The organism is Paenibacillus sp. Negev47 (assembly GCF_058313655.1).
The window spans coordinates 2363314-2420984 of sequence record NZ_CM177754.1; the positions used below are offsets into that span (position 1 = coordinate 2363314).

Genomic DNA, 57671 nt, shown 5'->3' on the forward strand with positions numbered 1-57671 from the left:
GGTGCCACAGCTGACGGCTGCGGAGAACATTATGTTGGATCAGCTGGCTACATCTGCTGGAGGTTGGTGGAAAAGTCCGCGAAAGCTGCAACAGCGTGCGGTTGAGGCGTTGCAGCAATTAGGAGCAGACATATCTGTTCACCAAAAAGTGGCCGATCTGACGCTCGCAGAGAAACAGATGATACTGTTGGCAAGGATTTTAATTCAGGATGCCAAGGTCATCATTTTTGATGAACCGACAGCGCCGCTGAGTCAGGAAGAAACGAATGCATTTTTCCGAATCGTTCATCTCCTGAAGGATCGGGGTGTAGCTTGTATTTTCATTACCCATCGCCTTGCTGAAGTAACAGGTCACTGTGATCGCGTTACGGTCATGAGAGATGGACAACATGTGTTTACCGGTGAAGCAAAAGGACTGACAATTAACGACTTGGTAACACAGATGCTGGGCAAACCATTCGAAGAAGAGTTTCCGAAAACGGAAGCACCCGTGGGAGAATTGTTACTGGAGGCACGTGGGCTTCGTCGTGGAGTGAAGGTCAAGGGTGTTGACCTTTCTGTACGCCGAGGTGAAGTCCTCGCTGTAGTGGGTCTGGTAGGCGCCGGCAAAACGGAAAGCTCTCGCTTGCTCATTGGCGCAGATCGACTGGAGGGAGGCGAGATCCGGCTTAACAACCGTAACCTCCGGCTGTCTCAGCCTGCAGATGCTGCGGCTCTGGGGATTGTTTCTGTACCGGAAGAGCGACGTAAACAAGGAATCCTGATTCAGGAGAACGTGGAACGGAATTTAAGTCTGCCTTTGCTTAGCCGCCTCAGTACACTAGGGTTTGTAAGCCGCAAACGGGAGCGTCAGAATGCGGAGTCATTAGTGAAACAGCTCGGAATCAAGACATCGTCAGTGAAACAGGAAGTAAAGTATTTAAGCGGTGGTAATCAGCAGAAGGTAGCCATTGGTAAATGGCTTAATGCGGATGCGGATGTATTTATATTTGATGAGCCAACCAAGGGCGTGGATATTGGGGCGAAAAGTGACATTTTCCGTATCATCAATGAATTGGCATTGGCAGGTAAGGGTGTAATCTATTTTACCTGTGAACTGGATGAAGGCATGGGGATTGGTGACCGCATTGCCGTCATGTGCGAAGGTGTTATCGTAAAAGAGTTCAAGCGGGGCGAGACTAACCAAGAACAGCTGCTATACTATGCAAGCGGTGGACAAGAGGTGCAATCATGAAGGATAAATCACTGGATTTTGCGTTCCGTTACGGGGCGATCATTGTCATCATAGGTGTTATTGCATTTTTCGGCATTAAATTGCCTTATTTCTTTACGTACAGTAACTTGACTGATATTTTGGGCTCGATCTCTATCGTTACGTTTGTAGCGATCGGTGTTACGTTATCTCTCATTGTGGATGGGTTTGATCTCTCGGTAGGGGCGACCGTTTCATTAACTACCGTCGTTACCGCTTCGTTAATGATCTGGTATCAGCAACCACTCGCGATTGTAATTATCGTGCCACTGATCATTGGAGCTGTTATTGGTTTACTGAACGCTTTGCTGATTGTGAAACTGCGTATTCCTGATCTGCTGGCTACCCTTGCCACGATGTACATTATTGGAGGCATTCACAAAACGTATGCACAGGGATATACCATTTATAATCACATGCAGTTCCCTGATGGAAGCAAAGCTGCGGGGGAGATGGACCCGACATTCCTGCTCATCGGGCAGGGGAAATGGCTGGGTATGCCGATATCTGTGATCCTACTGTTTGTAGCTGTCATCGGTGTTCATATCTTTTTGACGTATACGAAATATGGGCGCCAGATGTACATTACAGGTGGTAATGAGGAAGCTGCGCGTCTGTCCGGTATCAAGGTGAAAAAGGTGCGTACGCTCGCCTATGTAGCCGCTGGAGTGTTTGCAGCAATCGGTGGTATCATCTATGCTTCCAAAGTAGGGTCCGGGCAGATTGATGCGGGATCACCGTTGTTAATGGAATCCGTAGCTGCTGTATTTGTCGGTTTCTCTGTGTTTGGCGCGGGTAAACCCAATGTCATCGGAACCTTCATCGGTTCGGTTCTGATTGGTGTACTTGTGAACGGTTTGACGATGATGAACGTACAGTATTTCACGCATGATATTGTAAAAGGTGGGGTTCTTGTGCTTGCCCTGGCGGTTACATTTTACGTCTTAAACCGCAACCGGACTTGAAATTGTGGGCTGTCTGTATTAGTATGAAATTTGTTCGGCGTCTGAAATGCCCTTGGTTTCAGGCGACATTCTGCCGAAAATGACTGTTGACCGCTGGCGGAGATTTGTGTTCATCGCTCAAGATGTACGTAGATTTTTTGCGTATGAACGTATATTTCGCTATAAAACGGAAACACAGTATAACATTCAGGACATTGATTCAGGAGGTGAAAAACAAATGAACAAATCAGACTTGATTACACACGTATCCGAAGCGACTGAATTGTCCAAGAAAGATGTAACGAAAGCGGTTGATGCCGTATTCGAAGCAATCTCTGAGGCTCTTCAAAGCGGAGATAAAGTACAATTGGTTGGTTTTGGGAACTTCGAAGTTCGCGAGCGCTCTGCACGTAAAGGACGCAACCCGCAAACAGGTGAAGAAATCGAAATTCCTGCGAGCAAAATTCCTGCGTTCAAACCAGGTAAAGCGCTCAAAGACGGAATTAAATAAGATTTCTACATATTCCATATGTCGACAAAAAGACCGTGACTTGTTCACGGCCTTTTCTTTTGCCCTTTAATGATGATTCTTTCGGGTATCCGAGGGCTCAGGATCATCCGGTTGCCCGGCATAAGCAACGAGAATCAATTCTTCGCCAGCTGCTGCAGACAGATGCTGTTCAATTTCTTTTAATTGATGAATATGCTCGTCTGTGAGTGCGGCAGGGGTGTACTTCATGCAGATTCTCCTTTCTGTGGATGTACAACTGTAGTATGACCCTAGGATATCCGATTCTTGCGGTTTATTCGCATAAGGCGCTGGTTGACAAATGAAACAATCTTAATCATCATTAACGCTATCGAACTAGAAAAGGGGACGTGCGTGATGGATCATCCAACCGGCAATGATTATATTGTAATTAAGGCAGAGGAAAATGGTGTCCAGGTGATCGGATTAACCAGAGGTCAGGATACACGTTTTCATCACACCGAGAAATTGGACAAGGGTGAAGTAATGTTTGCCCAGTTTACCACTCATACTTCAGCTATTAAAATCCGGGGCAAAGCCACGCTGATTACCAAGCATGGACAGATTGAATCGGAGTAATGGTCGGTTGAATACGATCAAATGAAGATTGCAGGCATAGCCTGCTTTTTTTCATTGTACAATGAGGTATGAGCCTTTACCGGACAGACTACACTAACAGGTAAAGGCAGGGAGGCGTATATGAAACCGCGGATGATTGTTACTGCTTCAATGCTGGCAACGGTTGCGGCGGTCTTTCTGCTTGTTGCGATACAAACCTTACATATGCGTACATCAGGCGGAGAAAACGTTCAGCCAGTCTCCGCATCACATCAACCAGTCCAGCTAACGGAGGACAATCTCGTAGATGTGCTTAGCACCATGCAGCTATCTACGCCCATTGCGAGAGTAGAATGGAAACAGTCCATTTTGACACTGGACCTCAAGGTAAAGGGCACGGGTACGAGTTACACTGAAATCTATGAGAACATGGCAGCTGTGGCGGAGCTGAGTTTTCGGACTCTGGATAACGTCGAACAGGTGCTGCTGCGTGTGATGGCAGAAGATGAATGGATGCATAAAAGACATCTGTTACTTGCGGCTGATATTCGGCGTGGAGAGTGGCCCCTGTATGCGATTGAAACATTACGGAGCTGGAAAAGCGCCACCTTTTCGGATGAATTGAAGGACTGGTTTCATCTGATGGAGACCGAACTCTGGAAGAAGCAATTCGAAATGACAAGTCAGGGGTAATAGAATAGCAGGATTCAGTGCGTGCCCGTTCAACATATGATATAATATATAAGATTGTAGTGCAGAAATGGTTTAACAATGTATAGGCTCGGAGGCTGAGAATGAATTCATATCGCGTACCCCAACTAGCAAAGAAATTTACGGATTACGACATGATTCGACAACATACGGAAATCCCATCATTTCCGGATAGCCGGGCACGTCTGCTGCAGGTATTTGTGGGCCGCACAGACGAAAAGGTGCACCATGAGCTATACGCTCTTGCAACCTCGCTCGTTCAGTTGGCCATGGATACGCATGATCGAATCGATACCATTTCCGGAGAGCGTAGAGAGCAGGAGATGCGTTCGCGTCAGCTGAATGTGCTCGCCGGGGATTATTTAAGTAGCCGTTTTTATCAATTGCTTGCCCATGCGGGCAGAATTGAAATGATTGGCAAACTCAGTGGTGCAGTATCCGAAGTGAACGCACGCAAGATGACGCTGTATGAACGGATGAAGAAGCTTCTCGTTTCGGCTGATGAATACTTGCGTGAAACGGTACAGCTGAGGATGCAGCTGTTTCTTTCATTTACAGGCATGATTCATGAGAATGAAGAGTCGTTATGGAACAGCCTGTTGACCGAATTCAGCTCCTGCGAGACGATCGTGGAAGAGCTGAAGCGGATGAATGACGAACAACAATTTCTTCACAGCTATGCATTCTGGCATATATACGAGCATGGGAATGACGATGAGCGAAATGTGCTGCGTCAGTCTGAACCGGATGCACGCGCATGGAACGCTATGTTGATGAAGCATAAGGTTGGCGAAGCTCTGCTAGACAAGCTTCGCGAGTGTACACACCGCATTCAACTGTTGTTGCAAGACGAGGAAGGGCGAATGGGCTTGCATGAGTTATATGAAATACTTGAACCTTACTTGACATATTTGCAGCCTTCACATGCGGCAGTAAGGGAAGATTGAGGGGAGACAGACGAATGGGGAGCGGAGAAACCAAACCGAAAGAAGAATATGTCCATTCGGTTTTTCAGAGTATAGCCGGTAAGTATGATGTCATGAATGATATTCTGAGTTTCCGCAGGCATAAGGCTTGGCGTAAATTCACGATGAAAAAGATGAATATGTCCAAAGGCGATACTGGTCTTGATTTGTGCTGCGGCACATGTGACTGGACGCTCGCCATGGCAGAGGCAAGTGAAACGGGGCACATGCACGGACTTGATTTCAGCAGCAATATGCTGGAGGTCGGTCAGACGAAGATCAATGCAGTGCAGCGTCAGAAGCAGATTACTCTGACACAGGGGAATGCCATGTCACTTCCTTATGAAGATAATTCATTTGATTATGTGACGATCGGGTTCGGTCTGCGCAATGTACCTGATCTCAGACAGGTGTTGTCTGAAATGCAACGCGTGGTAAAACCGGGCGGTATGGTTGTTTGCCTGGAATTGTCCAAGCCAACATGGCAGCCGTTCAAAGGCATTTATTATTTTTATTTTGAGAAGGTTTTACCGAATCTTGCCAAAGTGTTCGCTAAAAGTTTTGAGCAATACAAATGGCTGCCGGACTCTCTGGCAATTTTTCCGGGAAGGAAGGAACTGGCAGACATTTTTGCAGAAACCGGATTGCAGCAAGTGCAGGCCTACCCTCTGACCGGAGGCATCGCGGCACTGCATATTGGAACCAAGGAGAATCAGCATGTTTAGGAAAATTCGCATCTTTTTAGAAATGATCAAGATTGAACACACGCTTTTTGCTTTACCATTTGCATTTATGGGAGCCATCCTCGGCTCCATGGTAGTGAACGGTACGTTCCCAACCTGGATGCAGATTATGTGGGTATTACTTGCGATGGTCGGTGCACGTAGTGCAGCTTTCGGTTTGAACCGAATTATTGACCAAGCCATTGATGGCAAAAATCCGCGTACAGCGATGAGAGCCATCCCGGCAGGGCTGTTGAAAAATGGTGAAGTGGTTATATTCGTCATCATCTCATTTATATTGTTATTCTGGGCCTCATCCAATCTTAATGTATTATCCATGCAGCTGTTACCCATTGCTGTGTTTATGCTGGTACTGTATTCGTACACCAAACGATTCACATGGTTATGCCACATCGTTCTTGGAATGACGATTGGTTTGGCACCACTTGGTGGTTGGGTAGCTGTAACGGGTACGATGGATTGGACAGCGATTGTGCTGTACGTTACGATTGTGTTCTGGACAGCAGGTTTTGATATTATCTATGCATGTCAGGATCTGGAATTCGATCAGGGAGAGGGTCTTCATTCCATACCTTCCCGTTTTGGCTTAGCCAAATCATTGCAGATCGCCAAGTTCTTCCATGTGGTTACGGCGGTTGGTTTTCTTGCGTTATTGTTGATGACAGATCTGAGCTGGTGGTATGGCGCAGGCATGTTGGTTACGTATGGAATTCTTTTCTATCAACACTATATTGTATCGCCTAATGATATGAGCCGTGTACAAACGGCATTCTTTACCATGAACAGTTTGCTCAGTTTAATCGTATTTACGTTTACTTTGATTGATCTGGCGGTGAAGTAATGGTACAGCAGCCGGACAATAAACGACTGGTTGTCGGAATTACCGGAGCGAGTGGCAGTATATATGGCATTCGATTAATTGAAACGCTGCTTGATCTGGATTACACCGTTCATCTGGTCATATCCAATGCAGGGTGGCGTGTACTGAAAGAAGAAATGGACTGGGATGTGACGAATCGAGACGCGGTGCTGGAAGAAAAATTCGGAAACCGTGCCGGTTCGCTGATCTATCATCCTGTGAGTGATATAGGGGCCTCCATCGCAAGTGGTTCTTATTTGGCCGAAGGCATGGTTATCATGCCTTGTTCCATGGGAACTCTCTCATCCATCGCGCAAGGATCTTCGGATAATCTGATGTCCCGCGCAGCTGATGTCATGATGAAAGAAGGAAGGACGTTGATCCTCGTACCACGTGAGACGCCTCTTCATGCGATTCATCTGGAAAACATGTTGAAGCTCTCCCGTCTTGGTGTACGAATGATACCAGCAATGCCTGCTTTTTATTACAAGCCTCAGAGTATGGATGAGTTGATTCTGTTTTTGGTGGGGAAAGTGCTGGATAGCTTGCGCATCCCACATCAACTTTTTAAAAGATGGGGAGAACCGGATGAACGGGGATGACGATTGAGTCCGATCCACGGCTGTCTTTTTTGACAGGGCGTTGCGCGGTGTCGTTGTCCCCCGAATCCCGGGGTATTGGTGAGTGCTGATGGTTAGTCTTCATATACCACAGTCTTGACCCATGCTCCGGCAACTTCTGTACTTTTGTTTCAGAACAAGTCGCAGAGTTTAATTTCCGGGTGTCGGCCATGACATTCGAAGAAGAATAATACGTTAGATTACCTTATAGAAGAACACAAGCAAGAACGGTAAGCCGGGTTTTTCGTGATGCCTGCAGGCCCGACTTGCTGGAGGGGAAGGTAAGCATGGATTTATGGACTGACAATACGCTGATACGGGTGAACGAATGAAACTATTGGATATTTTCGGGTTGTTAAAAAAGGACATGGATTATATTGAGAAAGAGTTGTATCGCAGTGTTCGAGGAGAACAGAAGCTGCTTAGTGAAACGTCGCTTCATCTGCTTAAAGCAGGAGGAAAACGGTTGAGGCCCGTTTTTGTGTTACTTGGCGGGAAATTTGGTACATATGATATTGAGCGCCTGAAGTTGGTTGCGGTTCCGCTGGAACTCATTCATTCCGCTTCCCTTGTTCATGATGATGTTATTGATAATGCGGAGACACGTCGTGGGAAACCAACGGTGAAGTCAAAATGGGATAATCGGATTGCCATGTACACTGGAGACTATATCTACGGTAAGGCACTTGAAATGACTGCCGGATTATCTGACCCGGCTATTCATCGCATACTTGCCAAAGCCATGGTACAGATGTCTATCGGTGAGATGGAGCAGATTCGGGACTTTTTCAATACGGGACAAAGTGTCCGTAACTATCTGCTACGGATTCGCCGTAAAACAGCACTCCTGATTGCGGTCAGTTGTCAGTTAGGAGCTTTGGCCACACGTGCCCCTGAGCATGTATCTTCCCTGCTGTATACTTATGGCTACAATGTGGGGATGGCTTTCCAGATTCAAGATGATGTACTGGATCTGGTAGGTACGGAGAAACAACTTGGCAAGCCACCTGGCAGTGACATGAAGCAGGGGAATATCACTCTTCCTGTGCTGTATGCGCTCCAAGAGTCTGAGTTGCGTGAACCTCTGCTAAAGGAGATTTCCCGTGTCCAGCATGAGGAAGGACGGGCGAGTGCATCGGATGCAATTGGAATGATTCGCCAAAGTCAAGGAATTGCTAAAGCAGAAGCCCTTGCTGACCGATATATGAAGAAAGCGCTCGATGCTCTGGATCAGCTGCCTAACATCAAGACGACCAAAAATTTGCGTGATATCGCTCATTTTGTGGTGAAACGTACACATTAACATCGTATGACCGAAGACTCACATGTTGGACTGGACAACGCATAGTTGATTGGGTCTGACAAAGGTGCTCACAACCAAAGTTAAACAGACGTGTGAAATTCCTCATTGGGAGGATTTGGACATGTATGTTACAATCAGAGGGATTGCGTTTACATAGTGATTAACTTTGAACCGTGAGTGAGGAGTGAGCTGATGGATCGTACATTTTTGATGGTGAAACCGGATGGTGTGCAGCGTGGTTTGATCGGTCGAATTATTAGCCGTCTGGAAGACAAAGGATTTAAGTTGGTGGCAGGCAAATTGGTGCAGATGTCTGAGGATCAGGCAAAACGCCATTATGCTGAACATGAGGGCAAACCGTTTTTCGATGATTTGGTTCGTTTTATCACGTCTGGGCCTGTATTTGCCATGGTGTGGGAAGGGGACGATATTGTGGCGCTTGCGCGCATTGTCATCGGAAAAACCAATGTGAAGGAAGCAGCTCCAGGTACCATTCGCGGAGACTTCGCCAGCCACACACCACATAATCTGATTCATGGGGCAGATTCGCCGGAAAGTGCTTCCCGTGAAGCAGCAAATTTCTTTGCTTCAGATGAACTGGTGGTATACGACAAGAGCATCGCAGCCTGGTTGTAATTATTAGCCAAAAGGGTGATACACGATGCTGGAGCAAGAACAACTACTAGACCCGGATTACACCGGATTCATTCGTAAAATCAAAGAGAGCACAGGCATTGATCTTGCTCAATACAAGGAAGGCCAGATGAAAAGAAGGCTGACCACACTTCGCAACAAAAACGGGTTTCATACATTTTCTATCTTTTTTGAGGCTATGGAGAAAGACAAATCATTGTTTTACGAGTTCCTTGATCGCATGACGATTAACGTGTCGGAATTCTGGCGTAATCCCAATCGCTGGGAAGTACTGCGAGACGAGATCCTGCCTGAGCTGCTGGGCTCCAAGCGTCGTGTCAAAGTCTGGAGTGCAGCCTGTTCAACAGGTGAAGAACCCTATACACTTGCCATGATTCTGGACACGATGGGTATTTTGAAGGACAGTTCCATTACGGCAAGCGATCTGGATGAAGGTGCATTGGCCAAAGCCAAGGAAGGCCGTTATATGGAACGCTCACTTAAGGATGTGCCAAAGGAAACGGCGAACCGTTATTTCAAGCAGGATGGCTTGGTATACCGTATTGATGAGCAACTCAAAAATTCGATCAAGTTCATGAAACAAAATTTGCTCGTGGATCGTTTTGACGATGGGTACGATCTGATTGTGTGCCGGAATGTCATGATCTATTTTACCGAGGAAGCCAAAAACCTGTTGTATCACAAATTTGCAGCAAGTTTGCGTCCAGGCGGTATTTTGTTTGTGGGCAGTACGGAGCAGATCTTCTCCCCGGGACAATATGGTCTGGAGACAGCAGAGACATTCTTCTATCGGAAGAAATAATGATATTGGTTGTTGAGCCGTCTGAAGCACATGTACATGTGTTCAGGCGGTTATTTGTATATCAAGTACAAGAAAGAGTCGACTTTCTTGTCAAAGCCGGTCAGCTATACTATAATAAGCAAAGAAATTATGGGATTTTAGCAATGTGAAGTTTAACAGTTTAAAGGGGGAACGTATTATGAGTTTACGCTATTTAACCGCAGGGGAGACGCACGGACCCCAATTGACCGCTATTATTGAAGGATTGCCAAGTAATTTGACGATTAACTTTGAAGAACTGAATTTCCAGCTTCACCGCCGCCAGAAGGGATATGGCCGTGGACGTCGGATGCAGATCGAGAAGGATCAGGCCAATTTCGTTGGTGGTATCCGTCACGGATATACAACAGGTGCCCCAGTAGCGCTGGTTGTTCAAAATAATGACTGGAAACATTGGCAGAATATTATGAATATTGAGCCGATCGAAGGCAGTGACGAAGAGAAACGTCGCGTTCATCGTCCGCGTCCCGGACACGCCGATCTGAACGGTGGACTCAAGTATAATCTCAAAGACTTGCGTAACGTACTGGAGCGTTCTAGTGCGCGTGAGACAACGGTACGTGTGGCATGCGGTGCCATTGCACGTCAGTTCCTAGCTGAATTCGGGATTAAGGTAGCTGGGCGCGTGCTTCGCATTGGAGAGATCGAAGCTCCTTATCATGACCTTCCGATTGATGAACTGATCGCAGTGACAGAAGCTTCCTCTGTACGTGTCACAGATGCTGAGACAGAGAAGAAGATGGAAGTCTACATTGACCAGATCAAACAGGAAGGTGACTCCATCGGAGGAATTGTGGAGTGTATCGTTGAAGGTGTTCCTGTTGGTCTGGGAAGTTATGTTCAATACGATCGCAAGCTGGACGCACGAATCGCTCAAGGCGTTATGTCCATTAATGCATTCAAAGGTGTAGAGATTGGGATCGGATTCGAAGCCGGAGTCATTCGTGGTTCACAGGTGCATGATGAAATCATGCATACGGATGAGCGCGGCTACCACCGGGCAACCAACCGTCTCGGTGGATTCGAAGGTGGGATGACGAACGGTATGCCAGTGGTTGTACGTGGTGTGATGAAGCCGATCCCAACGTTGTATAAGCCACTGCAAAGTGTCGATATTGATACGAAAGAAGCATTCACGGCTCAGGTTGAGCGTTCAGACGCTTGTGCTGTACCCGCAGCGAGTGTGGTTATGGAGCATGTCGTAGCATGGGAAATTGCCAAAGCATTCCTGGAGAAATTCGGCGGGGATTCGATGGAAGAGATCCGTGCGAACGTTGCCAGCTATAACGCTCAGCTGGAGAATTACTAATATGCGTCAGCTGACGGTACAGTTGGAGGAGCGCTCATATCCGATTCTGATTGGTAGCGGCCTATTGGCGCAAGCACCTCAATACTTTGAGCAATATGGCTTGACCAAAAAAAGTCCGTTACTCATCATTACAGACGAAAATGTGGCTCCCAAATACTTGTCAGGTTTGGAGCAAACGTTGCGTACGGCTGGTTATACAGTCGTATCGGCGGTTGTCCCCTCTGGTGAAACATCGAAATCCCTTTCGGTGTACCAGGATATGATGACGGTTGCCATCGAAGGCAAACTGGATCGGAGTTCTGCGATTCTGGCCCTGGGTGGGGGTGTCGTAGGTGATCTGGCTGGCTTTGTTGCTGCTACATATATGCGTGGAATCAAGTTTGTTCAAGTACCTACAACGATTTTGGCGCATGACAGCAGTGTGGGCGGCAAGGTAGCTGTCAATCATCCGCTGGCCAAAAATATGATCGGTGCATTCCACCAGCCTGAGCTTGTACTCTACGATGTGGATACACTACAATCCTTGCCGCTACGAGATGTCTCGGCAGGTTTGTCAGAGATGCTGAAGCACGGGCTGATCCGTGATGAGGCTTTTGCACATTGGTGTGAGGAGCATGCGGAAGAACTGCTTGCGCTTAATCCGGAAGCACTGGGATACGGCTTGGAGCGAGGGTGTGGCATTAAGGCAGAGATTGTATCCAGAGACGAACGTGAAAATGGAGAACGTGCGTTGTTGAACCTGGGACATACGATTGGTCATGCCATTGAAGCGATTGCGGGTTACGGAGAATTCCTGCATGGAGAAGCGATCTCGATCGGTATGGCTGGATCAGCATTGCTTGGTGAGAAGCTTGGTGCGCCAGCAGGGCTCTATGAAGATACGGTCCGCATGTTGCGTTCACTTCGCCTTCCGACAACAATGCCTGCGCATCTGGACACGGATGCATTAATGGAAGCGATGATGCATGACAAAAAGTTCCGTGAAGGTCATATGGTGTTCATCATTCCTGATCGGATTGGAGCTGCAAGAATTGTGAAGGACGTACCTGTGTCGGCAGTTCGGGACGTCATTGAAATGCTCAGGAAGGGAGAATAACAGCAATGGTCACACGGGGAATTCGCGGGGCTACAACAGTCACGCAGAACAACGAAGAACAGATTTTGAAAGAAACGGCTGTATTGTTGCAGGAGATCGTGGATCGCAATGAGATCCAACCGGAAGATATCTGCAGTGTATGGATTACGTTAACTGGAGATCTGGATGCTGCTTTCCCGGCAAAAGCTATTCGCCAACTGGATGGCTGGGAGCTTGTACCACTGATGTGTGCACTGGAAGTTCCAGTTAAAGGTGCCTTGGCACAGTGCATCCGTTTCATGGTACATGTGAATACGAACAAGAGTCAGAAAGAAATCAATCATGTGTACCTGAATGGTGCACAGGCATTACGTCCGGATCTGGCAGCACCTTCTGGTTCTTAAGCAAGTGGGTTGTCAAACCGGTTATAATGATGTATAGTGAGAACCAGTTGAGTAGAGTAGAGATTGAGCTGAGAGCAGCTGAGCTAGTGGAGTATATAGCAGAGTCCAGTGGGTGGTAACCGGGGCAACAGAAACCGGTCAACTGATTCACGGTACGTCGTGCTACGGAATAGGTAACAGGAACAGGGCGAACAAATTTGTCTGTCTTAGGACATCTTTTGTTTTGATATATTTTGGTATAAACACAATCAATGAACTCTCCCTTATTAATGAAATATTGGACTGAGTGGTTGACGTGTTATGACTGAAGTATTTTCCTGATTGAATGATGTGACTTGCATCCATTCAGCAACCTGTGCATAATCCGACAGCGAAGTATAGGGACTTGTTATTTATGAAGCATCACCCTGTTAAATACAGCTTATAACCAAACCTCTACCTGATGGTAGAGGTTTTTTTCGTATATATAACTTTTTCTTCTACCTAAATCTGAAAGGACGTGATCTGATGATAACGCCAAACGTTAATCAAGTACTGAAAATGTCGAATGAGTATAATCTGATTCCGGTAGTCAAACGGATTCTGGCAGACATGGAGACACCGATTCGAATATTCCGCCGTTATGCTGACAACGACCGTGCATTCCTGCTGGAAAGTGTAGAGGGTGGTATTCAATGGGCGAGATACTCCTTCATCGGTACAGATCCGTTCCTGATGATTTCGGCGAAGAAAGGCCGGATTGTTGTAGAAGAAGCAGGGAAGACCCGTGAATTGCCAGGAAAACCGATTGAAGAACTGAAAGCATTGCTGCGTAAGTACCGCAGCCCGAAAGATGATGAACTGCCACCATTCACAGGTGGGGCAATTGGTTTCTTTGGATACGATCTACTGTCCTATTATGAGAAGCTTCCAGCTCACGCGCTGGATGATCTGAATATGGATGACATTCGCTTTATGTTCTGCGACCAGATTATCGTGTTTGACCATGTGAAGCAGCAAATGCTGTTAGTCGGTAATGTACACGTCAAAGACGGAGCGACGGATGATGAGATACGGCAGGCGTATGCAGTGACTTCGGAGAAGCTGGAGCAGGCCGCAGAACGTTTGCAGCAGCAAGGACCCGGGGAAAACCTGAATCCGCGTTCCATTCCGGGAGACGTGGAGCTGGGGGACATTCGCTCCAATCTTACGAAGGAGCAGTTTATCGGCAATGTGGATCGAGCCAAAGAATACATCCGTGCAGGTGATATTTTTCAAGTGGTATTATCCCAGCGCTTTCATATCGATACGGAAGTTTCTCCGCTTCACGTGTATCGCGTACTTCGGACGCTAAATCCATCGCCTTACATGTACTATCTCAAGATGGATGATGAGATTATCGTCGGCACCTCGCCGGAGGCACTGGTCAAGGTGGACGGAAATCGTGTGGAGACACGACCAATTGCGGGCACACGTCCTAGGGGGGCAACAGAAGCGGAAGATCGTGCACTTGCTGCTGACCTGCTACAGGATGAGAAAGAACGTGCGGAACATTTGATGCTGGTAGATTTGGGCCGTAATGATCTGGGCCGCGTATCCAGCTTCGGCAGTGTGAAGTGTGACATGTTCATGGAGATTGAACGGTATTCTCACGTTATGCACATGGTGTCCAACGTTACGGGCGAGCTTAGAGACGACAAGGATTTCTTCGATGCATTCCTCTCATGTTTGCCAGCGGGTACCGTATCCGGTGCACCGAAACTGCGTGCAATGGAGATTATCGCGGAACTGGAGAAAGAGGCACGGGGTGCCTATGCAGGAGCGATCGGATACCTCGGTTTCTCGGGTAACATGGACTCCTGTATTACGATTCGTACGATTATTTTCAAAAAAGGAAAAGCATATGTACAGGCCGGAGCGGGAATCGTGTGGGATTCCGTGCCTGAGAAGGAATATGAGGAAACCGTTAACAAAGCCAAAGCGCTGCTCAAGGCGATTCGGACAGCAGAAGCAATGTTTCCTGCCAAAGACAAAGACAGCACGTTGAGACTGGCGAATGCAGACTATTTTGTCACACCAACCGCCGCTAAGAACTGAGAGAGGAGAGACCGGAGAATGAACATGAACCCAATGATGAATGAGAAACCAGTAACACCCGTAGCTGAGATTGCTCGTGAGGAAGGTATGAAGAATGGCTTGGCAAAGGTTTTGGAGGGCAGTCATCTGGAGCAAACCGAAGCACGAGATTTGATGTATTCGATCATGAGAGGTGAGGCTACGCCGGCTCAAATCGGAGGTTTGCTGATGGCGCTGCGGATGAAAGGGGAAACGGTGGATGAGATCACTGGTTTTGCTGAAGCCATGCGTGGTCAGGGCGGACGAATTCTCACGGATGGCAGCGGCTTGCTGGACACTTGTGGAACAGGTGGTTCGGGTATTCACAAGTTCAACATTTCCACAGCATCCGCCATCATTGCTTCGGCCGTCTCGGTTCGGGTCGCCAAACATGGCAACCGTTCTGCTTCAGGCAAAGCGGGAAGCGCGGATGTATTAGAGGCACTCGGTGTAAATATCCATCTGAACGGCGAGCAGGCCAGACAGTGTCTCGATGATATCGGAATCTGCTTCTGTTTTGCCCAGGTATATCACCCTTCCATGCGGCATGCAGCAGGACCAAGAAAAGAGCTGGGTGTTCGTACAATATTCAACATGCTCGGACCTTTAACCAATCCTGCCGGAGCGGATCGCCAATTGCTTGGCCTGTATGATCGCTCCCGGACGCCGATGATTGCTGAAGTACTGAATCGTCTTGGTCTCAAAAGAGCGTTGGTTGTGGCCAGTCATGATGGTCTGGATGAAATCAGCATCTCGGCACCGACTCAGGTATCTGAATTGCGCAATGGTGAAGTGCACACCTATGATATTGATCCACGTGATATGGGCTTGTCTCTGCATCCACTTGAAGCAGTGCTTGGAGGAGATGCGGCACAGAATGCCGAAATTATTAAGAGGATCTTCCAAGGTGAGCGGAGTGCCTACCGCGACGTCGTTCTGCTGAACGCCGGAGCGTGCATCTATGTATCGGGTCTTGCAGATAGCATTGCTGAAGGGGTGACACTTGCCGCAGAAGCAGTAGATTCGGGGAAAGCTGCCGGGAAGCTTGAGCAGTTAATTCATACAACGGAGGCGTACAGTCATGTATCTTGATCGAATCGTTGCAACCAAACATAAGGAAGTTGAAGTTCTGGCACAAACATTTCGCATGGATGAAGCTATCCAAAAAATCGAACAACTACCCGCAACCCGGGGGTTTGAACAAGCATTATCGAGCAGACGCAATCGCAAACTCGGTCTTATTGCTGAAGTGAAGAAGGCTTCGCCGTCCAAAGGGTTAATCCGTCCGGATTTTCATCCGGTAGAGATTGCTGCTGCTTATGAACGAGCGGGTGCAGACTGCATCTCCGTATTAACAGATGTGTCGTATTTTCAAGGAAGTAATGAGTACTTGCAGGCTATCCATCAGGCGGTGAACATTCCGCTATTACGTAAGGATTTTATTATAGATGAACGACAGATTGCCGAGGCAAGATTGCTGGGTGCAGATGCGATCCTGCTGATTGCCAGCATTCTGACACCGGAACAGATTCGACACTATCTGGAATTCGCCAAAAGTCTGGGGCTGGATGCCTTAATTGAAGTCCACGATCGGACAGAACTGGAGCAAGTATTGGAAATTCCGCAGGCAACCCTTGTGGGCATCAACAATCGTAATTTGAAAACATTCGAAACCAGTCTGAATACGACACTGGATTTGATGGAATTGATTCCGAGTGGTGTCACCTTGATCAGCGAAAGTGGAATTGATGGACCAGAATCAACAGTACCTTTAATCGAAGCAGGGGTTCACGGTATTCTCGTAGGGGAGCACCTCATGCGTAAGGATGATGTCGAGGCAGCTGTATATGATCTGATGGGACCCAAATGATGAATACCTCCATACAAGATGGCACAGGCGATAGTCAGTCAGAACTGAGAAACCCGCTGCCAGCGGCCGTAAAAATATGTGGACTTCAGGACGTTGAAGTGCTAAAATCGATGATAAACTTGCCTGTGGATTACATTGGTGTTGTTTTTGCCAAGTCACGCCGCCGAATCGAACCTGAGCTGGCTGCTGCATTAAGAACGGTGTTGTTCGAATGGTCTGCTTATGATCGACCGAAGCTTGCCGGTGTATTTGTGAATCCTACTCTCGAAGAGCTGGAACACATTATGGAGGTTGTTCAACTGGATGTTATTCAACTGCATGGACAAGAGACTGCGGAATTTTGCCAGCAGGTGAAGCAGCGGTGGAATGCCGAGGTGTTCAAAGCTATTTCTTTTCCAAAAGTTGAAACGGGTTCGGAAGCTGATGATACAGCCATAATGGCTCTTGATGCTTACGATAAATTCGTGGATGCGATATTGCTCGATACCTATGATCCTCAGTATGGAGGAGGCTCCGGCAAAACCTTCGCCTGGGAACGTATTCCTGCCTATGCCGAATGGGCGAAAAGTCACGGCACGGGGATGTTCGTTGCAGGAGGTTTGCACCCGGACAATGTACAACAACTAATACAGACATATGCACCTTTCGGCGTCGATGTATCCAGCGGCGTGGAGACTGAAGGTGTGAAAGATATCGCCAAAATTACAGCATTCGTAGAAAGGGTGAAGCAGGCATGACACATCAATTGCCGGATCAACACGGGCGTTTCGGTCCCTTCGGAGGCCGCTTTGTACCCGAGACACTAATGAACGCACTCATTGAACTAGAGGAAGCCTATGGCCACTTCTCGGAAGACGAGGAATTTAACAAGGAACTGAACTATCTGCTAAGCGAGTATTCTGGACGTGAAACGCCATTGTACCATGCAGAGCAATTATCTCGTCGCTTGGGCGGACCTAAAATTTATCTGAAACGTGAAGATCTGAACCATACAGGTGCACACAAAATTAATAACGCCATTGGACAGGGTTTGCTTGCCAAACGTATGGGCAAAAAGAAAGTGATTGCCGAAACGGGAGCAGGCCAGCATGGCGTTGCAACGGCGACAGTAGCTGCATTGCTCGGACTGGAATGCAAAGTATTTATGGGCGAAGAGGATACACAGCGACAGCAGTTAAACGTATTTCGGATGAAGCTGCTTGGAGCAGAAGTGATTCCGGTTACGTCTGGAACACGTACATTGAAGGATGCAGGTAATGAAGCACTTCGTTATTGGGTCAGCAATGTGGAGGATACGTTCTATGTCCTCGGATCAGTTGTTGGTCCCCATCCTTATCCGATGATGGTTCGGAATTTCCAGCGTGTGATCGGTGATGAGACCCGTCGTCAGATTCAAGAGATCGAAGGACGTTTGCCAGATGTGATTGTAGCCGCTGTCGGTGGCGGTAGTAATGCAATCGGTATGTTCTATCCTTTTATCGGTGATCAGGATGTGAAGCTTGTTGGCGTTGAGGCCGCAGGCAAAGGGGTGGATACCGAGTATCATGCGGCGACAATGAGCAAAGGTACGCATGGTGTATTCCAGGGTTCCATGAGCTACTTGTTGCAGGATGAATATGGACAGGTACAGGAAGCACATTCCATCTCGGCAGGGCTTGATTATCCGGGTGTTGGTCCGGAACATTCCTATCTGAAGGATATTGAACGGGCGAAATATGTACCGATCACGGACCAGGAAGCTCTGGATGCTCTGCAATTGCTATGCCGGACGGAAGGAATCATTCCTGCTCTGGAGTCTGCACATGCGGTTGCCCAAGTTGTTAAATTGGCCCCTGAACTCACAGCGGACGATATCGTTGTCATCTGTCTGTCGGGACGTGGAGACAAGGATGTTGAATCCATCATGAAATACACGGGAGGCGACTTGGCATGAATCTGATGGACCAGACCTTCCAGCAATTGAAGGAACAGAATCGCACGGCACTTATCCCCTTTCTAACCGTTGGAGACCCGGATGTGGAGACAACGATCGATATCATCAAGGAGCTTGAGCATGCCGGAGCAGATATTTTGGAACTGGGTGTTCCGTATTCTGATCCGCTTGCGGATGGACCCGTCATTCAGCGTGCTTCCGAACGGGCATTGAAGAGCCGGGTTACCATTCGTACTGTCATGGAAACAGCTGCAAAAGCTCGTGAGGCAGGTGTGAAACTGCCTTTTGTGCTGTTCACCTATTATAATCCGGTGTTGCAGACTGGACTGGATGTGTTCTTTGAAGAGTTGATCAAACACGATATTAGCGGCATGATCATTCCGGATCTGCCAATTGAGGAAGCGGAAGAGATGCGTGAGCGTGCACATCGTGCCGGTGTACATCTGGTTCCGCTCGTTGCACCTACGTCTAATGAACGGATTGAGCGGATTGTGACGGGAGCGAGCGGATTTATCTATTGCGTTTCTTCCCTTGGTGTAACCGGAGAGAGGGCTTCTTTCTTTGATGGTGTAGAAAGCTTCATCGAGACGGTGAAAAGTCTGACAGACCTGCCGGTGGCGGTAGGATTCGGTATCTCTAGTCATGAGCAAGTGGAGCATTTCTCCCGCATCTGCGATGGTGTTGTTGTAGGAAGTGCTATCGTTCGTCAGGTGGAAGACGCGATTCCTTTGCTTGGAAATCCCGATACGCGTGAAGCGGGACTGTTGCAAATTCGCAACTTTGTGGCACAATTAAAAGGATAGGGATGTCCTGAAAGTACATCTTTGGACACGTGCAGTACACGCTGATTCGTATCCAACATTATTTCAATAACAGGAGGCGGTCGGGTTGAAACCGAAATCCCAGATTGTCAATCTGCCTGTGTACCAGCCGGGCAAACCGATTGAAGAAGTGAAACGTGAACTGGGGCTTGAACAAGTCATCAAGCTGGCCTCCAACGAAAACCCATACGGCAGTTCTCCTGCCGCTCTGGAAGCCATTACGAGAGAAATGACTAACATAAGTATATACCCTGACGGTAGCTCAGCTGAGCTGACAGGTGTTCTTGCCAAGCATCTTGGTGTGGAACGGAACAATCTGATATTTGGTTGTGGTTCCGATGAGATTATTGCTTTGATCACGAGAGCTTTCTTCTTACCCGGAGATGAAACCATTATGGCTGATCAGACATTCTCCGTATACAAAAGCAATGCAGATATTGAGGGTGCCGTTACCATTGAAGTGCCTCTGAAGGATGGAACGCATGATCTGAGCGCCATGCTCGCACAAATCAATGACAAGACCAAAGCGGTATGGGTATGTAACCCAAATAACCCTACAGGAACGATTATTTCCGAACAGGAACTTATCGCATTTATGGATCGCGTGCCTGCTCATGTGATGGTCATACTGGACGAAGCGTACTATGAATTCGTAACAGATGAAGCATATCCGCAAAGTGTGCCATTGATCGAGCGGTACCCGAACTTGGTCATTCTGCGGACATTTTCCAAAATTTATGGTTTGGCTTCGCTCCGGATCGGGTACGGCATTGCACGTCCCGAGATTATTGATTTGATTAACCGTGTACGTGAGCCGTTTAACACCTCGCGTTTTGGACAGGTTGCAGCAACGGCTGCACTACTGGATCAGGAGTTTGTTCAAGAGTGCTCGAAGCGGAATGCAGCGGATCGGGATTTTCTGCAAAATGAATTTACGCGGTTGGGATTGTCGTATTTCCCTTCGCAGGGTAACTTTATTATGGTTGATCTGAATATGCCTTCGGCAACGGCGTTCCAATCCTTGCTCAAACAAGGCATTATCGTTCGCCCAGGATTCCACGTATACCCAACATACATTCGTGTGTCCGTCGGAACATCAGAACAGAATCGTGCATTTGTCACGGCACTGGAGAACACGCTGGCTGAGAAGGCGGTAGCACGCCCTTAATACTGGCGATGAAAGAGTGAGGACCCATGAAACTAAAAATTGCAATGATCGGTGTAGGACTCATCGGCGGTTCACTGGCGCTTTGTTTCAAAGGCAAGCCAGGTGTATCCGTGATGGGCTACGCCCATTTGGAGGAACTGAAGGCCAAGTACATAGCGAGCGGTGTAGTGGATGATGCTACGCTCTCTCTGGAAGAAGCGGTAGAGGATGCCGACTTTATTTTTTTGTGTGTGCCCGTAGGTCTGCTTGAATCCTATTTCGAACAGCTCTCCAAGCTGCCATTGAAAAAAGGATGCATTATCACGGACGTAGGCAGTACCAAAGCTTCCATAGCCGCTTGTGCCGAGCATGTGCGGTTGACCGACGCTTACTTCATTGGTGGTCATCCGATGGCAGGTTCGGAGCGTGCAGGCGTCGATGCTGCCTCAGCCGTGTTGTTTGAGAATGCATACTATGTCTTGACCCCATCAGCACATGTGCCTGAGGAAGCGTACAGCAGGTTGTCGGAGCTACTTGCGTATACGCGGGCACAGATCGTGCGTGTGGAGCCATTGCTTCACGATGATATTGTAGGGGCCATTAGTCATCTGCCACATGTTATTGCTGTTGCGTTGGTAAATCAGGTGCGTCAATATAATGAATCGAATCCGCTATATAAAATGCTGGCAGCAGGTGGTTTCCGGGACATTACCCGGATTGCGTCCAGTGACGCCATTGTATGGAGAGATATCTTGCTTAGCAACCGGGATGTATTGCTGGGCTTGCTCAAGGACTGGAATAGCCAAATGACGGCCTTCACAGATATGCTGGAGCATCAGAATGGTGAAGGGATCGAGGATGCATTCCGTCAGGCCCGCGAGTTCCGGAGTATATTGCCAGAGCGACGTAAAGGCATGATTTCGCCGTTATTTGATCTGTACACCGATGTTCAGGATGCACCTGGTATGATCGGTAAAATTGCAACCGAGCTTGGTGCGAATGACATCAACCTGAGCAACTTGGAGATTATCGAGAACCGGGTGGATGTGCCGGGGATCATGCGTCTGTCCTTCCGTCAGGAAGAGGATATGGAACGAGCGAAGACGTTGCTGGATTCCTTGGGATATCAGGTGTGGATATAAGACGACGAGATAGGGGGCGAAAGCCCTCTTTTTTGTGAAGTTTTATTGGAGTTGCTCATTTGATTCTTGTCCACAAAAAAAAGGAGTTATTATCCTGAATTTCCGAAAGCTATAATGAATTCAAACAATTTTACTTAAAGTGTTGACAAAATGAAAACGTATACATATAATAAGGGTACAGTATGGTTTCTCTCCACTCCTATCCAATAACTGTATTGCTCCACGTGAGCAATGGCCGCTTATGTAAGCGGTCTTTTTTTTGTCTTAAAAAGGTATTTGAAAGGGTTTTATATGTTGATATTTACACATATACTTACATCCTCTATTTACATCACCCTCCTTAATCTGTTAGGATACCTTAGATCAAAAAAATATCACATTTTTGTAACCTTTTCAGAATTTCGTTCGTCTATATAAGCAAGGCTTACCAAAAAGGCCCAAAATGAAGTCATGAACGTGAAAAACACTGCATATGAATGACAGGTCGGGTTACTGTGGATAGCAATGGATTTGCCAGGATGATGCAGACCGTTGTACAATAAATACTGTTAATGTAGAAACGTTGGGGAAATTGCCATTACATAGGGGAATTTGGCGGGAAGGCCAGTTATGGTGCTGAACGCTGTTTATATGCGGTGAGAACCGCAACTTTTTTGTGCCTGTTCGGTAATACATGGATAGAGTCGAACGGGGAGAAGCACATGGATGGGCGAGGAGGGGTCGCACTCAAATGACGGATTCCCAGTTGATTCGAGAGATCAAGGAAGGTAACCTGGAGTTATATTCCGAGCTGATGAGTCGTTATCAGCGTAAAATACTGGCTTTCGTATATCATATGTTGAAAAGTTCCAATATGGAGCTGCTTGCGGAAGATCTCTGTTCTGAGACTTTCTATAAGGCGTTCCGCAGTCTGCACTCTTTCCGTGAGGTGGATGCCTCATTCTCAACCTGGTTATACACCATTGCGAGAAATACGGTACTGAGTGAGCTTCGCAAACAGCGCAGCGGAAATGTCCCACTTGAAGAGAGCGGGATTGTGCCCGTTGCTCCTTCGGAGAATACACCGGAGTATGCTGTACTACGCAGCGAGCGGGTGATGCTGGTTAGGGATGCGATTAACAATTTGCCGGAGAAGCAGCGTTCTGCGATTATACTCCGTGAGTATGATCAACTAGACTACCAAGAGATTGCCAATATTCTTGGGCAGAGCGTCAGTTCTGTGAAATCGCTATTATTCAGAGCAAGATCAAGCGTGAAAACTCAATTGGAACCTTATTTCTTCGAACCGGTGTACGAGCCATATGAAGGGATGAAGAACCGATGAATTGCAATGATGCCCAGGAACTGTTTGCACTGGTCTGGGACTTGCCGGAAACTCATCCTCAGCGGATTGCATTTCATGCTCATCTCGCTGGTTGTGAAGAGTGCTCCGAGCAGTTTGAGGTCTGGGAAGAAGCTCAGATCTTGCTGCACAGCATTCCGGTTCCAGTGACAGAACAACAGGCAGAGAGAGTAAACCGTAATGTTATGGACCGGATCTACGCGGAGTCTCCATGGCTACTGCCGGAAGAGGCAAAGGTTAATCGTTTCTCTGCTGTGATTCGCAAGCATATGTCTTTGTGGATTGCCGCGTTCCTGGCTATTTTTTTATGCAGCTTTCTGTACATGGCAATGTTTAAGCCAGATGTATCAGAAGCTGAGCATACCAAGGTTGTTGCTACAGGTATTCTGGAGACAGGGGTTGCCGGAAGCGGACCGTCGTCATCTGGATTGTATCAGTACAACATGACTGGAGCGGACAGAGGAAGCATCATTGAACCTTTTGTTGTGAGCATGGGACCTGCTTATCCTCAGTATTGGATGGCCCTGTCTTTACTAGCAATAGGGATGGCTTTATTCTCTCTTGGACGTATGCATCGAACAACGAATAAACGAAAACAAGGTGCGCGTGCATAGGTAGTAACCTTTCGTTCGCCGTGTGGAGAAATGAGGGATGTAAGTGCGAATCGGGCTTATTCGTCACGGTCTTACAGACTGGAATGCGGCGGGCCGTATCCAAGGGCAGACTGATATACCTTTGAATGGAGAAGGTCGTGAACAGGCAGAACGCCTGGGAAGACGTCTGCTGACGGAAGAATACCAATGGGACTATATCATCACAAGTGGATTATCGCGGGCACAGGAAACAGGGGAGATTATCTCCACACTGTTGAATGTACCTTTGCTTGAACCGGACGCACGGTTGAAAGAAAGGGCTTTTGGTCAGATTGAAGGTCTGACTTCAGAGGAGCGAGTTGCCCGCTGGGGCCAAACCTGGGAGACGCTTGATTTGGGACAGGAGCAGATTGCGGATATCCAGATTCGTGCACTGGCATTTCTGGATGATCTATGGTCTGCCTATCCAGATCAAAACGTGCTTATAGTCACTCATGGAGCTTTTCTGGCCAACCTGTTAACGGCCTTGTATAAAGATCGGTATACAGAACGGATTGGAAATCTGTCACTAACGATCCTGGAGAAGGAACGTGATGACTGGAGTCCGCTGTTATATAATTGTACACGACATCTGTCTCTGGACACAGCGAAACAACCTGAGTAATCCAACTTGGGTTGTTTTTTTGCGTTTTATGGGGAAAGAAAGGCTTTATATGATTTCAAACCTCTCATTTTTCTTCTGATTGACCAACTTGAGGCATAGTATGATTTTAAAACATAAAAGATTTCCAAAAAGAGGTTTAGATTGTGGGAATTCCGTCAACGATGTTTACAAAACCAAACTATTTCAGGCCCCGAATCAGCAGCCGAAGTAGTTAACGGGCGAGGCGATGGACCCATGAATCTAGCGGATATGCTTACTTTTGCCGATATTGGCCAGCTTAATCGAATAGCAGACTATTACCAATGTGAATGCAAGCCCAACTCCAAACATGAACTCATCCAGAGTATTCTCACCACATTGGGCAGCAGACCCTTTTTTGAGCAGCAGGTACGTCAACTGAATCAAGCAGATCAGCGCTTCTTGAACAACTTGTTGTTTGATCCTCGCCAGTACTATGGTATGGAAGAACTCGTTGCCATAGCTCGTCAATCGATGGATAAAAAGGAGAGTGAGGCTGGAGCAAGTCCACGTGATCTTATCGTCCGCTTCAATAAAAGTGGATGGTTGTTCAATGGGACGACGCAGCAGACCAGATATCTGTATCAGGTACCTCAGGATCTGAAATTAAGATTCAGGGATGTCCTATCCACTCATTTGCGAACAGGGATTACGAAAACAACGGAACCACCCATGTATCGGGATGAGTATCATCTCTTGGCGGATGATCTCAAGTTGTTCCTGCAGTTTGTTCAGCAGCATGAAATTGCCCTTAACGCTGAAGGTATGATGTATCGCCGCTCTCAACAGCAGATTATGGAGCATCTGCACATCAGTGAGGAATTGGTAGGCAAGGCCGGTTGGAGATTCGGATATGGCCGTTCGTTCAAGGATTATCCGGATCGTTTTGCCCTTCTCTACGACTATGCATTTCACCATCGGCTGGTTCGCGAAGAGCAAGGTACACTGAGGTTATCGCCAGCTGGAGAAGACAAGCTGGGGACTGAGAAAACAGCTGAAATGATACAGCTATTTAGATTTTGGTTAAGATTGTATAAAGGCGCTATTCCAAATCTGCCCTCTATTGTGTATTGGACAGGCGAATGTGCATCTGAATGGTCAACCGCAGAGTCGCTGTTTCGACAGATCGGTCCATTCATTCAGCCGTTCTATTATGATACGGCCGAGGCAATCTATGATAACAGAATAATTAAAATGATGTTGCATCTTGGCATGGTCCGTATTGGGGAACACGAAGAAGGCCGGACTGTTCAGATGACAGCTTGGGGTACGCGTCTTGCTGCATCCTGTCGCTCCATCTCAGGAGACACGACACCCATTATGTTTGACAAGTGAAGGACAAGTTGCTAAAATCACTCCCAAATTAAGGAGTGATATGAATGATAATTCCATACAAAGGTATACAACCTCAGTTACATCCTTCGGTATACATAGCTGAAGGTGCAAAACTGATCGGTGATTTGAGAATGGGAGAAGAGTCTTCCGTTTGGTTCAATGCAGTCCTACGGGCTGATTTGGCTCCTATAATCATTGGGAAGCGCTGTAATATTCAAGATAATGCTGTTGGGCATGTCAACACAGACCAACCTTTGATCTTGGGAGACGATGTTTCGGTAGGACACTCAGCGATCATTCATGGCTGTTGTATTGGAACAGGGTCATTGATTGGCATGGGAGCCATTCTGCTGAATGGAGCCGACATTGGCGAATATACGATGATTGGGGCCGGTTCTGTAGTTACTGAAAATAGTAAAATTCCGCCCTATACTCTTGCTTTGGGGACACCTGCCAAAGTGATACGTGAGCTGACTGATGCTGATTTGGAGCGGATGTCCAGAACTTCACTGGGTTATGTTACCAAAGGGAAAGAATATAGGAGCTCTTAAATCCGTTTTGGAGGTGCATCCTATTGGATAAAATGAAAGTTACGTATGAAGTCATGTTGGGGCTAGCAGCTGAGATGGTGTGGGACGAAGCGCTTCGCAAACAGCGTAGCGAGAAGCTCTATTTGGAAATCGATAAAGCGTTAGCTACCGGAGACGAAGTAGCTTTCCGGAGTCTGACGGATGAACTGAGGACCATAAACTGATGGGCTAAATACGTCTTTTCTGAGATAAAAGGGAATGCGCAGATGCGTATTCCCTTTTTTGATATGTGTAATTCCAAAATGATTGTCTGGATTTATAAGATATGCTCATATATAATATGGGAATAAAATGGATAGAAAGGGGATATAGGGAATTGAAATTCAGTGAGATGACTCAAGACAGCTGGGCTGAACTGCAACTCTATCTGGATACATGCCTTATTCCATACACAGCTCTTACCGGTGACCAGTCGCCAGTTGAAGCTACCGAGGCACTGGAGCGGCTGAGAGATTTTCTGGATCTGGTCGAAATTCCTTTCAAAGGGAGAATCATGACATATCCAGCCTTTCATTATGCTAATTCGGAAATGTCAATGACATTAAATTCCTTGTCCGCCCAGCTTAAATCTTCAGGATTCAAATATGTGATTATTATGTCATCTGATGGTCAGTTTGAAGATGCTGAAATTCCATCTGCTGATTTGGTTTTGAGCCGGTTAACGTTAACTCGTGAGATCGAAGAAGAGGGGATTGCGAGATATGTCGGGGAGAAAATACGAGAGTTGTGGAAAAAATGAGTTTTATGTGACAAATGTGACAATTTTACAACACTTTTTTAATAACGCTTACAATTGAACCTTAAAAATGTGTGACAAATTCTTGACGGTGTTCTAGGGCTACTATATGATTATGTATGTTCTAGTAAGTCGTGGAATTTATGAAAATGAAAACGTTTGAGAGAGTTGGCTGAAAAAGGGGGTTGGAGACAGTATGAGCAGTGAGCATGACCAGCACGAAGCTTCGATGAAATTGCCAAGCCGCATGGAGATGTCACGCAGGCAGTTTTTGACGTACACGCTTGGTGGAGCTACAGCCTACATGGCCGCCGGTGCAATTCTTCCCATGGTCCGTTTTGCGGTGGACCCGATTTTGCAGCATAAGGGAGAAGGCACCTCTGTCAAAGTAGCTGAAATCAGCAAAATTACGAATGAACCTCAAGAATTCACCTTTGAACTTCAACAACAGGATGGTTGGTATCTGAGTAATGCATCGTTGGTGGCCTGGATTCGCAAAGATGAGCAGGGTAAAATTTATGCGCTCTCACCTATCTGTAAACATCTGGGATGTACAGTGGGCTGGAATAGTGACAAAAGTTATCCTGACGAGTATCATTGCCCCTGCCATGGCGCGCACTATGACAAGGAAGGGAAGAATCTTGCCGTAGCCCCCAAACCGCTGGATGAGTACGTAGTTAAGGAAGAGCAGGGTTGGGTATATCTGGGCGACATTGTTCCGAACACCCGAGTGAATTAGGAGGCGTGAACGCAGATGTTTAAAAATGTCTATGACTGGATTGACGAGCGTCTCGACATCACGCCAATCTGGCGGGACGTTGCGGATCATGAAGTTCCAGAGCATGTAAATCCGGCTCATCACTTTTCCGCATTCGTGTACTGCTTTGGTGGATTGACGTTCTTTATTACTGTTATTCAGATTCTGTCAGGCATGTTCCTGACCATGTATTACGTACCTGATATTATCAATGCTTACGCAAGTGTGGAGTATCTGCAGACCAAAGTAGCCTTCGGCCAAATTGTTCGCGGCATGCACCACTGGGGAGCCAGTCTGGTTATCGTAATGATGTTCTTACATACGATGCGTGTGTTCTTTACAGGCTCTTACAAGGCACCGCGAGAAATGAACTGGGTTGTCGGCATGCTGATCTTTTTCGTCATGTTGGGCCTGGGGCTCACAGGGTACTTGCTACCATGGGATAACAAAGCCTATTTTGCAACAAAAGTAACACTGGAGATTGCCAACACGGTTCCTTGGCTGGGACCAATTATCAAAGAATTCCTGCAAGGCGGTACGATTGTTGGTGCACAGACACTAACCCGATTCTTTGCCCTGCACGTATTCTTCCTCCCCGCTGTGCTTCTGGTGCTTCTGGTCGGACACTTTATCATGATCCGCAGACAGGGCATTTCGGGACCACTATAAACTGAGAAGGGAGGAATCGCAATGGCTCACGGACATAAGAAGGATGATGAGGAAAAGGTTATCTTTGTCGGTGATTCACGCGTCCGTAAAGGGGCGGGTTTTATTACCCCTCCTGATTACACGGCGTATCCCGGCAAATCAGAAGCCTTTATTCCCAACTTCCTGCTGAAAGAATGGATGGTTGGTGTCGTTGTATTGGTAGGGATTTTGGTTCTCACGATCTCAGAACCTGCACCTTTGGGATATCCGGCCAATCCGAGCGCATCCGTTATTCCCATGCCGGACTGGTACTTCCTTTTTCTGTATCAGTATCTGAAGTATCCATATGCATCAGGCGATTACGTCCTGCTCGGGGTACTGGGAGTCAGTGGAGTTGCTTTCGGAGCTTTACTGCTTGCACCGTTCCTGGACACAGGCAAGGAGCGACGTTTCTATAAACGTCCTATTGCTTCATCGTTGATGATACTATCGGTCATTGCAGTATTTTACCTGACAAACGTGGCATGGACGCACTACAAGCATGAGCTTGAAGCGACAGGACAGAAACCTGAACATATTCAACGTGAAGAAGAAGCGCTGGAGAGGCATGAACAGGGGCTTCCACCAATTTCCAATGCACCTGGACAGCAACAGGAAGTGGCCATCGTGGAGCAGGATGACCCTGCAATGGAAACGTACAAGAAGGCCGGCTGTATTGGTTGCCATGCGGCTGATATGAAGGGCGCAAGTGGACCTTCACTTCGGGGTGTGGGTGACAAGCACAGTCAGGAAGAGATTCTCACTATTATCAAAGAAGGCTACAACGAGATGCAGCCTCAGTACAATAATGCCATCGCACAAGGTGTTACGGATGAAGAAATTAATCATCTGGCCGAATGGCTTGCGAAACAGAAAGCAGAACAGTAAAATCGAAATAACCAATGAAACCTGATCGTTTATGCGGTCAGGTTTTTTGAAGTGTTTTTGAGCAGCACGTTATCGTGCATAACATGTGAAGAAGGAAGGGGCAGGGAACGTGGCTTTATCGTTTTTCTGGAGTAGGGAATTTCTAACGAATCGTTATTTCCTGTGGCTTTTGTTTTGGTGTAATGCGGTAGGAACGGTATACGGTTACATCTGGTACGGTGATCAAATGAAAATGACGCTGGCCGAGCAGCCATTGTGGCAGATCGTATTTGTGCCGGATAGCCCAACGGCGAGTTTGTTTTTCACCTTAGCGTTGCTATGGATCCTGTACCCACCAAGGTCCATCATGATCAAACGGATTGGACATGTGATTCAGGCGCTTGCCGTGGTCACATCTGTGAAATATGGCGTGTGGGCCACATCCATTATTTTCGCTGGCTGGATGCAAGGCGGTACACAGCACTGGCAAGACTGGATGTTGATTGCTTCGCATAGTGCGATGGCAATTGAAGCTCTTATATATGTGCGGTTTTTCGGCTTCCGCTGGGCAGCCCTTGTTGTTGCAGGTCTTTGGACGCTGTTGAACGATACGATGGATTATACATATGATATTTACCCCTGGTTACCCGCATCTCTCTATGATCATGTAGATGGCGTACGTAATTTCACTTTCGGGCTGACGCTGGTGAGTATTCTGTGTGCCTGGCTTGCGTTGAGACAAGCGAAACGAACCTGATATTCGATCTTGAGCTTGTTCTAAGGAACTGCCCGCCGCCATACATTGATGGTGGGAGGGATGTCCATGAAGAGAACGTTCAGGATCAAGACTGGCTTATTGGTGGTATCGTTCATGGCTCTGCTGCTGTGGACGAACTTAGCATATTGTGTATCCGCGCAAAGTAAAGGATTGAATTCGAATTCAGATCAGCAAGTGTCCACAAGCAATTCAATTGCACAACTGAATGAGGAAGCAGCCATATTGTATCGTCAGGCACTCGAGAACAATATCGAAGAAGTGCGAGGAAGCATTCTGCGCATCAGTAAAAGTCTGGAGCATATCTCTTTTGAGGGACAAACGACAGTAGAGGGCATTCATGCCTTGTCCGAAACCGTAGTTGAAGTGAAACAAGCCATTGTGAAGGTGAAAAATGATGATGCTTCTCTTCAGGAGTCCTCTGCCAAACTTAGACTTGCAGCAGATAGTCTCGCCAATCCGACCAAGCCTTTATGGCTTCAGTATTATAAAATCGTGAAAAATGATCTGGATGCTTTATCTGCTGCTACAAATCAGGGGCAAACTGCGGCCGTACTGGCAAACCGCTACGCCGTTCTGGAGGAGCATTACGAGACGATTCGTCCTGCCGCAATGATTCGCCGTGAACCGTATGAGATTGCTCAGATGGATGCCTGGTTATCTCATACCAAGGGGCTTACCACCGCAAAGCAGCCAGATTTAAATCAGTTAAAAAGCATGATAGGCCATGGTGAGGAACTGGTGAACCAGTTATTTGGTCGGGAGAAGGATGAGAGTGCCTTCGTACCGTTTGTACAGGGCCCTGATCGCAGGGCAGCCGGGTTGCTCATCAGTTCGGTCATTGTGGCAACGCTAAGTTATGCTGGGTACCGTAAATATCGTGCACAGCAGCAGGGTATATTTCCTTTTCGGCGCTAATAGAATATGAACCTGATCGTCGTCTATTAAAAAAACCTCTTTTCACATAAACAGCCACTATAACGGCTCTTCATGCGAAAAGAGGTTTTCTTGTAGTTTCTGTATAATACATCAACTTTCTTTGAAACCTTCTCCATGTACATCGTGAACATCGCTGATGATGACAAATGCTCTGGGGTCAATAGAACGTACAATCGTCTGCAACCGCCTGAACTCTTGTCTGGAAATAACACAGTAGGCCATGTGTTTGGCCTGTTTAGAGTATGCGCCAATGGCTGGAATGAGGGTAACACCACGATCCATCTCCCGTGTGATTTGATCCGCAATCTCGGGTGCATGGTCACTGATGATCATAAATGCCCGGGCAGAATATGCACCTTCTTGAATAAAATCGATAACTTTGGAGGCGATAAATACCGCTACGAGCGTATACAGAATTTTTTCTTTGGGGATGTAGATGAGAGAGAGCCCGATAATGACGAAATCAATGCCCAGTAATATTCGCCCCATACTCCATCCGTACTTTCGGTTGAGAATACGAGCAATGATGTCTGAGCCGCCCGTCGTTCCGCCCCAACGGAATACGATGCCAAGACCGGCTCCAAGGGTAACACCTGCATACAGGGCTGCGAGCAGGAGATCATTCTCGGTATGTAATGGTTCAATCCAGCCCAGATGAATCAACTTCTCGAACAACCACAGAAAAACGGTCAATGCTCCAATCCCGATTCCGGTATAGATCATCTGTCTGCCGCCCAGAATTTTGAGCCCGATCAGAAATAGAGGAACGTTTAGAATCAGAGTTGTAAGTGAAGGTGAAATGCCGAATGCATAATTGATCAGCACCGTAACCCCGGTGAGACCACCTTCCATAAGCTGGTTGGGGATAATGAAATAGAGGAGCCCGAAGGCATACAAGGCTGTACCCAGCAAGATGGGTAGAACCAGTTTGACTTGAACCCAGGTTTTGGCAGTGCTCATAAGATCCCTCACTGTAGATGAATTAGAATGAGAAGCAGTCATTCCCATCCTAGTATACCTGTTTATTGATTCTTTAAAAATGATTTGTCGCTGATGATGGTGGAAGTGAATCTAAATAACTGATATTATTAGGAACAAATACGACATCATTTCAAAAGGAGAATCCGTTCTCATGGAGAAAAGCATCGCAGAAATGCAGCGTGAGGTTGATCAGTATATCTCCCAGTTCAAGGAGGGATATTTCAGTCCTCTGGCCATGTTGGCCCGGATGTCTGAAGAGGTTGGAGAGCTTGCCAGGGAAGTGAATCACGAATTCGGTGAGAAGCCCAAAAAGTCTTCCGAAGCCGCCAATTCCATTGAACTTGAGCTCGGAGATATTTTATTTATCACGATTTGTTTTGCGAACTCGCTGGGTATTGATCTGGCTGAGGCGCACGATAAAGTCATGCATAAATTTAACACCCGCGATGCCAATCGGTGGACTCCCAAAAACACCGATTAGGCGTAGATTACATATGCTGTACCATCACCCGATCGGGGAGGGTCAGCTTAATGATGAAACCGGAAGAATATATGCAGCAGGCTTATCGCTGTATATTACAAAATGATTTTGAGCAGGCCATTCGTTGGTTCGAATCAGCCATTCATGCTCATCCGCAACATGCGGAGTTATATTATCGCTGTTCCATTACCCACGCACGCAGCAATCATCTGGTTCCGGCGCTTGAATATGCACGCAAGGCGGTTGAAATGTCGGCAGGAACAGAGGAATATATTTTGCACCTGCAGACATTGGAAGCGAAACAATTGACCTCCAGAGCCAAGCTGTTGTTGGAGCAGGCGGGTATTGCAACACAGGAGCGTTATGTGGAAGCGTCTACGCTGTTGAAAGAAGCGGTGAGACTTGATCCTCTTTCAGTAGAAGCTCATGTCATGCTTGCACTGGCTTACAGTGACTTAAATGAATTTGATTGTGCAATTCAGGCGTTGCGTGAGGCCATTTTGTTGGACCCGCATAACGGACAACTGCATCAGATGTTACAGGAAATCAAGCAACGCATGAAATCTATTCAATAAGAATTCATTTCACAAGGATATCCCAGTCAGTTGAAATGGATTCAACCATATGATCCAATATAGCGAGGAGATGCAGTCAAGATGAGTGAAGTAATAAGAGTTGCGGTGATCGGAGCGGCTGGTCGAATGGGCCGTGAAGTCGTGAAATTGGTACTTCAGGACCCGGAACTGGAGCTTGCAGCTGCAGTCAACCGCTCCGGAGCGGGCACCGATGCCGGAACACTGGTTGGTTTGCCAGAGTGTGGAGTACTGGTGACTGATGATATTGAAATGGCCTTTGCCGAGACAAAACCGCAGGTAATGGTTGATTTTACAGTGCCACAATATGCTTTTGCACATACTGAGATCGCGATCCGTCATGGAGTCAGACCTGTCATGGGTGTTACCGGCTTCACGCCGGAGCAGATCGAACAGTTGGACAAGCAGTGTCAGGACAAAGGAATCGGAGGGCTCATTGCCCCTAACTTCTCGATCGGTGCCATCTTGATGATGCGATTCGCAGCACAGGCTGCCAAGCATATGCCGAATGTGGAGATTATTGAATATCACGGAGATCAGAAGCTGGATGCTCCTTCAGGAACAGCGATCAAAACAGCGGAACTGATTGCTGCTAATCGCGAAGAACTTCGTCAAGGTAATCCGAATGAGGAAGAAACGATTGAAGGATCACGCGGTGGTTATTACAATGGCTTCCGAATTCACAGTGTACGACTACCTGGCGTATTTGCGCAGCAGGAAGTGGTTTTCGGAGATTATGGCCAGTCGCTTAAAATTCGGCATGACTCCTATGAGCGTGCAGGGTATATGCCTGGTGTTAAGATAGGCGTACAAAAGGTTATGGAATATACAGGACTCATCTACGGATTTGATCACTTTATCGACTAAAGGAGATTGTCATGTTGAAAATAGCATTTATCGCCCATGATCGCAAAAAAGAAGAGATGGTTAACTTCGTGACGGCATATGAGCCTGTCTTTACAGACCATCAATTGTACTCGACTGGAACAACAGGGCTTCGTATTATGGAGGGAACATTGTTGCAGATTCATCGATTCGAATCGGGCCCATTGGGTGGAGATCAGCAGATTGGAGCCTTGGTTGCGCAAAATGAGATGGATCTGATTATTTTTCTGCGCGATCCACTGATGGCACAACCACACGAGCCGGATATTAATGCGTTGCTGCGTCTTTGTGATGTGCAGGGGATTCCACTTGCTACAAATATCGCAACTGCTGAAATCCTGGTTAAGGCTCTGGATCGTGGCGATTTTGGCTGGAGAGAGCTGGTACATAAATACAAGCCGGAGGCTGGACTGAATTCAGGTGATTCCGAATGAGTCTGGATATTCTCATCTTTGGAGCACATGCGGACGACGCGGAGATTGGTATGGCTGGAACCATTGCCAAACATACCGCTGCGGGATTGAAAGTAGGCGTATGTGATCTGACTCGGGCTGAGATGTCTTCCAACGGTACAGTAGAGCGCAGAACCGAGGAAGCGGAGAAAGCCTCCCGCGTCCTCGGTCTTTCGTGTCGAACGAACCTGGCTCTCCCTGATCGGGGATTATATCTCACGCCTGAGCATGTTCAGGCGGTAACGGCTGAGATACGCCGTCATGCCCCTCGGATGGTGTTTGCTCCCTATTGGGAAGATCGTCATCCGGATCATGTCAATTGCAGTAAGCTGGTGCAGGAGGCTGTATTTAATGCCAAGCTTCGGAACTACATGCCGGACATGCCTGCCGTGCAAGTGAAGGAACTCTATTTTTACTTTATTAATGACATTGGACCTACGGATTTGATTGTGGATATTACGGAACACTATGAGCAAAAAGAAACCTCGTTGCTCTGTTATCGTTCCCAATTCGAACTGGGAGACGGAGCGGTCTCCACTCCATTGAATCAAGGGTATATCGAACGTGTAAGAGCCCGTGATTCGTTGCTTGGACAACGCAGTCTCATCCCGTTTGCAGAAGGTTTTGCTACAATTACACCTTACGTGGTTCATCAATTTGGCACAGCTGCCAATAAATGATTTTACACTGTACGAGTTAATGAACGAATTGTTTCATTATTCCGTTGCATTTACATCAACCTGCATTACGCGGGAGATCAAAGGAGCGTCCACCGGATGGATCAAAAGTTAAAAATCGGCATTACCTGTTATCCGTCCCTCGGAGGGTCTGGCGTTGTCGCAACGGAGCTGGGCAAATTGCTTGCCGAACAGGGGCATCAGGTTCATTTTATTGCTAACAGTATCCCGTTCAGACTGGGTACATTCCAGAAAAATATTTTTTATCACGAAGTTGAAGTGAATGATTATTATGTTTTCCGTTATCCTCCTTATGATCTGTCACTCGCTACCAAGATGGCTCAGGTGGCCAAGTCACAGCAACTGGATCTGCTGCATGTTCACTATGCCGTGCCACACGCAGTATGTGCCTTTCTCGCGAAACAGATGGTAGGGGATGGCCTCAAAGTGGTTACCACGTTACATGGAACGGATATTACGGTTTTGGCTCAGGATGAATCTCTGAAGGATTTAATTCGTCTGGCCATTAATGAAAGTGACGCGGTCACTGCAGTATCACAAGATTTGATACGGGAAACGGTTGAACTGCTGGATATTCAGCGTCCAATCGATTTGACCTATAATTTTATTGATAAACGAATATATTATCCGCGGGATGCTGCCAGTCTGCGAAGAGACTTCGCAACGCCCGACGAAAAGATATTAATGCATATCTCCAACTTCCGACCAGTGAAACGAACTCAGGATGTGGTCGAGGTCTTCCGTCAGGTACAGGAGCAGGTTCCAGCCAAACTGCTATTCGTTGGCGAAGGGCCTGATTTGCCGAAGATGCAGTGGAAAATTAATGATCTCGGCTTGAATGATAAGGTTCATTTCCTTGGCAAACAGGATGATATCGCTCAGGTCATCTCCATGGCGGATGTGTTGATGCTTCCATCGGAGAAGGAAAGTTTCGGACTTGTGGCGCTCGAAGCAATGGCTTGCGGTGTACCCACAATCGGTTCACGGGCTGGAGGAATTCCGGAACTGGTCTTACATGGTAAGACGGGTTTCCTATCCGCAATCGGGGATACACAATCCATGGCCGAGAACACCATCCGTTTGTTAACGGATGACCGTTTGGCTGCGGAGTTCAGGGAGGCGTGTCTCCAGCGAGCGCATCATGATTTTTGCAATGATGCCATTCGGCATGAATATGAACAGATTTACTACCGGGTGCTGGGAAGGGAAGTTCCAAATCTGAAACCGGTTTGTGGTTAATCGTTTGCTTGGCGAAATCATACTGTGCATACCACAACAGGCAAGAGAAGAGGTGATATGTGGTGGTTCAATGGACACAGGTAGATCGTGAAATGGCAATTCAAAGTGAGAACGTACTCACAAAATTAAATGAACATGGCTACAAGGCATACTGGGTGGGCGGTTGTGTCCGTGATGAATTGCTGGGACGAGTTGTAGACGATATGGACATCACGACATCTGCTTCTCCTCAGCAAGTCATGGAACTGTTCGATGATTGCATTCCTACGGGCCTGCAGCATGGAACGGTGACAGTTCGCTCAGGCGGCTACTACTTTGAAGTTACCACGTTTCGAACAGAATCTGAATATCAGGATAACCGCAGACCTGCTGCGGTTCAATTTGTCCAAGATATTAAGGAAGACTTACAACGGCGTGACTTCACGATGAACGCTCTTGCCATGGACGTCACTGGGACGATTGTTGACCCCTTCGGTGGACAGGCAGATATTAAGGAAGAGCGAGTCAGATGTGTGGGCTCTGCGTTGGAACGGTTTGGTGAAGATGCACTGCGGATGCTTCGCTGTGTTCGGTTTGCTTCGGTATTTGATTTCAAAATCGCCCATAATACGTGGAAGGGTCTTGTAAGGCAGAAAGACCTGCTACAACATATAGCGATGGAACGGGTACGCACCGAGATGGTCAAAATGATGTCGGGACCGCATCCATTAAGAGGGTTGGAGCTGTTATACAGAAGTGATGCGCTTGCGCACATCAAAGCGCCAGTTAGCTCCGCCCGCTTCAACAAGACGTTGTTATCCAATCTGGAACAATTGTCAGGCGTGCATGTATTACTTCGGTGGTCACTTATCCTGATCACTGGCGGGTTTAGCAAAGATGAAGCAGATGTTTTATTACGTCAGTGGACATTCTCCAATGAACATCGCTCCCGGATAGCTGGGGTTCTTCAGGTGGAGCAGTTGATTCATTCATCAGTCCAGGAACAGAAGGACACGGCCAGTTTGCGATCCGATTGGATTGTTACTGTTCTGGCTTGCGGCGTTCAGGCTGCGGATGATTGGCTGCGGATACAGTCGCTGTTGCCAGCAGGATGGCGGAATCAGTCTGAACAGGCAGAAGTGCAAGTCATTTTGGTTCAAGACCTTGCTGCCGAATGGAGTCAATCGATCCCTGTGCATGACTTGAAAGAACTGGATATCACAGGTGAACAAGTGTTGCAGATGGTGCAGCGCAAAGGCGGACCTTGGTTGGGACAACTCATGAAACATTTGTTAAGAGAAACGGCGATTGGAACGATAGCGAATCAGCATGAAGCGCTAAGCGCAGAAGTGAAGCGGGTGGTTCAAGATGACCAAGCATGAAGATCTGTTACATATGTTATTAAATGCAGAAGGACGATTCGTATCGGGTGAGGAGATCAGCCGTAATCTGTCCATTAGTCGGACTGCTGTGTGGAAACATGTGAACAAGTTGCGTGACATGGGTTATGAGTTCGAGGCTGTATCCCGCAAAGGGTATCGTCTGGTTACCAAGCCGGACAGCATTGACGCTACTGCCCTTCAATTGGCACTGGACACAACCGTATTTGGCCGTAAGGCCATTCTGTTGACCTCGACCTTGTCTACCCAAGGGGATGTTCTGAAACTAGCTGAGCAGGGGCAGGCCGAAGGCGCTGTGGTCATTGCGGAAGAACAAACGGGAGGAAGAGGGCGCTTTGGTCGAAAGTGGTTCTCTCCTCCGGGTAAAGGAATCTGGATGAGCGTCCTGTTGCGCCCTGATTTACCACTTCAGCACACGCCGCAGCTTACTTTATTAGCAGGTGTGGCTGTATGTCGTGCGGTACGAGCTTGTACAGGAGCTGATGCAGGCATCAAGTGGCCAAATGATCTGTTGATTGATGGACGCAAGGTGTGTGGCATATTGCTTGAATCCACGGTGGAAGATCATGAAGTCAGATACTGTATTGCAGGTATAGGCGTGGACGTCAACTTTGATCCCGAGGATTATCCGGAAGATCTGACTACAATCGCTACTTCGCTCAAGATAGAGACGGGGCAACCTGTTGATCGCACCAAGCTCACGGCTGCCATTTTGACGGAATTGGAACAATTGTATTTTTTGTATCAAAAAGAAGGATTCGGTGTCATCTCAGCCCTTTGGGAGGCCCTGTCCGTATCGATGAATCGAGAGATTACAGTTACGAATCCTCAAGGTATCATTGAAGGGAAGGCAATCGGCTTGGACCCTTCTGGAGCACTTGTTGTGGAGAAACATAATGGAGAACATGTACTAGTCATCTCTGGTGAGGTCTCCTGGAAATCGTAGCAATTTGTCGAATTTTCACTGGTAAAATGAACATAAGACGTGAAGTTTGAGCAGAACTTTGGTATACTGTGTTCGTGAGGCGATATCGGCTGATACAGACCGAATTGCACTCCGGCAAAAGTAACCTTTGTTCTGCTTTGACGTGTTCTACAGAGGCAGACAGCAGTACAAGTATGAAATAAGTAAAGTGAGTTGTTGGATTCTGCTCTGAGCCGAAGAGGACCGAGACAGAAGGGACGATCGCAAGTGACTCTTTTTTGACTTTTCGGGACTTTTTAGTGGAAAACTAAAAGGTTTTTTTTGTTGCGTTTATTTGAAAAGAAGAAAGGAGCCATGAGAGAAAATGGCAAACAAACAAGCGTTGAATATTGTGAAAATGAAAAAATATAAGCAGGATGGTGTGCCGCTCAGTATGATCACGGCTTACGATTATCCGACAGCTCTCCTTGCAGAAGAGGCAGGTATCGATCTGATCCTGGTAGGGGATTCACTTGGCAATGTAGTGCTGGGATATAACTCCACTCTTCCGGTGACCATCGACGACATGGTGTACCACACACGTTCCGTAGTACGTGGGGCAGAGAAGACATTTATTGTGGCTGACATGCCTTTTATGACTTATCATGGCAGCGTGGATGAGACACTTAAAGGTGTACGTCGACTGATGCAAGAGGGGCATGCCCATGCGGTCAAAATGGAAGGCGGAGTCGAAATAGCGGACACCGTCAGAGCGGTCGTGCAAGCAGGTGTGCCTGTTCTTGGACATATCGGACTGACACCTCAATCGGTTAACCAGATCGGTGGTTACCGGATTCAGGGTAAAGATGCAGCGGATGCGAAACGCCTGATGGACGAAGCTAAAGCGCTCGAAGCGGCAGGTGCATTCGCTATCGTGCTTGAACTGGTTACGGAAGAAGTTGCTCGGGCCATCTCGGAGGAGCTGTCCATCCCTACCATTGGGATTGGAGCCGGGAGAGGTTGTGACGGTCAGGTGCTGGTATTCCACGATGTGGTTCAATATGCCTCTCCGTATACACCTAAACGTTTTGTCAAAACGTATGGAGATGTGGGAACATTAATCAGAACCAGCATCGAAGCTTACGTAAAGGAAGTTAAAGATCGTTCATTCCCGGCCGAGGAGCATGTGTTCAACGCTGCGGATGGTGTTCTCGATCAACTGTATGGACAACAAAAGGAAAAGGTGGAGAGTAACTCATGAAAGTAGTACGGACAATCGCAGAGTTAAGACAGGAGCTTAGCCTGAAGCGTCAAGCGATTCGGTCCAGTGCGTCCGTTGTAGGTCTGGTACCGACAATGGGGTATCTGCATCAAGGTCATGCAAGCTTGATGCAAGCAGCCAAACAACAGAGCGATGTCGTGGTATTGAGCATATTCGTTAATCCGATTCAATTTGGTCCAAATGAAGATTTTGACAGCTATCCGCGGGATGAAGCCAGAGATGTGGAAACGGCACGTTCACAAGGGGTTGATATCGTATTTATTCCCTCTGTTGAAGAGATGTATCCACAGGCAACGCAGACAACGGTATCTGTTTCACAATTGACTGAGCGCTTATGCGGCGCTTCCCGTCCAGGACATTTTGACGGGGTAACGACCGTAGTCTCCAAGCTGTTCAACATCGTACAGCCACAGCGTGCATTTTTCGGGATGAAAGACGCCCAGCAAGTTGCTGTCATTCAACAGATGGTGAATGATTTGAATATGCCTGTAGAAATTGTACCTTGTCCGATTGTTCGCGAAGAGGATGGCCTTGCCCTCAGTTCACGTAATGTCTATCTAAGTGCTGAACAGCGTACTCAGGCATTGGTTCTGTCAAAGGCACTGCGCGCAGCCCAGGAAGCGGCAGATACAGGTTTGGCTATAACCGCCGCAGACATCCGTCGTATCTTGCGTGAGCAGATTACAAGCTCACCGCTTGCCGTTATCGATTACGCAGAGATTCAGGCTTTCCCTAGTCTGGAGCCGTTCGCAGATCAGGAAGAAGTTCAAGGGCGTGACGATCTGCTTATCGCACTTGCCGTGAAATTCGGAAAAACAAGATTGATTGACAATATAAGGTTGCAAAAATCGGAGGTGCTGTCCCATGTTTAGAACACTTATGAAATCCAAAATTCACCGGGCTACGGTAACGGAAGCCAACTTGAACTATGTGGGTAGCATTACCATAGATGAGGATTTGATGGAAACATCCGATCTGATGGAAAACGAAAAAGTGCAAATTGTGAACAATAACAATGGTGCGCGTCTGGAAACTTATGTAATTCCAGGACCACGCGGTAGCGGGGTCATATGTCTTAACGGTGCAGCTGCACGTCTGGTACAGCCCGGAGATAACGTCATTATCATTTCTTACGCCATGATGTCTCAAGAAGAGGCAAATACTCACAAACCAACGGTTGTATTTGTAGATGGACAGAATAAACCTGTACAAACGATGAAGCAGGAAGTTCACGCAACAATTATGTAATCGACTGGTAAGGAGAATGAAATCGGCCCTTGAAGCAAAAAATGAGTACAGGTCACTGCACTAATCCATTTTTTCAAGGGTGGGGATGCATCGATGTTCCAGCATGTTTTCGCAGAAATGAACGACATGTTAGATGAAATTATCAAGAGCTATCCTTCCGCTGAAGGCCTGAACAAACAGGAATTGCTGCAAAAGTGGAACTTGCTTAAGCGGATGAGTGACGGAATGCTGGATGAATGGCTGATGTTTGAAGAGAAGATGAGCCAAGTGCGGGAGCGGGAGATGGATAAGCCCGCTTCCCTTGAACCTGAACAGGAAGCAGTCACCGCTCTGCCTGAACTCCATCTGGAATGTTTCAGTCGGGGGCAGGGTTATTTCAAGTTACAGATGTATCCGCAGGCGATCATGCAGTTCTCCCGGGTTGTGGCCGACCATCCGGAGAGTGCATTGACTCGTTTTTACCTGGCGCTCGCGTATCTGAATCTGGAACAAATGGCGGAAGCCGGGACACATTTGCAGCAGATCATGTACCTTAAGGGTTCTCCTCGCTTGAAAGGGCTTGTATGTAACGCCCTGGGCTGTATTCAAGCCAAGCTTGCGAATCCGGAAGCTGCATGTTCACTCTTTGCACAGGCCCTTCAGCATGACCCAACATTGACCGAACCACTGTACAACATGGAAGCTTGCAGGTTGAACAGAGGAAAATTGCAATATGCAAATCAGCTGACGACCCTCCATTAAAGGGGGTATTCGGCGACAAGAAAACGGTGTTCCCTCCTTTGGCATAGCGGCGGGGACACCGCTTTTTTGTCAGTTAATTTTCAAATCCCCTTTTTTTTGCTATGCTGTAACATAGACTGGAATGGAAGGGACCGTACATTGCAATGAAATTTGCCGTATTGGATTTCGAAACAACCGGCACGCAGTCCGACGGTGAGATTATACAAGCCGGACTTGCCATCATAGATCATGACTACAGCATAACTCAAATATATAGTTCTTATGTGAACCCTGGTGTACCGATTCCCCCGTTTATTTCGGGGTTAACGGGTATTACCGATGAAGATGTAGCGGACGCTCCATCACTCGAAGAGATGATGATGGAAATGGTTCCGCTGCTTAATGATGTGGTTCTTGTTGGACACAATGTAGCTTTTGATTTTCACTTTTTGCAGAATGCTCTCGACCGTTGCGGTTATTTACCGTTCACTGGTCGCATTCTGGACACGATTGATTTTCTGAAGATTACGTTCCCATCACTTGGTTCTTATCAACTCGGTTATGTATCTTCTGAATTTGGCTTTCAGCATGATCGCCCTCATCAGGCAGACAGTGATGCACTGGCGACAGCTTATGTGCTGCTCAAGTGTCTGGATGAGTTGAAGGAATTACCGCTCATAACGATTCAGCGGCTCAGTGACCTGTTTGCACCAGAAGACAGTGACTTGGGTTGGTTCTTGGACGGAATGCGCAGTGAGAAGGAATCAGAGCCGATTCAGGACCTGGACGGACATGCCTATTATCGTCAGCTTGCTCTTAATGTGAGTGATTGGACCGATATTGGTGCACCACGCGATGAGCGGGAGGGTAACCCCCTCGATGGTGTAAGCTTTGAACAGTTTATGGACCAGGTCCGAGAGAATCTGAAGGATACGCTGGATCATTATGAAGAGCGTGAGGCGCAGACTCAGATGTTCAGCAGTGTAAGGCAAGCCCTGGACGAAGAGAAACATCTCTTGATTGAGGCTGGAACAGGGACTGGTAAATCTCTGGGTTATCTATTACCTGCTATTTACGAAAGTGTGAAGCAAGAACAGAAAGTCATGGTCAGCACCCATACGATCAATCTGCAGGAGCAATTGAGAGAGCGGGACATTCCGATGCTGACTCAAGTGGTTCCGTTTCCGTTTAAGGCTGCTGTATTCAAAGGACGTGGACATTACCTCTGCCTGCGCAAATTTGAACACAAAATCAATAAACGTGAATTCGCTACCCCGAAAGAGGATTATTTCACAGCGGCTCAGATGATTGTCTGGCTTACGCAGACCGAAACCGGAGATGATGAGGAACTTAATCTTAGCGGACGCGGAGGAGACTTCTGGGAGACGGTACAGAGCGAATCCGAGTCCTGTCTGGGTAGATCCTGTCCATGGTTCCGCAAATGTTTCTACCATCGCGCCAAACATGAGGCAGGGTTGTCGGATATCGTAATTACGAATCACTCTAAATTATTTACGGATGTAAAAGCAGCGCATCAGTTACTGCCAGCCTATGAGAGTCTTGTGATCGATGAGGCACATCATCTGGAGGATGTCGCTGGTAAGCATCTTGGAATGCATATGAAATATTTTACCTTGGTTCATACACTGACTCGCCTGTTTAAAGACAGTCGTAATGGTCAGCTGCCTATGCTTCGTTCGCAGTTATCCGGGCATGAAAATTCGGTGCAATGGGGCTCAATGGTGGATCAGATGTTCCCACTCGCTCTTGAAGTTAAGGAGCTATGGGATCGAATGAGTGATGCCTTGTTCGGCCTTTTACCTGAACGAAGTGATGCTTCACCAGGAGAAACGGGGCAATTTTCCCTGCGTCTGAAGGCATCTCAGAAACCGGCCAAATGGCAGGAATTGCAGGATCTGGAGAACCAGATCTATGTGACATTAGGCGATTTGGTTCGCAAAGGGGACAAATTGCTGCTTGAGGTGAAAGAAGATCAGGATGATTATCAATCAGATAGCCTGATCACGGACATTACAGGTCTGCTGAAAGATCTGACCACATTGAAGGAGAATCTGCGGTTCTTCATGCGTATGGATGATGCCAAAACGGTGTACTGGATGGAAGCCAGCGGCCAGTTCCGCAGTAAATCTCTCCAGCTGTATGCCGTACCTGTAGATGTCAGTGCACAACTTAAGGATTTGTTTTTCGACAAAAAGAAAAGCGTTGTGCTTACATCGGCTACGCTCTCTGTAGATAAGTCATTCCAGTTCATGATTGAACAGCTTGGCTTGCAGGAAGCCTCCGAGAATAATCGGCTGTTAACGTCGATGCTGCCATCACCTTTCAATTATCGCGATCAGGCACTTCTGGTGATTCCGCGTGATTTTCCAAGTGTGAAAGGCAGTGTGGGTGATGCGCACTTTGTCAATATGCTGGTGCACTCACTCGCAGAGACTGCAATTGCCACTCGTGGACGCATGATGGTTCTGTTTACTTCATACAAGATGCTGCGACAGGTCTATGATCCGCTGAAGGAGGCTCTGTCTGGTAACGATATCTCTTTGCTGGGGCAAGGCGTTGACAGTGGAAGTCGCTCCAAATTGACTCGCAGGTTCCAGGAGGCAAAAGCTACGGTGCTTCTGGGCACAAGCAGCTTCTGGGAGGGTGTAGATATCCCGGGAGAAGCGCTAACCTGTCTCGCTATCGTGCGCCTGCCTTTCCAACCACCAAATCATCCGTTGGTGGAAGCCAAGAGTGAGTTGCTTCAGGAGCAAAAGAAAAATCCGTTCCTGAAACTGTCCGTGCCGCAAGCGGTCATTCGTTTCAAGCAAGGATTTGGCCGATTGGTGCGTACAGCGAAGGACAGAGGTATTGTCATTGTTTATGATACAAGGGTGATTGAAGCGTATTATGGTAAATTCTTCTTATATTCATTACCTGGTCCCAAAATGGAGCATATGCTCACAGAGCAGATGGTTCCACGAATTACCGAGTGGTTGGAAAAACCTGCTAAAGAACAAGAATAATCGGTTGTTTTGTTCGTTATATCATTGCATGACGCTACAGTTTGGCGTTAAACTTTATGAGATCTTTCGGATCAACACAGCTGCACGTAAGAACTTATAACCTAAATCACAAGGAGCATTCTGTATAAAAAGTCACTTCTATCTTTGAATTTATACAGAGTGCTCATCTTTTCATCTACTATTTTATCGTGGCCATGGTAAGGGGGAGCAAGAATGAAATCAGATAAAATTTCGGAAGCGGTGGTACGACGTCTGCCTGTGTACTTGCGATATTTGAGCGAGTTGCATCAGCGTGAGGTGGCTACTGTTTCCTCTCAAGAACTCGGACAGAGGCTGGATCTGAATCCAGCCCAAATTCGAAAAGACCTGGCTTACTTCGGTGATTTTGGTCGTAAAGGGATCGGGTATGATGTATCCTATTTGATCGAGAAGATTCGTCACATTCTCAAGATTGATCAGCAAATTAATGTAGCTCTGGTAGGAGCGGGTAATCTCGGACAGGCCTTGTCCAACTACAACGCATATCTGAAAGACAATATGAAGATTGTTGCTGTATTCGATGCATACGGACCGAAGATTGGCAGTCAAATCAACAGTTTGACGGTGAAACCAATGAATGAATTGACGGAAGCGGTGCAAACGGACAATATCCGCATCGGAATTATCACGGTTCCAGATACGGAAGCCCAAAATGTAGCCGATCAGCTAATTGAATCGGGAATTGAAGCAATTCTTAATTTTGCGCCAACAATTCTAAAAACACCGCCGCATATCCGCATTCACCATGCTGATTTTACGACGGATCTGCTTAGTTTGGCCTATTACTTGGAGACTGGAAAGGACGAAGAGGAAGATGACAACAAATAGATGGGTAATCCACAACGGTAAATTTGCCGTTAATGAAGGCGCAACATGGAATGTGGTTCAAGGTTACATGGTTGTCGAGAATGACAAGATTGTGCATATTGGTGAGACATTGCCGGATGGAGACGAAAATTGTACCAAAGTGGATGGAAAAGGATTGTTCTTCCTGCCGGGTCTGATCAATACGCATGGTCATGCAGCGATGTCGCTGCTCAGAGGACATGGAGACGATCTTGCGCTGCAAGTATGGTTGCAGGAAAAAATGTGGCCGATGGAAGCGAAGATGACTTCACAAGATGTATACTGGGGAACTTCGCTATCGGTGCTTGAAATGTTGAAAGGTGGAACTACAGCCTTCCTGGACATGTATGATCACATGGATCAGGTTGCCAAAGTCGTGGAACAGTCCGGCGTTAGAGCAGCATTGGCACGCGGTGTCATTGGGCTGTGCTCGGAAGAAGAGCAATTGCGGAAGCTGGAGGAGTCGGCTGCTTTTGCGCGTGAGTGGAATGGACAGGCAGATGGACGTATTACAACCGTAATCTCGCCACACGCGCCATATACTTGCCCTCCTGACTACATAGAGAAGCTTGTACAGGTTGCGAACGACCTAAACCTTCCTCTCCATACACATATGTCGGAAACGCTTCGTGAAGTGGAGCAGAACGTGGCTGATTATGGCCTGCGTCCTGTGGCACATCTGGAGAAACTGGGCTTTTTCTCCCGTCCATCCCTGGTTGCACATGCGGTGCATCTGAATGATGAAGAGATTGAGATTCTGGCCCGTCATGATGTGGCTGTATCCCATAACCCGGGTAGTAACCTGAAACTTGCTTCAGGTGTTGCACGGGTACCTGCTTTGCTGAAAGCGGGAGTTACCGTGTCACTCGGAACAGACGGACCGGCAAGCAACAACAACCTGGATATGTTCGAGGAAATGAGACTGGCTGCATTGATTCATAAAGGCGTGTCCGGTGACCCGACTGCAGTGCCTGCAGGAGAAGCATTACTGCTTGGCACGTCATACGGTGCCAAATCCATCTTCTTAAACAATACTGGAGCACTTCAGGTCGGCATGAAGGCTGATTTTATCGCCCTGGACATTGAACAGGCACATTTCTATCCACATACAGACCTGATCTCGCATACGATCTATTCGGCTTCTGCCAAAGATGTAGAGCACGTATGGGTGGATGGGAAGCAAGTGGTGAAGCATGGCGAATGTCTGACGCTGGATGAAGAGCGCATTTTGCGTGAGTCTCAATTGGCATTTGATGGTCTGCTTGCTCGTTAATTGCAGGACAGAGCATCATAGGGAAAGGAAGTTCGGCTTTTGAAGAAAAAAAAGAAGTGGATATGGATTTCGCTACTTGCACTGGTTCTGATTCTGTTTGGACTTCAGCGTTATTACGTCTATGTCACGCAGGACCAGCGCAAGGAAGAAGCGCTCGCCATAGAGGTAGCACAGGAGCAACTGGGCATTACATCCTATAATGAATTGCGAAAGTACATTTGGGGAGATAAAGAAGGCTCTGATAACATCTACTGGACCCTGATCGGCAAAAACAAGGATAACCAGGATGTTATGGTCTGGGTGAAATTCGATGCAAACAATCAACCTGCTACGGGTGCAAACGCTATACACAGCGAGTTGCTGCAGAATGGCATGTCCGAAACGCAGATACGCAATCGCTTTAGTTCTGAAGTTCCTGCCGGTGAAATTAAAAGAATCATGCCCGGAGTTGTGAATGGAATATATGTGTGGCAAGTGTATTATAAAGACGGTACGCATAACCACTATCGCTTTTATCGTTTTAGCAATGGAGAACAGGTGGACCTGGTCTACACACTACCGAACAGTTAGAACAAATAGCGTGATTCGACTAGTAAATTTTGAAATGAAAGAACCGGCAGGCGGATATCCGACTGAACCGGTTCTTTGTGTTGTCTGTAAACATATTTGATTTAAATAGTTAAAATTAATAATTTATTCATATTTTCGCCTTCGAAATTGTATATACGATGTGATATACTCAGATATGTACTCGAAGTTACATTCAAAACAAATAGTCCTGTCGGAATTTTAGCAGGAGTCTATGTGCACATATTCGTTTATACCAATAAGCCAGTAGGTTAGGCCAAAATCTGGGAGGGGTAATTCACTTGAAGCTAAAAGTATTGCCTATTGCTTTAACTGCCGTCATTTCAGCCGTTGTGTTGTTTGGAGGTTGGTTTGTGTATCGACAGGTGGCTGTGCAGAATCCGATTGAAAAGATGGTTACCCAGTACGATGGAGTCAATGACGTTCAATTAACTATTAACCGCAATGACGTACAATTGAAACTGGATTTGCAACCCGATGTTGATTTGGGCAGACTGGTACAATATATTCACAAAGAAGGACAGACCTTGATTGGAACACGTTCACTAAAATTGGATGTTGTGGATCATTCCAGTGAAGCACTGGAAAGTTGGTGGGGTGATGCGATGTTTACCGTAGCTCAGGCGATGGAGAACAAGCAGTACACCGAGATTACACCAACGTTGTCGAAGATGGCGACGAATGGTATGAAGGTAAATACAGCTATGGATGACAACAATGTATATGTCAGTCTCAGAGACGGAGATGCCAGCAAGTTTATTATTCTGCCGCGTGTGCCCGGTCAGATAGGAGTGTGGCCTAATGCCTAAGTGGACAAAAGAAGTTGCCATCGGATTTTTTCCCGTGTTGATCATTTTCCTTGCTTTTACTGGTGTTAATATTGTTCCGATTCTGATTGCAGCGGTGATTGTCGGAGCTTTGCTGTTCATGATGCAAATGCGAGGCGGGATTACAGTAGGCGCTGCACAGGAACGTAAACGGAAGAAAAAAGGACCTTCCAAGCTTACTTTTGAAGAAATTGGAGGTCAGGACAGTGCCAAGCAGGAATTGCGTGAAGCACTTGACTTTCTCATCAAACATGAAGAAATCCGCAAGTTCGGGATTCGCCCGTTAAAAGGGATTTTGCTGACGGGCCCTCCAGGAACGGGGAAAACGTTGATGGCGAAGGCTGCTGCCCATTACACGGATTCTGTTTTCGTAGCAGCAGCGGGTAGTGAATTCGTGGAAATGTATGTGGGTGTGGGTGCCAGCAGAATTCGGGATTTGTTCAAGGACGCGAGAACCCGTGCCACCAAGGAAAATAAGGAAAATGCTATTATCTTTATCGATGAGATCGATGTCATCGGGGGTAAACGTGAAGGTGGTCAACAGCGTGAATATGATCAGACCCTGAATCAACTCCTGACGGAAATGGATGGAATCTATTCTTCTGATACGCCAAGAATTCTGGTTATCGCTGCAACGAACCGCAAGGAAATGCTGGATAGCGCTCTGACGCGCCCGGGACGTTTTGACCGCCACATTCAAGTGGACTTGCCTGACAAGAAGGGCAGAAAGCATATTCTGGAACTGCATGCGGTGAATAAACCTCTGATGAAAGAAGTTAATCTGGAGAAGACAGCTGAAGAATCGTATGGTTTCTCCGGTGCACAACTCGAAAGTGTTATGAACGAAGCAGCAATATACGCCATGCGGGACGGGCTGTTGAACATTGAACAGCGGCACTTGTCCCTGGCTATTGATAAAGTCATGATGGGTGAGAAGACAGACCGTGAGTCCAGTGTGGAAGAGAAGAAAAGGGTCGCCATTCATGAATTGGGACATGCCATTATGGCTGAACTCGTTCGTCCAGGCAGTGTTAGTCAGGTGGCACTTAGTCCGCGTGGTCAGGCGCTAGGATATGTACGTCACAACCCGCAACAGGAACAGTTCCTCTATACGAAGCGCTTCCTGGAAGAGCAGATCATGATTGCACTCGGAGGAGCCGCTGCGGAGGAAATGTACTACGGTGGACGTTCCACTGGGTCACGCAATGACTTTGATCAGGCAACCAATGTCGTACAGACCATGATGGCTTCGGGATTGACTTCACTTGGTATTGTGAACATGGATATGGTTACAACCGAAGAACTCATGCGGGAGAATAAATTGATTCTGCAAGATCTGATGGAACAGACGAAGCGATTGCTTGAAGAACAACGGACAATTTTCGACAACTCACTCGACATCCTGATTCGGGAGGAAGTATTGTCAGGCGAGCAATTTCGTTGTCAATTTCGTGACAGTGCCCTTTTACCAGCATAATTTATTTATGCTGGTTATTTTTTTTTACATTTCACTCGTGCTAAGATATTATTATATGTTGGGTCGAAATTTGTAATTTTCGGCGAACAGGGTACAATAGAGAAATAGAGAACCGAAAGGATGGAGCAGAACCATGTTTTTCAAAAAAATAGGAGTTGTCGGTGGCGGTACGATGGGACAAGGTATTTCCCAGATGCTCGCAGCCAAAGGACTTGATGTGCTTCTCGTGGAGCATACAACACAAAAACTGGATCATGCATATGACATGATCGAAACGAACCTGGATAAACAACTGGAGAAATGGGCGATTACAAAAGCGGAGAAGAAATTGATTCTTTCCCGTATTACCAAGGTAGCTCATTTAGCTGAACTTGGAACTTGCGATATGGTCATTGAGACTATTTCAGAGGATCTGGATGCGAAAAAAGCAGTATTCAGCCAACTGGACCAAGTTTGCCCAAGCAATGTCATTCTGGCAAGTAACACATCCACGCTGAGTTTGACCGAGCTTGCAAGCTCGACCAAATACCCAGAGCGTGTTATTGGTATGCACTTTATTCACCCGGTTTCCCGGGTTGATCTTGTAGAGATTATTCGTGGACTGAAAACTTCGGATACGACATTCGAAGAAACCAGACGATTTGTAGAAGAAGTAGCGGACAAAAAAGGAGTAATGATCTATGAATCACCTGGATTCGTAACTTCCCGCTTGATCTGCCTGCTGATTAACGAAGCGTTGCATGTATTGCAAGAAGGTGTTGCATCTGCTGAAGATATCGATGATGCAATGCGTATCGGATACAACTTCCAACATGGACCACTCGAAATGGCTGACCGTTTCGGATTGGATTCTGTTGAAGCTGCACTCGAAAGAATGTTCCGTGAATTCGGAGAATTGAAATATCGTCCTTCCACGGTCCTGAAAAAAATGGTGCGTGCAGGACACCTGGGTGTTAAAACAGGCGAAGGATTCTTCAAGTACGACAAGGATGGTGACCGACTGTGAAAGTACTCGTAATTAATGCGGGGAGTTCCTCGCTCAAATATCAACTGTATAATATGACTGATGAATCTGTATTGGCTAAAGGTCTGGTAGAGCGGATCGGAATGGATTCCTCCATTCTGACACACAAACCGACAGGCCGTGAGGATGTTACAGAAGTTAGTGAAATTTTGGAACACACAACAGCAATCCGTAAAGTCATTGATATTTTGACTCACAAAGAAAATGGTGTATTGGATTCTGTAAGTGAAATTCAAGCTGTTGGACACCGTGTTGTTCACGGTGGTGAAGCGTTTAAGGAATCTGCACTGGTAGATGATGCTGCCAAAGCTGAAATTCGTCGTTTGTTCGACTTGGCTCCGCTTCATAACCCGGCAGCAATGATGGGTATTCGTGCGGCTGAAGCCAATATGCCTGGTGTTCCACAAGTAATGGTCTTCGATACGGCGTTCCATCAAACGATGCCGGAAAAAGCATATCTGTATGCTATTCCGCGTGTACTTTACAAAAAATATAAAGTACGTCGCTACGGCGCACATGGTACTTCCCATGATTTCGTAAGCAAGGCAGCTGCTGAATATCTGGATCGTCCAGTGGAAGATCTGAAGATCATCACTTGTCACGTCGGTAACGGTGGTAGTGTAACAGCAGTTAAAGGTGGGGTATCCGTGGATACTTCGATGGGTATGACTCCGCTTGAAGGACTGATGATGGGAACGCGTTCTGGTGACCTTGACCCAGCCATCGTACCTTATGTAATGAACAAGGAAGAACTGAGCGTAAGCGAAGTGAACTCCATGTTGAACAAACACAGTGGATTGCTTGCGATCTCCGGAATCAGCAGTGACATGCGTGAGATTACGGAAGGTATGGAAAATGGTGATGCCAACTCCACACTTGCTTTTGAAATGTACGAATACCGTCTGCGTAAATACATTGGTTCATATGCAGCTGCAATGAACGGTGTAGACGTGATCGTATTTACGGCTGGTGTAGGTGAGAACTCCGTTGTTCTTCGCCAAAAAGTATGTGAGCAGCTTACTTACCTGGGTGTTGAACTGGATGAAGCGTTAAATGCCATTCGTTCCGGCGAACCCCGCCGGATCACAACAGCGAATTCCAAAGTGGAAGTTCTCGTTGTGCCAACAAACGAAGAACTGGTCATTGCACGCGATACACACCGAATCGTATTGAATTCTCAGTAATCTAACTGTAAAGTAAATATAGAATGACAAGGAAGTGCAGAGGACAGGCATAAGCCTGCCCGCTGCATTTTCAAATTTCAGGAATCAAGGGGAGATATGGCATGAATACGAATTGTGTAATTCGTAATGTGAACGAGCATGTGGGCGAAACCGTGACAATCGGTGCCTGGATTAACAACAAACGTTCCAGCGGTAAAATTCAGTTTTTGCAGCTGCGTGATGGAACCGGATATATTCAAGGGGTAGTTGTGAAAAGTGAAGTTAGTGAAGAGATCTGGAACAATGCCAAGAGCCTGACACAAGAAAGCTCTTTGTATGTTACAGGTATTATTCGTGAGGAACCCCGCAGCGCATCTGGTTATGAGATGACAGTAACTGGGGTTGAGATCATTCACCTGACTGAAAACTATCCTATTACGCCAAAAGAGCATGGTGTTGATTTCTTGATGGATCATCGTCATTTATGGCTTCGTTCCACGAAGCAACGTGCGGTTATGGTGATTCGTGCAGAGATTATTCGCGCTGTTCAGCAGTTCTTTGATGGTAACGGATTCACACAAGTGGACCCTCCGATTTTGACACCATCGTCTGCGGAAGGAACAACTAACCTGTTCCATATCAAATACTTTGATGAAGATGCTTATTTGACGCAAAGTGGTCAATTGTATATGGAAGCCGCAGCCATGGCGCTGGGCAAAGTATATTCCTTTGGTCCAACATTCCGCGCAGAGAAGTCCAAAACACGTCGCCACTTGATTGAGTTCTGGATGATTGAGCCGGAAATGGCCTTTGTAGATCACGAGGAAAGTCTGCGCGTACAAGAGAAATTTATCGCTCATGTCGTTCAATCCGTGCTGAAAAACTGCCGTGCAGAACTGGAATCCATCGGTCGTGACGTATCCAAACTCGAAGGCATCGTAGCTCCATTCCCGCGTATTACGTATGATGAAGCGATTGAATTCCTGCATGGACAAGGCTTCGATATTCCTTGGGGGGAAGACTTTGGTGCACCGCACGAAACAGCGATTGCTGAGAAGTACAATACACCCGTCTTTATCACGCATTACCCTGCTGGAATTAAGGCTTTCTATATGAAACCAGATCCGAATCGTCCAGAAGTTGTACTCTGTGCTGATATGATCGCACCAGAAGGCTACGGAGAGATTATTGGCGGTTCGCAGCGTATTGATGATCCGGAATTGATGCAACAACGTTTTGAGGAGCACAACCTCTCGGATGAAGCGTATCAATGGTATCTGGATCTGCGTAAATACGGATCGGTTCCTCACTCCGGTTTCGGTCTGGGATTGGAGCGGACGGTAGCATGGATCTGTGGGTTGGATCATGTACGTGAAACAATCGCATTCCCACGTATGCTCTATCGTCTGTACCCTTAATGCTTAACAGAGGAGCGTCTATGGAAGACACGACATCCAAAGCTTGGTTGGATGGAGCAGCTTATGGCATGACTTCGGGCACAGCTCACCTGCCTTATGCCTTGTTACGTTATTATCACCAGCTGGGCCTATCCGATGCAGAAGTGCTTCTTCTGATTCAACTGCTAGGGTTCCGTCAAGCAGAGTTCAATGAGTTTCCCACGCTTGAAGAGCTTGCTACACGCATGGGACTTGCACCAGAAGGTATTGCGAGAATGTTGCAACGACTGATGCGAGATGGGTATATTGCGATTGTCGAGCATCGTGACGAGGAACGTGACATCCAGTACGAACGGTATGATTTGCATGGATTATATGCCAAGCTTGCAACGTGCACTGCCGAAGGAGTAGCGGCTTTCCGTGCAGAACAGCAGAACAGCAGTACAGCACGCCAAGATTCGAACAGTGTTCAAAAAGAAGAGGAAGAACGAAATATGTTCTCCATCTTTGAAAAAGAATTCGGCCGTCCGCTCTCTCCAATGGAGTGCGAGACGATATCCAGTTGGTTGGATCAGGATCGTTATCAAGAGGAACTGATTCTAATGGCTCTGAAGGAAGCGGTTTTTGCAGGTAAAGTACATTTCCGGTATATCGATCGAATTCTGCTTGAGTGGAGCCGCAATCGTGTCAAGACGGTTCAAGACGCCAAGGCATACACGCAGCGGTTTCGTAACGGTGGACGTTAATTCCAGCGTAGGCAAGGACAAGAAACAGGCCAGAAGTCATTCTGTGCCTGTTTTTTTGGATTATAGATTGGATGAGTTTTTAGCGGCATCAACCTTTCAGGCAATGAATTCACTTTGTTTTTAAAAAAATTTGATGGATCACGCAGGGGTTACCACACAAGCTGTCGTCTATTGTATTGGAGAGGAGGGGAGAGTTATTGATGAAGCGCGCGTAATCGAACAAATCCGTCAAGGAGATACATCTCAGATGCGTACTCTGATTGATAAATATAGCCAGCATGTGTACCATGTGGCCTATTCCGTATTGCGGAACGATCAGGATGCTCAGGATGCAGCTCAGGAGGCGTTCATTCAGATGTATAAGTCTCTCCCCGACTACCGTTCTGAAGGTTTCAAAACGTGGTTAACCCGAATCGCCTTTCACAAAGCGATAGATGCCAAACGCAAGCTGGGCAGACGAAGTGCTGAGGATCTGGGTGGAGAAGAAAAAATAATAAACATGCCAGGACGGGATGAAGACGTTCTTGCCCGTCTCGTTCGTGAAGAACGTCAGGATAAACTTCGCGAACGTATTAATCAGTTGCCTGCTCAGCACCGTGACATTATCACTGCGTATTATTTAGGTGAGAAAAATTACGAGCAGATTGCCAGTGATGCACAGGTGGCTGTGAAAACCGTGGAATCCCGTTTGTATCGTGCCCGGCAGTGGATTCGGAATCATTGGAAGGAGGATGAATGGCGTGGGTAAACAGGAGAAGTATACCGCTGCGCAATGGGCTGATTATATTGAAGGCCGTATGAGTGAAACTCAAGCGAGCAGAATGGAACAGCTGCTGATGGAAGACACAGATGCGATGGACAGCTATCTGGAAGCACTCGGCATCCATCAGGAACTACCTCCGTTGCCTGACCCGACAGGGTTTGCAGATTCAGTGATGCATCGGATTGTGGGTATTCAATCCTCCAAGCCTCAACGTAAATCCCGCGCTGGACGAAACCGGCGCTGGCTTGAACATAAAGTGTTTCATTATGCGGTAGCAGCCTGTCTGACATTGATCTTCCTCTCATCTGGGCTATTTGACAAGGTAGCCCCGTATCACAAGTTCCAGGATGGCGACCACAGAGGGTCTTTCACGGAGAAATGGACGGAGGCAGCCACTTCATGGCTGGATACCTTCAAGCCTAAACCATAAATGGTTTCGCATTGCCTGAAAAGAAAGGATGACGACTGTGCACTCAGATCGTAACAAATTACTCGCATTTCTATTAAACCTGATACCAGGTCTTGGTTTCATGTATTGGGGACGGGCCGCAAGGGCTGTGATTTATCCATTGCTTTTCTTCGGAACAGCTGTTGGCTCATTCATGCTAGCAATGGTCACTAATGAACAAGATTTAATGATTTTCGGTGCCCTCGGTGCTGCTTTCTTCTGGGGGATCAGCATGCTGGACATCGTGATTGTTCTGCTCCGTGCACCTTCTGCCCGAGAAGCACATTATAGGGGATACGGTGCACCTTATGAAGCACCACACCAAGGAGCCGCTTACCAGGGAGCATACATGGGTCAGCACGGGCCTATGGAGCAGATGAATGAAGATGAGCTGCATCAACATCCTGGTGGTGAATATGGTCATCCTGAGGGTCCCTATGGTCAACCCATGTATCGAAAAGGTAGTGAGGGTGAACGGTTCTTCACCATTTTGCTCTCATTTGTTCCGGGATTGGGCCACCTTCATCTGGGATTGTTGCATCGCGGGTTGTCGTTCCTGATGGCGTTCTTTGGTTCATTTGCCATGATGGTTTTCGTGGCTTCGATCACCAATGAATCGGTATTTCTAATGTTCTTACTCATTCTGCCAGTAATATGGGTATACTGCATGTTTGATGCGGTACAGCACGTCCATCGTAAGCAGGCTGGTGAGGTGTTGCAGGATCGGACATTATTCGAAGAATTGGAGATGGGCAGAGTAGCCGGACGACGTAGCAAAGTGCTTGCAACGCTGCTATCCGCTTTTCCAGGTGCGGGTCATCTATATCTGGGATTGCAAAAAAGAGGCATGCAGTTGATGTTCCTGTTTCTCGGCAGTATCTACATTCTGGACCTGCTTCATTTATCGGTGTTCCTGTTCATGATTCCGTTGATCTGGTTCTACAGCTTTTTTGACGGATTACAGTGCTCCAGTCGTTATGGACGCGAGCCATTGGTTGATCAGCCGATCTTCAAGGATTGGGCCCGCCATCAGCGCCTGATTGGATTCGGGATTGCGGCGCTTGGACTATATTACCTAACGATCCGGCTTGTCATTCCACAGCTGAATGAGCTGTTCCCGAATGCCTTTATGACGTATGAGATCCGTTCCTATTTGAACACCGTCATTGTTTCCTTGCTGCTCATTTTTGGCGGCTTGAAATTGCTGTTTGGTAAGCAACGGGAATTGGGAACGAATCGCTCGTTTCATCGGAATGACGAAGAAGCAGACAGTCTCTTTTTATTCAAGGATCGGGATGATCGACTGTAGAGTGACCTAAAGAAAAGTTACACTGACACCACGATGACAGAGCAACCTTTCTAATCGCTGTTATCCCACAAACAAAAAACACGCCGTGGCCTATGTATATCAGCCTTGGCGTGTTTTTAGTTGTGCAGCTTTGATTTCGAATAAATGATTGCTATTTCGTAGCACCCTTCAGCAGAAGTTGACGGTACATCACTTCGAATAGGAATTCGAAAGCCTCCAGATGACGTTTCGCTTCAAAAGCATCCTTGCCCCACGCATATATGCCGTGGTTACGAAGCAAGATTCCCGGAACTTTGGCATCCAGAACATCCGGTACCAATTCAGCAATGGACGGAATGTCCGCAAAGTTAGGCAGGACCGGTACACGAATCTCCGCATTTTCTTCCCAGATGTTGAATGCTTTAATCAGTTCAATACCCTGAATCGGCACATGACCTTCTGCTCCAAAGAATTCACTGATCAGGTTATTAAACACGGTATGCACGTGGAATACAGCGCCACAACCCGTCAAACGATAGATTTCGCAGTGAATCAACGTTTCTGCACTTGGTTTCAACGTTGTCGTTTCGATCGCTTTGCCGTGCTTGTCCACAAAAAGGAAGTCTTCCGGTGTGCGAAGAGATTTGTCTTTGCCAGAGGCGGTAACCGCAAAATAAAATTGTTCTGGATCAAAGTCTCCTACACGCATCGACAGATTGCCACTTGTACCCGGGAACCAGTTACGACTGGCGAACAGTGCTTTAATATCAGCCAGTTCTTCAAGGACCTGACGTTTGTGTTCCAATGTAATCTTTTCAAAGCCCATC

At 47.1% G+C, this 57671-nt stretch carries 63 protein-coding genes (1 of these 63 running past the window's edge); 60 read left to right on the forward strand and 3 right to left on the reverse strand.

The features are described 5' to 3' along the window. The 3 genes from AC4G47_RS10865 to AC4G47_RS10875 all read left to right on the forward strand — a co-directional run. On the forward strand, window positions 1–1234 hold the 3' portion of the coding sequence (locus tag AC4G47_RS10865) for a sugar ABC transporter ATP-binding protein (RefSeq protein WP_491105990.1). It extends 284 nt beyond the left edge of the window; only the last 1234 of its 1518 coding nucleotides appear in the window; the start codon falls outside the window, past its left edge; the stop codon is at window positions 1232–1234. Then, window positions 1231–2217: an ABC transporter permease gene (locus tag AC4G47_RS10870; protein WP_491105991.1), complete on the forward strand. Its 987-nt coding sequence runs from the start codon at window positions 1231–1233 to the stop codon at window positions 2215–2217. The genes AC4G47_RS10865 and AC4G47_RS10870 overlap by 4 nt, the downstream gene beginning before the upstream one ends. Window positions 2218–2434: 217 nt before the next feature. Beyond that, window positions 2435–2707 carry an HU family DNA-binding protein gene (locus AC4G47_RS10875; protein WP_024630670.1) on the forward strand — a complete coding sequence of 91 codons (273 nt, stop codon included), beginning with the start codon at window positions 2435–2437 and terminating at the stop codon, window positions 2705–2707. A gap of 66 nt (window positions 2708–2773) precedes the next feature. Here the strand turns inward: AC4G47_RS10875 and AC4G47_RS10880 are convergent, their stop codons facing one another. After that, window positions 2774–2935: a hypothetical protein gene (locus AC4G47_RS10880; protein WP_186327808.1), complete on the reverse strand. Its 162-nt coding sequence runs from the start codon at window positions 2933–2935 to the stop codon at window positions 2774–2776. A 147-nt stretch (window positions 2936–3082) separates the two neighbouring features. Here AC4G47_RS10880 and mtrB point away from each other — a divergent pair, with 147 nt between their 5' ends. The 32 genes from mtrB (at window position 3083) to AC4G47_RS11040 (ending at window position 31056) form a co-directional block, all read left to right on the forward strand. Beyond that, window positions 3083–3304, forward strand: coding sequence for a trp RNA-binding attenuation protein MtrB (mtrB, locus tag AC4G47_RS10885; protein WP_017687697.1), 222 nt, complete (start codon window positions 3083–3085; stop codon window positions 3302–3304). A 120-nt stretch (window positions 3305–3424) separates the two neighbouring features. Continuing rightward, window positions 3425–3976 carry a hypothetical protein gene (locus tag AC4G47_RS10890; protein WP_458123094.1) on the forward strand — a complete coding sequence of 184 codons (552 nt, stop codon included), beginning with the start codon at window positions 3425–3427 and terminating at the stop codon, window positions 3974–3976. A gap of 101 nt (window positions 3977–4077) precedes the next feature. Further along, complete coding sequence (locus AC4G47_RS10895) at window positions 4078–4941, forward strand: heptaprenyl diphosphate synthase component 1 (protein WP_491105992.1); 864 nt, start codon at window positions 4078–4080, stop codon at window positions 4939–4941. Window positions 4942–4955: 14 nt separating this feature from the next. Further along, the gene (locus tag AC4G47_RS10900) at window positions 4956–5684 is read left to right on the forward strand and encodes a demethylmenaquinone methyltransferase (RefSeq protein ID WP_491105993.1); all 729 of its coding nucleotides are present in this window, start codon (window positions 4956–4958) and stop codon (window positions 5682–5684) included. Then, the gene (locus AC4G47_RS10905) at window positions 5677–6543 is read left to right on the forward strand and encodes a UbiA-like polyprenyltransferase (RefSeq protein ID WP_491105994.1); all 867 of its coding nucleotides are present in this window, start codon (window positions 5677–5679) and stop codon (window positions 6541–6543) included. The genes AC4G47_RS10900 and AC4G47_RS10905 overlap by 8 nt, the downstream gene beginning before the upstream one ends. After that, complete coding sequence (locus tag AC4G47_RS10910; protein WP_491105995.1) at window positions 6543–7163, forward strand: UbiX family flavin prenyltransferase; 621 nt, start codon at window positions 6543–6545, stop codon at window positions 7161–7163. The genes AC4G47_RS10905 and AC4G47_RS10910 overlap by 1 nt, the downstream gene beginning before the upstream one ends. 346 nt (window positions 7164–7509) lie before the next feature. Beyond that, on the forward strand, window positions 7510–8484 hold the full coding sequence (locus AC4G47_RS10915; RefSeq protein ID WP_458123090.1) for a polyprenyl synthetase family protein: 975 nt from the start codon (window positions 7510–7512) through the stop codon (window positions 8482–8484). A 192-nt stretch (window positions 8485–8676) separates the two neighbouring features. Further along, window positions 8677–9120 carry a nucleoside-diphosphate kinase gene (gene ndk, locus AC4G47_RS10920; RefSeq protein ID WP_017687704.1) on the forward strand — a complete coding sequence of 148 codons (444 nt, stop codon included), beginning with the start codon at window positions 8677–8679 and terminating at the stop codon, window positions 9118–9120. A gap of 25 nt (window positions 9121–9145) precedes the next feature. Then, window positions 9146–9940: a CheR family methyltransferase gene (locus AC4G47_RS10925; RefSeq protein WP_458123089.1), complete on the forward strand. Its 795-nt coding sequence runs from the start codon at window positions 9146–9148 to the stop codon at window positions 9938–9940. A gap of 178 nt (window positions 9941–10118) precedes the next feature. Further along, window positions 10119–11288 (forward strand): chorismate synthase, encoded by a 1170-nt coding sequence (gene aroC, locus AC4G47_RS10930; protein WP_491105996.1) that lies wholly within the window; start codon window positions 10119–10121, stop codon window positions 11286–11288. 1 nt (window position 11289) lies between these two features. Continuing rightward, a complete protein-coding gene (gene aroB, locus AC4G47_RS10935) occupies window positions 11290–12384 on the forward strand; it encodes a 3-dehydroquinate synthase (protein ID WP_491105997.1) in 1095 nt (364 codons plus the stop codon). Window positions 12385–12389: 5 nt separating this feature from the next. Further along, window positions 12390–12767 (forward strand): chorismate mutase, encoded by a 378-nt coding sequence (aroH, locus tag AC4G47_RS10940; RefSeq protein WP_458123088.1) that lies wholly within the window; start codon window positions 12390–12392, stop codon window positions 12765–12767. 507 nt (window positions 12768–13274) lie between these two features. Next, window positions 13275–14843 (forward strand): anthranilate synthase component I, encoded by a 1569-nt coding sequence (gene trpE / locus AC4G47_RS10945; protein ID WP_491105998.1) that lies wholly within the window; start codon window positions 13275–13277, stop codon window positions 14841–14843. Window positions 14844–14912: 69 nt separating this feature from the next. After that, the gene (gene trpD / locus AC4G47_RS10950; protein ID WP_491106682.1) at window positions 14913–15953 is read left to right on the forward strand and encodes an anthranilate phosphoribosyltransferase; all 1041 of its coding nucleotides are present in this window, start codon (window positions 14913–14915) and stop codon (window positions 15951–15953) included. Then, a complete protein-coding gene (gene trpC, locus AC4G47_RS10955) occupies window positions 15943–16731 on the forward strand; it encodes an indole-3-glycerol phosphate synthase TrpC (RefSeq protein WP_491105999.1) in 789 nt (262 codons plus the stop codon). The genes trpD and trpC overlap by 11 nt, the downstream gene beginning before the upstream one ends. Then, a complete protein-coding gene (locus AC4G47_RS10960; protein WP_491106000.1) occupies window positions 16731–17468 on the forward strand; it encodes a phosphoribosylanthranilate isomerase in 738 nt (245 codons plus the stop codon). The genes trpC and AC4G47_RS10960 overlap by 1 nt, the downstream gene beginning before the upstream one ends. Continuing rightward, the gene (gene trpB / locus AC4G47_RS10965; protein WP_491106001.1) at window positions 17465–18664 is read left to right on the forward strand and encodes a tryptophan synthase subunit beta; all 1200 of its coding nucleotides are present in this window, start codon (window positions 17465–17467) and stop codon (window positions 18662–18664) included. The genes AC4G47_RS10960 and trpB overlap by 4 nt, the downstream gene beginning before the upstream one ends. Then, on the forward strand, window positions 18661–19467 hold the full coding sequence (gene trpA / locus AC4G47_RS10970; protein WP_491106002.1) for a tryptophan synthase subunit alpha: 807 nt from the start codon (window positions 18661–18663) through the stop codon (window positions 19465–19467). Before trpB ends, trpA begins: the two co-directional genes overlap by 4 nt. 85 nt (window positions 19468–19552) lie before the next feature. Next, on the forward strand, window positions 19553–20653 hold the full coding sequence (gene hisC, locus AC4G47_RS10975) for a histidinol-phosphate transaminase (protein ID WP_491106003.1): 1101 nt from the start codon (window positions 19553–19555) through the stop codon (window positions 20651–20653). Window positions 20654–20679: 26 nt separating this feature from the next. After that, a complete protein-coding gene (locus tag AC4G47_RS10980; RefSeq protein ID WP_458123082.1) occupies window positions 20680–21774 on the forward strand; it encodes a prephenate dehydrogenase in 1095 nt (364 codons plus the stop codon). Window positions 21775–22504: 730 nt separating this feature from the next. Then, window positions 22505–23098 (forward strand): RNA polymerase sigma factor, encoded by a 594-nt coding sequence (locus tag AC4G47_RS10985; protein ID WP_036607662.1) that lies wholly within the window; start codon window positions 22505–22507, stop codon window positions 23096–23098. Further along, entirely contained in the window at window positions 23095–23730 is a 636-nt protein-coding gene (locus tag AC4G47_RS10990) for an anti-sigma factor family protein (protein ID WP_491106004.1), read from the forward strand. The genes AC4G47_RS10985 and AC4G47_RS10990 overlap by 4 nt, the downstream gene beginning before the upstream one ends. A gap of 43 nt (window positions 23731–23773) precedes the next feature. After that, complete coding sequence (locus AC4G47_RS10995) at window positions 23774–24373, forward strand: histidine phosphatase family protein (protein ID WP_491106005.1); 600 nt, start codon at window positions 23774–23776, stop codon at window positions 24371–24373. Between the two features lie 234 nt (window positions 24374–24607). Beyond that, window positions 24608–25726, forward strand: coding sequence for a hypothetical protein (locus AC4G47_RS11000; protein ID WP_491106006.1), 1119 nt, complete (start codon window positions 24608–24610; stop codon window positions 25724–25726). Window positions 25727–25770: 44 nt separating this feature from the next. Beyond that, a complete protein-coding gene (locus AC4G47_RS11005; RefSeq protein ID WP_491106007.1) occupies window positions 25771–26277 on the forward strand; it encodes a gamma carbonic anhydrase family protein in 507 nt (168 codons plus the stop codon). A 23-nt stretch (window positions 26278–26300) separates the two neighbouring features. After that, the gene (locus tag AC4G47_RS11010) at window positions 26301–26480 is read left to right on the forward strand and encodes an IDEAL domain-containing protein (protein WP_017687723.1); all 180 of its coding nucleotides are present in this window, start codon (window positions 26301–26303) and stop codon (window positions 26478–26480) included. Between the two features lie 152 nt (window positions 26481–26632). Then, window positions 26633–27055, forward strand: a complete 423-nt coding sequence (locus tag AC4G47_RS11015) for a DUF2487 family protein (RefSeq protein ID WP_491106008.1) — start codon at window positions 26633–26635, stop codon at window positions 27053–27055. Between the two features lie 193 nt (window positions 27056–27248). Continuing rightward, a complete protein-coding gene (locus AC4G47_RS11020) occupies window positions 27249–27791 on the forward strand; it encodes a QcrA and Rieske domain-containing protein (RefSeq protein WP_145322451.1) in 543 nt (180 codons plus the stop codon). 15 nt (window positions 27792–27806) lie between these two features. Continuing rightward, complete coding sequence (gene qcrB, locus AC4G47_RS11025) at window positions 27807–28478, forward strand: menaquinol-cytochrome c reductase cytochrome b subunit (protein WP_017687726.1); 672 nt, start codon at window positions 27807–27809, stop codon at window positions 28476–28478. 21 nt (window positions 28479–28499) lie between these two features. Next, window positions 28500–29384, forward strand: coding sequence for a c-type cytochrome (locus tag AC4G47_RS11030; protein WP_491106009.1), 885 nt, complete (start codon window positions 28500–28502; stop codon window positions 29382–29384). Between the two features lie 109 nt (window positions 29385–29493). Then, the gene (locus AC4G47_RS11035) at window positions 29494–30120 is read left to right on the forward strand and encodes a DUF1405 domain-containing protein (protein ID WP_491106010.1); all 627 of its coding nucleotides are present in this window, start codon (window positions 29494–29496) and stop codon (window positions 30118–30120) included. A 66-nt stretch (window positions 30121–30186) separates the two neighbouring features. Continuing rightward, window positions 30187–31056: a sporulation protein YpjB gene (locus AC4G47_RS11040; protein ID WP_458123075.1), complete on the forward strand. Its 870-nt coding sequence runs from the start codon at window positions 30187–30189 to the stop codon at window positions 31054–31056. 111 nt (window positions 31057–31167) lie between these two features. Here AC4G47_RS11040 and AC4G47_RS11045 read toward each other — a convergent pair whose 3' ends face one another. Continuing rightward, complete coding sequence (locus AC4G47_RS11045; protein ID WP_458123074.1) at window positions 31168–32037, reverse strand: YitT family protein; 870 nt, start codon at window positions 32035–32037, stop codon at window positions 31168–31170. A 172-nt stretch (window positions 32038–32209) separates the two neighbouring features. Between AC4G47_RS11045 and AC4G47_RS11050 the strand changes: the two genes are divergently transcribed. The 25 genes from AC4G47_RS11050 to AC4G47_RS11170 all read left to right on the forward strand — a co-directional run bounded on the left by AC4G47_RS11050 (window position 32210) and on the right by AC4G47_RS11170 (window position 56865). Beyond that, entirely contained in the window at window positions 32210–32539 is a 330-nt protein-coding gene (locus tag AC4G47_RS11050; protein ID WP_017687732.1) for a nucleotide pyrophosphohydrolase, read from the forward strand. A 50-nt stretch (window positions 32540–32589) separates the two neighbouring features. Further along, on the forward strand, window positions 32590–33114 hold the full coding sequence (locus AC4G47_RS11055; protein ID WP_458123073.1) for a tetratricopeptide repeat protein: 525 nt from the start codon (window positions 32590–32592) through the stop codon (window positions 33112–33114). A gap of 81 nt (window positions 33115–33195) precedes the next feature. Next, window positions 33196–33999 carry a 4-hydroxy-tetrahydrodipicolinate reductase gene (dapB, locus tag AC4G47_RS11060; RefSeq protein ID WP_145322440.1) on the forward strand — a complete coding sequence of 268 codons (804 nt, stop codon included), beginning with the start codon at window positions 33196–33198 and terminating at the stop codon, window positions 33997–33999. An 11-nt stretch (window positions 34000–34010) separates the two neighbouring features. Beyond that, the gene (gene mgsA, locus AC4G47_RS11065) at window positions 34011–34451 is read left to right on the forward strand and encodes a methylglyoxal synthase (RefSeq protein ID WP_491106011.1); all 441 of its coding nucleotides are present in this window, start codon (window positions 34011–34013) and stop codon (window positions 34449–34451) included. Next, the gene (bshB1, locus tag AC4G47_RS11070; RefSeq protein WP_491106012.1) at window positions 34448–35149 is read left to right on the forward strand and encodes a bacillithiol biosynthesis deacetylase BshB1; all 702 of its coding nucleotides are present in this window, start codon (window positions 34448–34450) and stop codon (window positions 35147–35149) included. Before mgsA ends, bshB1 begins: the two co-directional genes overlap by 4 nt. 96 nt (window positions 35150–35245) lie before the next feature. Beyond that, on the forward strand, window positions 35246–36406 hold the full coding sequence (gene bshA / locus AC4G47_RS11075) for an N-acetyl-alpha-D-glucosaminyl L-malate synthase BshA (RefSeq protein ID WP_458123071.1): 1161 nt from the start codon (window positions 35246–35248) through the stop codon (window positions 36404–36406). A gap of 62 nt (window positions 36407–36468) precedes the next feature. Further along, window positions 36469–37767, forward strand: coding sequence for a CCA tRNA nucleotidyltransferase (locus tag AC4G47_RS11080; protein ID WP_491106013.1), 1299 nt, complete (start codon window positions 36469–36471; stop codon window positions 37765–37767). Continuing rightward, entirely contained in the window at window positions 37754–38731 is a 978-nt protein-coding gene (locus AC4G47_RS11085) for a biotin--[acetyl-CoA-carboxylase] ligase (RefSeq protein ID WP_491106014.1), read from the forward strand. Before AC4G47_RS11080 ends, AC4G47_RS11085 begins: the two co-directional genes overlap by 14 nt. Before the next feature lie 343 nt (window positions 38732–39074). Then, window positions 39075–39950 (forward strand): 3-methyl-2-oxobutanoate hydroxymethyltransferase, encoded by an 876-nt coding sequence (gene panB / locus AC4G47_RS11090; protein WP_491106015.1) that lies wholly within the window; start codon window positions 39075–39077, stop codon window positions 39948–39950. Further along, window positions 39947–40843: a pantoate--beta-alanine ligase gene (panC, locus tag AC4G47_RS11095; RefSeq protein ID WP_491106016.1), complete on the forward strand. Its 897-nt coding sequence runs from the start codon at window positions 39947–39949 to the stop codon at window positions 40841–40843. The genes panB and panC overlap by 4 nt, the downstream gene beginning before the upstream one ends. Beyond that, on the forward strand, window positions 40836–41219 hold the full coding sequence (panD, locus tag AC4G47_RS11100) for an aspartate 1-decarboxylase (protein ID WP_017687742.1): 384 nt from the start codon (window positions 40836–40838) through the stop codon (window positions 41217–41219). The genes panC and panD overlap by 8 nt, the downstream gene beginning before the upstream one ends. A 93-nt stretch (window positions 41220–41312) precedes the next feature. Continuing rightward, window positions 41313–41960, forward strand: coding sequence for a tetratricopeptide repeat protein (locus AC4G47_RS11105; protein WP_458123066.1), 648 nt, complete (start codon window positions 41313–41315; stop codon window positions 41958–41960). Between the two features lie 143 nt (window positions 41961–42103). Further along, entirely contained in the window at window positions 42104–44965 is a 2862-nt protein-coding gene (gene dinG / locus AC4G47_RS11110) for an ATP-dependent DNA helicase DinG (RefSeq protein ID WP_491106017.1), read from the forward strand. Between the two features lie 213 nt (window positions 44966–45178). After that, the gene (locus AC4G47_RS11115) at window positions 45179–45832 is read left to right on the forward strand and encodes a redox-sensing transcriptional repressor Rex (protein WP_491106018.1); all 654 of its coding nucleotides are present in this window, start codon (window positions 45179–45181) and stop codon (window positions 45830–45832) included. After that, window positions 45819–47123, forward strand: coding sequence for an amidohydrolase (locus AC4G47_RS11120; protein WP_491106019.1), 1305 nt, complete (start codon window positions 45819–45821; stop codon window positions 47121–47123). Before AC4G47_RS11115 ends, AC4G47_RS11120 begins: the two co-directional genes overlap by 14 nt. A 39-nt stretch (window positions 47124–47162) precedes the next feature. Next, window positions 47163–47693, forward strand: coding sequence for a hypothetical protein (locus tag AC4G47_RS11125; protein WP_491106020.1), 531 nt, complete (start codon window positions 47163–47165; stop codon window positions 47691–47693). A gap of 299 nt (window positions 47694–47992) precedes the next feature. Beyond that, window positions 47993–48520, forward strand: coding sequence for a hypothetical protein (locus AC4G47_RS11130; protein WP_076209942.1), 528 nt, complete (start codon window positions 47993–47995; stop codon window positions 48518–48520). Further along, window positions 48513–50015, forward strand: a complete 1503-nt coding sequence (locus AC4G47_RS11135) for an AAA family ATPase (protein ID WP_458123062.1) — start codon at window positions 48513–48515, stop codon at window positions 50013–50015. Before AC4G47_RS11130 ends, AC4G47_RS11135 begins: the two co-directional genes overlap by 8 nt. A gap of 133 nt (window positions 50016–50148) precedes the next feature. Continuing rightward, on the forward strand, window positions 50149–51021 hold the full coding sequence (locus AC4G47_RS11140; protein ID WP_062835158.1) for a 3-hydroxyacyl-CoA dehydrogenase family protein: 873 nt from the start codon (window positions 50149–50151) through the stop codon (window positions 51019–51021). Beyond that, on the forward strand, window positions 51018–52223 hold the full coding sequence (locus AC4G47_RS11145) for an acetate/propionate family kinase (RefSeq protein WP_036607607.1): 1206 nt from the start codon (window positions 51018–51020) through the stop codon (window positions 52221–52223). Before AC4G47_RS11140 ends, AC4G47_RS11145 begins: the two co-directional genes overlap by 4 nt. A 101-nt stretch (window positions 52224–52324) precedes the next feature. Beyond that, on the forward strand, window positions 52325–53620 hold the full coding sequence (asnS, locus tag AC4G47_RS11150; protein ID WP_062835156.1) for an asparagine--tRNA ligase: 1296 nt from the start codon (window positions 52325–52327) through the stop codon (window positions 53618–53620). Window positions 53621–53640: 20 nt separating this feature from the next. Then, window positions 53641–54345, forward strand: coding sequence for a DnaD domain protein (locus AC4G47_RS11155; RefSeq protein ID WP_458123060.1), 705 nt, complete (start codon window positions 53641–53643; stop codon window positions 54343–54345). Between the two features lie 247 nt (window positions 54346–54592). Beyond that, the gene (locus AC4G47_RS11160; RefSeq protein ID WP_491106021.1) at window positions 54593–55093 is read left to right on the forward strand and encodes an RNA polymerase sigma factor; all 501 of its coding nucleotides are present in this window, start codon (window positions 54593–54595) and stop codon (window positions 55091–55093) included. After that, the gene (locus AC4G47_RS11165) at window positions 55086–55538 is read left to right on the forward strand and encodes a hypothetical protein (RefSeq protein WP_491106022.1); all 453 of its coding nucleotides are present in this window, start codon (window positions 55086–55088) and stop codon (window positions 55536–55538) included. The genes AC4G47_RS11160 and AC4G47_RS11165 overlap by 8 nt, the downstream gene beginning before the upstream one ends. A 37-nt stretch (window positions 55539–55575) precedes the next feature. Continuing rightward, the gene (locus AC4G47_RS11170; protein WP_458123057.1) at window positions 55576–56865 is read left to right on the forward strand and encodes a multi-tm2 domain protein; all 1290 of its coding nucleotides are present in this window, start codon (window positions 55576–55578) and stop codon (window positions 56863–56865) included. Window positions 56866–57016: 151 nt separating this feature from the next. On the opposite strand, the gene AC4G47_RS11175 is transcribed toward AC4G47_RS11170, so the two are convergent. After that, complete coding sequence (locus tag AC4G47_RS11175; RefSeq protein ID WP_491106023.1) at window positions 57017–57670, reverse strand: methylthioribulose 1-phosphate dehydratase; 654 nt, start codon at window positions 57668–57670, stop codon at window positions 57017–57019. Between the last annotated feature and the right edge of the window lies 1 nt (window position 57671).

Excerpts from the sequence above, each read along its gene's own strand:
- AC4G47_RS10870 (WP_491105991.1), top strand. The coding sequence starts at position 1,231 with ATGAAGGATAAATCACTGGATTTTGCGTTCCGTTACGGGGCGATCATT.
- AC4G47_RS10875 (WP_024630670.1), top strand. The coding sequence starts at position 2,435 with ATGAACAAATCAGACTTGATTACACACGTATCCGAAGCGACTGAATTG.
- AC4G47_RS10880 (WP_186327808.1), bottom strand. The coding sequence starts at position 2,935 with ATGAAGTACACCCCTGCCGCACTCACAGACGAGCATATTCATCAATTA.
- mtrB (WP_017687697.1), top strand. The coding sequence starts at position 3,083 with ATGGATCATCCAACCGGCAATGATTATATTGTAATTAAGGCAGAGGAA.
- AC4G47_RS10890 (WP_458123094.1), top strand. The coding sequence starts at position 3,425 with ATGAAACCGCGGATGATTGTTACTGCTTCAATGCTGGCAACGGTTGCG.
- AC4G47_RS10895 (WP_491105992.1), top strand. The coding sequence starts at position 4,078 with ATGAATTCATATCGCGTACCCCAACTAGCAAAGAAATTTACGGATTAC.
- AC4G47_RS10900 (WP_491105993.1), top strand. The coding sequence starts at position 4,956 with ATGGGGAGCGGAGAAACCAAACCGAAAGAAGAATATGTCCATTCGGTT.
- AC4G47_RS10905 (WP_491105994.1), top strand. The coding sequence starts at position 5,677 with ATGTTTAGGAAAATTCGCATCTTTTTAGAAATGATCAAGATTGAACAC.
- AC4G47_RS10910 (WP_491105995.1), top strand. The coding sequence starts at position 6,543 with ATGGTACAGCAGCCGGACAATAAACGACTGGTTGTCGGAATTACCGGA.
- AC4G47_RS10915 (WP_458123090.1), top strand. The coding sequence starts at position 7,510 with ATGAAACTATTGGATATTTTCGGGTTGTTAAAAAAGGACATGGATTAT.
- ndk (WP_017687704.1), top strand. The coding sequence starts at position 8,677 with ATGGATCGTACATTTTTGATGGTGAAACCGGATGGTGTGCAGCGTGGT.
- AC4G47_RS10925 (WP_458123089.1), top strand. The coding sequence starts at position 9,146 with ATGCTGGAGCAAGAACAACTACTAGACCCGGATTACACCGGATTCATT.
- aroC (WP_491105996.1), top strand. The coding sequence starts at position 10,119 with ATGAGTTTACGCTATTTAACCGCAGGGGAGACGCACGGACCCCAATTG.
- aroB (WP_491105997.1), top strand. The coding sequence starts at position 11,290 with ATGCGTCAGCTGACGGTACAGTTGGAGGAGCGCTCATATCCGATTCTG.
- aroH (WP_458123088.1), top strand. The coding sequence starts at position 12,390 with ATGGTCACACGGGGAATTCGCGGGGCTACAACAGTCACGCAGAACAAC.
- trpE (WP_491105998.1), top strand. The coding sequence starts at position 13,275 with ATGATAACGCCAAACGTTAATCAAGTACTGAAAATGTCGAATGAGTAT.
- trpC (WP_491105999.1), top strand. The coding sequence starts at position 15,943 with ATGTATCTTGATCGAATCGTTGCAACCAAACATAAGGAAGTTGAAGTT.
- AC4G47_RS10960 (WP_491106000.1), top strand. The coding sequence starts at position 16,731 with ATGAATACCTCCATACAAGATGGCACAGGCGATAGTCAGTCAGAACTG.
- trpB (WP_491106001.1), top strand. The coding sequence starts at position 17,465 with ATGACACATCAATTGCCGGATCAACACGGGCGTTTCGGTCCCTTCGGA.
- trpA (WP_491106002.1), top strand. The coding sequence starts at position 18,661 with ATGAATCTGATGGACCAGACCTTCCAGCAATTGAAGGAACAGAATCGC.
- AC4G47_RS10980 (WP_458123082.1), top strand. The coding sequence starts at position 20,680 with ATGAAACTAAAAATTGCAATGATCGGTGTAGGACTCATCGGCGGTTCA.
- AC4G47_RS10985 (WP_036607662.1), top strand. The coding sequence starts at position 22,505 with ATGACGGATTCCCAGTTGATTCGAGAGATCAAGGAAGGTAACCTGGAG.
- AC4G47_RS10990 (WP_491106004.1), top strand. The coding sequence starts at position 23,095 with ATGAATTGCAATGATGCCCAGGAACTGTTTGCACTGGTCTGGGACTTG.
- AC4G47_RS11000 (WP_491106006.1), top strand. The coding sequence starts at position 24,608 with ATGAATCTAGCGGATATGCTTACTTTTGCCGATATTGGCCAGCTTAAT.
- AC4G47_RS11005 (WP_491106007.1), top strand. The coding sequence starts at position 25,771 with ATGATAATTCCATACAAAGGTATACAACCTCAGTTACATCCTTCGGTA.
- AC4G47_RS11020 (WP_145322451.1), top strand. The coding sequence starts at position 27,249 with ATGAGCAGTGAGCATGACCAGCACGAAGCTTCGATGAAATTGCCAAGC.
- qcrB (WP_017687726.1), top strand. The coding sequence starts at position 27,807 with ATGTTTAAAAATGTCTATGACTGGATTGACGAGCGTCTCGACATCACG.
- AC4G47_RS11030 (WP_491106009.1), top strand. The coding sequence starts at position 28,500 with ATGGCTCACGGACATAAGAAGGATGATGAGGAAAAGGTTATCTTTGTC.
- AC4G47_RS11040 (WP_458123075.1), top strand. The coding sequence starts at position 30,187 with ATGAAGAGAACGTTCAGGATCAAGACTGGCTTATTGGTGGTATCGTTC.
- AC4G47_RS11045 (WP_458123074.1), bottom strand. The coding sequence starts at position 32,037 with ATGAGCACTGCCAAAACCTGGGTTCAAGTCAAACTGGTTCTACCCATC.
- AC4G47_RS11050 (WP_017687732.1), top strand. The coding sequence starts at position 32,210 with ATGGAGAAAAGCATCGCAGAAATGCAGCGTGAGGTTGATCAGTATATC.
- AC4G47_RS11055 (WP_458123073.1), top strand. The coding sequence starts at position 32,590 with ATGATGAAACCGGAAGAATATATGCAGCAGGCTTATCGCTGTATATTA.
- dapB (WP_145322440.1), top strand. The coding sequence starts at position 33,196 with ATGAGTGAAGTAATAAGAGTTGCGGTGATCGGAGCGGCTGGTCGAATG.
- mgsA (WP_491106011.1), top strand. The coding sequence starts at position 34,011 with ATGTTGAAAATAGCATTTATCGCCCATGATCGCAAAAAAGAAGAGATG.
- bshB1 (WP_491106012.1), top strand. The coding sequence starts at position 34,448 with ATGAGTCTGGATATTCTCATCTTTGGAGCACATGCGGACGACGCGGAG.
- bshA (WP_458123071.1), top strand. The coding sequence starts at position 35,246 with ATGGATCAAAAGTTAAAAATCGGCATTACCTGTTATCCGTCCCTCGGA.
- AC4G47_RS11085 (WP_491106014.1), top strand. The coding sequence starts at position 37,754 with ATGACCAAGCATGAAGATCTGTTACATATGTTATTAAATGCAGAAGGA.
- panB (WP_491106015.1), top strand. The coding sequence starts at position 39,075 with ATGGCAAACAAACAAGCGTTGAATATTGTGAAAATGAAAAAATATAAG.
- panC (WP_491106016.1), top strand. The coding sequence starts at position 39,947 with ATGAAAGTAGTACGGACAATCGCAGAGTTAAGACAGGAGCTTAGCCTG.
- panD (WP_017687742.1), top strand. The coding sequence starts at position 40,836 with ATGTTTAGAACACTTATGAAATCCAAAATTCACCGGGCTACGGTAACG.
- AC4G47_RS11105 (WP_458123066.1), top strand. The coding sequence starts at position 41,313 with ATGTTCCAGCATGTTTTCGCAGAAATGAACGACATGTTAGATGAAATT.
- dinG (WP_491106017.1), top strand. The coding sequence starts at position 42,104 with ATGAAATTTGCCGTATTGGATTTCGAAACAACCGGCACGCAGTCCGAC.
- AC4G47_RS11115 (WP_491106018.1), top strand. The coding sequence starts at position 45,179 with ATGAAATCAGATAAAATTTCGGAAGCGGTGGTACGACGTCTGCCTGTG.
- AC4G47_RS11120 (WP_491106019.1), top strand. The coding sequence starts at position 45,819 with ATGACAACAAATAGATGGGTAATCCACAACGGTAAATTTGCCGTTAAT.
- AC4G47_RS11135 (WP_458123062.1), top strand. The coding sequence starts at position 48,513 with ATGCCTAAGTGGACAAAAGAAGTTGCCATCGGATTTTTTCCCGTGTTG.
- AC4G47_RS11140 (WP_062835158.1), top strand. The coding sequence starts at position 50,149 with ATGTTTTTCAAAAAAATAGGAGTTGTCGGTGGCGGTACGATGGGACAA.
- asnS (WP_062835156.1), top strand. The coding sequence starts at position 52,325 with ATGAATACGAATTGTGTAATTCGTAATGTGAACGAGCATGTGGGCGAA.
- AC4G47_RS11155 (WP_458123060.1), top strand. The coding sequence starts at position 53,641 with ATGGAAGACACGACATCCAAAGCTTGGTTGGATGGAGCAGCTTATGGC.
- AC4G47_RS11160 (WP_491106021.1), top strand. The coding sequence starts at position 54,593 with ATGCGTACTCTGATTGATAAATATAGCCAGCATGTGTACCATGTGGCC.
- AC4G47_RS11175 (WP_491106023.1), bottom strand. The coding sequence starts at position 57,670 with ATGGGCTTTGAAAAGATTACATTGGAACACAAACGTCAGGTCCTTGAA.